Raw genomic sequence first — 57,066 nt, 5'->3', positions numbered from 1 at the left:
TCTACACCGGGCCGATCACCGACCTGCTCGGTGGCGCGGATATCTCGTGGATCGTCGGCATTGTGGTGACCGCAGCCCTCTACTACCCCCTCGCCAAGCGCAGCGCCGATCCGCCCGAGCGGATGATCTATCCGGCCGATGCCGAAATGGCCCGGGACTGAAAGGACATCGATAGTGGCCACGTTCGTCGTCACGAATATCGGAACACTCGTCACCAATGATCCCGGACTCGGGGAAGGGGCGCTGGGTGTCCGCAAGGATGCCGCCATCGCCTTCGCCGACGGAAAAGTGGCGTGGGTGGGTGACAGCGCCCAGGCCCCCGCCGCCGACCGGAACGTCGACCTGGGCGGGCGGGCGCTGCTGCCCGGATTCGTGGAAAGCCATTCGCATCTGGTGTTCGCGGGCGACCGGGCCGAGGAATTCGCGGCCCGCATGACGGGCACGCCGTACACCGCCGGTGGTATCCGCACCACCATCGAGGCCACCCGGGCCGCCGAGGAGGGGCAACTCGATGCCAATGTCCGCCGCCTCCTGAACGAATCGCTCCGCTCGGGCAGCACCACCGTCGAAATCAAGACCGGTTATGGGCAGACGACCCGCGACGAACTGCGCAGCGCACAGGTCGCGGGCCGCTTCACCGATGAGGTGACGCTGCTCGCCGCCCATGTGCCGCCCCCCGAATACGCCGGTCGCGCCGACGATTACGTGGCCATGGTCTGCGCCGAGATGATCGAAGCCTGTGCGCCGCACGCCAAATGGATCGACGTCTTCTGCGAACGCGGCGCCTTCACCGAGGAACAGTCCCGCGAGGTCCTGAAAACCGGTGTCGCACATGGTCTCATCCCGCGCGTGCACGGCAACCAGCTCGGCGAGGGCCCCGGCGTCCAGCTCGCCGTCGAGCTGGGCGCGGCCTCGGTCGACCACGTCACCTATGTGACCACCGCGGACATCGACGCCCTGGCCGGAAGTTCCACGGTCGCGACCCTGCTCCCCGGAGCCGACTTCTGCACCCGCAACGCCTACCCGAACGCCCGCGCCCTCCTCGACGCAGGCGTCACGGTGGCCCTCGGCGCCGACTGCAACCCCGGCACCTCCTACACCACCAGCCTGCCCTTCTGCATCGCCCTCGCCGTCCGAGAACTCCACATGACCCCCGCCGAAGCAGTCTGGTCCGCCACCCTGGGCGGCGCGAAAGCCCTGCGCCGCACCGATATCGGCCACCTCGGCCTCGGCGCCCGCGCCGACGCCATCGCCCTGGACGCCCCCTCCTACCTGCACCTCGGCTACCGCCCGGGCGTCGCCCTGGTGCGCGAGGTCTGGAAGGACGGCCTACCGGTGGCCGCGGCGGCAACCGCATGACCACCGAGATCACCGGCAACTTCCCACTCACCGCCCGGATCGAGGCCGACCTACCACCGGCGGCGTGGACCGGCCGTGTCGACGGGCATGGTGTGGAGCACTTGCGTTGGCACCAGGCGATTCGCGGCTATGAGCCGGGGGCGACGGGCAGCCGTTGCGCGCTCATCGGTTTCGCCAGCGACGAGGGCGTGCGCCGCAACAAGGGTCGTCCGGGCGCGGCTGCTGGCCCCGAGGCGCTGCGCGGCGCCCTGGCGTCCATGGCGTTGGCCGCGCCGCTCGATGTCGAGGATGCCGGAACGATCGCCGTCACCGACGCCGACCTCGAGGCCGGACAGGTGCGGTTGGGGCGCGCGGTGACCGCTGCCCTGGACTCGGGGCGGCTGCCCGTGGTGCTCGGCGGCGGTCACGAGGTCGCCTTCGGCACCTACTCCGGCGTGGCCGCCTCCCGCCTGCGGCGCACCCGCCCGCGCCTCGGAATCCTCAATCTGGACGCGCATTTCGACCTGCGCGACGAGCCGATCCCGAGTTCGGGCACCCCGTTCCGGCAGATCCTCGAGGTCGAGCGGCAGGCCGGAACCCCCTGCCGCTACGACGTCGTCGGCATCAGCCAGCCCAGCAACACAATGGCTCTGTTCGACACCGCCCACCGGCTCGGCGTCCGCTACCTACTCGACGAAGAGTGCGGCGCAATGGATTACGGGCGAGTCGATGATTTCGTCGCGGATCTGCTCGACTCGGTCGATCTCCTCTACCTGACCGTCGACCTGGACGTCCTCCCCGCCGCGGTCGCCCCCGGCGTCAGCGCTCCCGCCGCCTACGGCGTCCCCCTGGAAATCATTCAACGCGTCAGCGACCGTGTCACCATCAGCGGCAAGCTCGCGGCCGTCGATATCGCCGAACTGAACCCGTCCCTCGATATCGATTCCAGGACAGCCCGCACCGCCGCCCGCCTCATCCACCGCATCGTCACTCGCCACACGCCCGTGAGCTCCGGTTACGGGACATAGATGTCATCGTCGGACTCGCCCCGCGTGGTTGCGTGGGATGGTGGACGAGGTCGTGCGGGTAGTTCACCGGCCCGCTGCCCGGCATCCTGCGGGATATCGAGGTGTTCAGCCGCCGTCGGTGAACAAACCGGGGATGGTGAGGGCGTATTCGACGTCCTCGCGGCGGCCGAGGGTGACCAGGACGGTGCGGATCATGGTCAGGCGGGCGGCGGCGATGGTTTCGGGGGTGGGTTCGCCGCCCGCGGAGATGCGGAAGACGACGTATTCGCAGGTTTGCAGGGCCGTGTCGAGGTCGAGGGGGGCGGGGATCGGGCGGTCGAGTTCGGTGAACTTGGCGCGGATGAGGGTGCGGATGTCGTCGAGGGCCGCTTCGCGGTAGGCGGAGACCGGGGAGCCCGGGTCGTGGAGTTCGGCGAACAGGGGGGAGAGCATGGGGCCGTGGCCGCCTGCCCAGTGCAGGTAGGCCTCGATCATGTTGATGCCCAACTGGACCGGGGCCTCGGTGCGGGCCAGGGCCGAGCGGATACCGCCTACCAGGTCGTCGTTGGAAATGGTGAGGAGGGCGTGCAGGGGTTCGGTGGCATTGGCGAAGTAGCGGTAGAAGGTGGGGCGGGCCAGGCCCGCCGATTCGATGATGCGGGCGACGCTGAGGCCGCGGGAGCCGTGCTGGGCGAAGACCTCGGCGGTGGCGAGGACTATGCGGGCGCGCACCTGGTCGGCCTGCTGCTCCGTTTGCGGAGGGCGGCCACGGCGGGCGGCGGGAGCGCTTGACACGGGCGTCACGGGTATTAATCTAACACTAGTGTTCACCTAACACCGGTGTTCAGGAAATAGCGGGCACGACGCCCGGATACTCCCTATCGAGAGGGCGACCAATGACGACTGCCCCGCAGCTGGCTGCCGCCGATGCGCTTCCCTTCGACCTCGTCCAGCGACTCCTCGGGCATGCCGTCGCCGGTGGCGCGCCCGCGGTGGAGGTGTTCGCGCCCGCCACCGGACGCAAGATCGCCGATCTGCCGCAGTCCTCGGTGGCCGATGTGGAGACCGCCTTCGCCACCGCGCGCAAGGCCCAGGAGCGATGGGCGAAAGTGCCCGTGGCCGAGCGCGCGGCCCTGCTGCGGCGCATTCACGATCTGGTGCTCGCCGAACAGGACACCATTCTCGATATCGTGCAGACCGAGACCGGCAAGTCCCGCGTGCACGCCTTCGACGAGGTCTCCGATGTCGCGGTGAACACCCGCTTCTACGCCGCCGAGGGCAAAAGGATTCTGGCGCACCGCAAACCGCGCGGGGTCATGCCGGTGCTCACCCAGGTCGAGGTGCGCAATCGGCCCAAGGGCGTGGTCGCGGTCATCTCGCCGTGGAACTACCCCCTGGCACTGGGCGCCTCCGATGCGCTGCCCGCCCTGCTCGCGGGCAATGCCGTCATCGGCCGCCCGGACAACCAGACCGCGCTGACGCTGCTGTGGGCCATCGACATCGCCGAGCGCGCGGCCTGCCCAAGGGGCTGTGGCAGGCGGTGCTGGGACGCGGGGCCGTGGTCGGCACCGAGGTCATCGCGCGCGCCGACTATGTCGACTACACCGGATCCAGCGCCACCGGGCGCACTATCGCCCAGCAGGCGGGGGAGCGGCTCATCGGCTACTTGCTCGAATTGGGCGGTAAGAACCCGCTGCTCGTGCTCGCCGACGCCGATGTCTCCGCCGCCGCCAAGATCGCGGTACGCGCCTGCTTCGCCTCCGCGGGGCAGCTGTGCGAATCCATCGAGCGAATCTATGTGCACGACAAGGTGTACGAGCAGTTCGTCACCGAATTCGTCGCCAATACGCAGAAACTCACGCTCGGCAAGGCCCTCGGCTTCGACTACGAGATCGGGTCGCTGACCTTCCCGCGCCAGATCGACACCGTCAGCAAGCATGTCGACGACGCCGTGGCCAAGGGCGCGAAGGTGCTCGCGGGCGGCAAGGCCCGCCCCGACCTCGGCCCGTACTTCTACGAGCCCACCATTCTCGCGGGTGTGCGCGAGGGTATGACCGTCTACCGCGAGGAGACCTTCGGCCCGGTCGTCTCGGTATACCGCGTCACGAGCGACGAGGAAGCCATCGCCCAGGCCAACGACACCGCCTACGGCCTCAATGCCAGTGTGTGGAGCAAGGATACGGAGCGTGCCCGCGAGGTCGCCGCCCGCACTCACGCCGGATCGGTGAACGTCAACGAGGGCTTCATCGCCGCCTGGGGTTCGGTGGCCGCGCCGTCGGGCGGGCTCGGCATCTCCGGCACCGGTCGCCGCCACGGGCCCGAGGGCCTGCTCAAGTACGTCGACACGCAGACCATCGCCGTGCAGCGCGTGCTGCCCATCGCGCCGCTGCCGGGCATGTCCGAACAGCTGTGGGCCAAGACCATGACGCTCTACCTGGGCGTCATGAAGACCTTGCGGCAGAAGTGATCAGGCCATCCAGGAGACAGGGGAGCATACCGGTATGAAGACCGTCGAGGGCAAGAAGGTCCTGATCACGGGCGCCGCCATGGGTCTGGGCAAATCATTCGCCCAGCGCGCGGTGCAGGAGAAGGCCGCCGATGTCGTGCTGTGGGATATCAATGAGACGGCCTTGAAGGAGACCGCGGCCGAACTCGCCGCCGCGGGCTCGAGCCGTATCCACCACTACGCGGTCGACGTGTCCGACCGCGAGGCCATCGCCGAGGCCGGTACCGCCGTGCGCGCCGAGGTGGGCGGTATCGACGTGCTGGTCAACAATGCGGGCATCGTGCGCGGTAACGGGTACTTCTGGGAGACCGAGAACCGCGGCGATATCGACAAGACCATGGCGATCAATTCGCTTGCGCCCATGTACATCACGCTCGAATTCCTGCCCGCCATGGTGGCCGGGACGGGTGAGGCGCGGGTCATGACCATCGCCTCCTCGGCGGGCCTGGTGTCCAATCCGCGCATGAGCGTGTACGCGGCCTCCAAGTGGGCGGCGCTGGGCTGGTCGGATTCGGTGCGCCTGGAGTTGGAGCAGGCGGGCAAGGAGCACGTCAAGTTCACCACGGTGTGCCCGACCTACATCAATACCGGAATGTTCGACGGCGCAAAGGGATTCCTGTTCGCCCCCATCCTGGAACAGGAGGAGGTCGTGGAGACCTCCTGGACCGAGATGAAGAAGGGCTCGGCCCTGGTGATCCTGCCCTGGACCTCCCGCTTCAACCGCGCCATCTCCGGTCTGCTGCCGTTGAAGGTCCGCGACTTCTACCTCAATACCGTGGGCGTCTATCACTCCATGGACGAATTCACCAGTCGCAAATAGGAATTCGTCAATTCGGTGAGCGAGTGGATGACGGTGATGCCGTCATCCGCCGCCGCGCCGCCACTGCGATCCAGCCAATACGACCGCAGTCCGGCGTCTCTGGCGGCGAGGGCGTCGATCTCGTAGTCGTTGCCCACATAGGCGACCTGCTCCGGCGGCAGCCCGATCATGTCGCATCCGGCCCGGAAAATACTCGGATCCGGTTTGGCCACAACGAATTCCACGCAGCACAGAATGGCATCGGCCAGATAGGGCAGCAGTCCGGTGGACCGTAGTTTGTGCTCCTGCATGGACTGTACCGAATTCGACACCACCCCGAGCCCGATCTGTCCGTGCAGGGCCCGCAGGGTCGGCAGCGCATCCGGGAACGCCGTCATGACGCGATCGCGCTGCACCAGATACGCCGAGAACCAGGCATCCGGATCGTCGACGGTGACGCCGATGCTCGCCAGGAACCGCTCCGTGCGGGCGATCCGCTGCTCCATGAATGTGATTTCCCCCGTTCGGAACCGCGCGTATTCCTCGTCCTCGATGCCGCGCCACAACTCGGCGGCCGCATCCTCGGAATCGAACTTCTCCAGCAGCCCCTCGGCCCGCAATTGCTCGATCACCCCGACCCGGGCCGAGGCGGAGTAATCGAACAGCGTGTCGTCGACATCGAACAGAATCCCGCGCACAGTCACTCGACCACGCTACCGGCACTCGCCCTCAGCGGCCGATATCCACCCGCTCCTTACTGGTCTCCTTCTTATCGCCGCTCCCGAATTCCCATAGCGGCCCGAAAAGGAACCAGAGCCCGCAGATCGCCCACACCCGACCGATCCACCAGGTGAGCGTGGCATCCTGCTCCGGCGTGCCGACGAACAGCACCAGCGCGCCCAGCGATACCGAACTGATGGCCGCCGCGTTCACCACCCGCAGCCACTCCTGCCACACATGCTTGCGCCGCTCCGGCCCCGATTTCGGAACCTTCACCGGCGCCGGGCCGCCCGCGAACCGATGCGCTACCCGCACATCCGCCCACTTGATCAGCGTGTGCCCGAAGGCCAGGGTGAAGCCGAGATAGATCCCGGCCAGCCCGTGCGTCGCATCGGCGGTCGCGCCATTGTGCAGATCGATGCCCGTGGCGATCACGAGGATCACCGCCAGCAATGGAATGCCCAGCAACACAACGTTACTGAGTGTGCGCAACCGCATCACGTAGCGCAGCAGCAGTCCGAGTCCCAGGAAAACCCAGAACCCGACCTCGGGCGCCACGATCACCGCGGCAATGGGGTGTTCCCCCACCAGATCGAACATCTCACATCCCCTTGTTAGCTCAATTGTGCTAATTACGAGCCTTCAATCTAGCACAGTTGCGCTAATATCGACCCGTGCCCAAAGTGATCGACCACGACCAGCGCAAAGCCGAGATCGCCGCCGCCGTCTGGCGGCTCATTGTCGACAGCGGCGTCAGCGCCGTCTCCCTGCGCACCGTGGCCGCCGAAGCGGGCATAGTCCTCGGCTCCCTGCGGCACATGTTCCCGACCAAGGCCGACCTGCTCGGCCACTCCATGCAGCTGGTCCACGCCAATGTCGAACAACGCGTCGCCGCCCACGCGAGCATGAGCGACCCCCACGACGCCGCCCTGGCGATCCTGCTGGAACTCCTACCCCTCGACGACCGGCGAAATGCCGAAATGCGAGTCAACCTCGCCCTCATCGCCGAAGCCCCCGCCCACCCCCGCCTGGCCGAACTCGCCGAAACCGCCCAACGCGCCGTCGACGACCTCTGCCGCCAACTCTGCGCCCTACTCACCCGAATCGGCGACCTGCACCCAACCCGCGACCCGGACACCGAAGCAGCCCGCCTGCACGCCTGGATCGACGGCACCGCCTTCGGCCTCCTGGTCATCCCCGCCGACTCCGCCGAAGTGGAGCAACGCCTCCGCGCCTACCTCAAGGACCTCGCCGCACCTCTGCTGTGAATCGACGACGGTCTGCAAGCGTGAGTTGGGCTGTCGCGGTGTGGGTTTCGTCGATGCGCACCATGGGCGGTGGCCCAAGGAGCCGTCCGTGTCGGCCGAGGGCGGGAGTCAGGCGGTTGGGGCGGGAGTCTGGCGGTTGGGCGGGTGCCGATCACCACGGTCGCGCCGAGGTCGTCGTCCTCGGCAATGCGGGGCTCGAGGCCGTGGCGGCGCATGACTTCGGCCGCGAGTGGGGCTTGCTGCTCGCTCTCCTCGACCAGTAGGTGGCCGCCGGGGGCGAGCCAGTGGGTGGCTACGGCGGCGATGCGGCGGAGGATATCGAGGCCGTCGGGGCCGCCGTCGAGGGCGGCGCGAGGTTCGTGGTCGCGGGCTTCCGGGGGCATCCAGGCGATTTCGGTGGTGGGGACGTAGGGGGTGTTGGCTAGCAGGATGTCGACGCGTCCGGCGAGATCGGTGGGAATCGGGTCGAACAGGTCGCCTTCGAGAACCTGTGCGCCGACGGGAGCCAGGTTGCGGCGGGCGCATTCGATGGCGGCGGGTTCGATATCGGAGGCCGTGAGGTCGACGTGAATTCCCTCGGCGGCGAGTTCGGTGGCGAAGGCCAGGCCCAATGCGCCACAGCCGCAGCACATGTCGAGGGCTACCAGCGCGCTGCGGGTGGTGGTCTCGCGAATCTTGTTGCGGCCCAGGTCGATTGCCTGGTCGACCAGGAATGCCGTGCGCTGACGGGGGACGAACACATCGGGGGCGACCGCGACGCGGAGGCCGCGGAATTCGGCCCAGCCGAGGAGATGCTCGAGGGGGTATCCGGCAATGCGCTGGACGACAAGGGATTCCAGGTGGCCCGGGTCGGTGGCGGCGCTCAGCAACAGCTCGTCTTCATCCTCCGCGAAGACGCAGCCTGCGGCGCGCAGACGGGTTACCAGGGTGTCGGTGCCGGGAGTACTCACCGGGCAATTGTGCACGCAGGACCCCGCACCGGATCGGCGCGGGGCCCTACGGGGTGGATCGGGTCAGCGCTGGGTGGGGAGCAGCAGGGTGCGGGTGGCATCGAGGTAGATGCCGCGCTGGCCGCTGCGGGCGGGCGGAGGGAGCTGGGAGACCAGCTGTTCCAGGGAGGTGGTGGCGCCCACGACCGGCATGCCCGCCACGATGAAATCGGCGACGGCGCGGCGAATGTGGTTGGGGGAGGTCACGATAATGGCGCTGGTGGCTCCGGCGTCGCGGAGCAGGGCGGTGCTGTTGAGGGCATTGCCGACGGTGGACCCGGCGCGATGCTCGGCCAGGACGCGGGTGGCCGGAATGCCGCGGCCGATGAGCCAGCTCTGCATGGCGGCCGCCTCGGTGATCCCGTTCTGCGGGTTGCCGCCGGTGACCACGATGGGGGACAGCGGCGAGGCGACGGCCTGCAACCAGGCCGCCTGCAGGCGGTTGATCAGCTCGGGGCGCATGCTGCCGTCGGGCAGCAGGCCGTAGCCGAGGACCACGATGCCGGTGCCCGGCCCGGCCAGCGCCGGAATCGGATTGGGCAGCGTGCCGATGGCGGCGCCGATGGCGCGGAACACATTTCGCGTCCCGTCGGCCAGCTCCGGATCCACGATGTTCAAGCGGCTCAGCGCGGCCTCCCGGGTGATCAGATCACCGGAGTAATCCGACCAGATGGCCTGCAGCGAGAGCGCCTCGGCGTCATCGGGTGATTCGGCGAGCAACTGCCGCAGGTCCGCGAGCCCGGCGCCGTCATCGCCATCGCGGAAATTCTCCTGCGCCGAGTTGTAGAGCGGACCGGGATCCGCGAACGCGATGCCCGGCCCGAAGAGGGTGATGGTGGCGGCGGCCGCCGCGAGAAGAGCTGGTAAACGCCTGGCGATCTGCACTGCTGTCCGAGCCTTTCCGTAGAGAGTGTCACACACACGCTTTGCTGGCTATCTCCGAACTTTACTGGCAATTGGCTCTAGGCCGAATGAAGACACGATACGACTGGACACGGCCCTTGTCGGGTATTTGCCGAAGTGATTTCGCAGGTTTGACCACCCGTGTGCCAGGGAACGCGCGCGAGCGGTGCTCCCTGACGGCCGGAGCCCCGGTCGCGCGCGTTAAGGTTGTCTCCCGTGGACACGACTTCGCTGACCGGCAAGGAACTCGCCGCCACCATCAATGCCGACACCAAGCAGCGCGCCGCCGCGCTCACCGAGAACGGCGCCGCTCCCCGCCTGGTGCTGGTGATCGCCAATGACGACCCGGCCAGCGCCTGGTACGTGAAGTCCCTCAACCGCGCCGCCGAGCGCAATGGAATCGCCTGCGAGAACCTCGATCTCGGCGTCGAGGCCACCGCCGAGGAGATCCGCGCCAAGCTCACCGAACTGTCCGAGGACGCGTCGGTCGACGCCATCATGCTGCAGACCCCGCTGCCCAAGGGCATCGGCCTCGACGATGTCAGCCCCGCCATCGCCGCCGCCAAGGATGTCGACGGCGTCAGTCCGCTGTCGCTGGGCCTGCTCTCCTCCGGCCTGCCCGGCTTCCCGCCCGCCACCTCCGAGGCGGTCGTGGAACTGGCTAAGTTCCACCAGGTTCCGCTCGCGGGCCGCCACGTCGCGGTCGTCGGCCGCTCGAACGTGGTCGGCAAGCCCCTGGCTCAGCTGCTGCTGGCCGAGAACGCCACCGTCACCATCTGCCATTCCCGCACCACCGACCTGCCGTCGGTCACCTCGGCCGCCGATGTGGTGGTCGCCGCCGTCGGCCGCCCGGGCCTAATCACCGCCGACCACGTCCGCAAGGGCGCCGTCGTCATCGATGTCGGCACCAACGAGGACGAGAACGGCAATATCACCGGCGATGTGAACGCCGCGTCGGTGACCGGCAAGGCCGCCGCGCTGAGCCCCGTCCCCGGCGGCGTCGGCCCCGTCACCACCGCCCTGCTCATGCGCCACGTGGTGCAGGCCGCCGAGGCGGCCCGGCTGAGCGGGCCCCGCTGACCGTTCACCAGTGCAGGGTGACCGGATCGCCGATGCTGACGGTGTTGTAGAACCACTCGGCATCGCCGGGCGCCAGATTGATGCAGCCGTGGCTGACATTGGCGTACCCCTGCGAGTCCACCGACCATGGCGCGGAGTGGACGTAGACGCCACCCCAGGTAAGCCGCTCGGCCCATTCGCCCTGGATCAGATAGCCCTCTGCCGAATTCAGCGGAATGCCGATGGTGCGCGAATCGAAGGTCACCGAGCGCTCGCGCGACAGGACCGGGAAGGTGCCCACCGGCGTCTCCCAGCCGGGCTTGCCGTACGAGGCGGGCATCGTGTTCACTGGCGCGCCGCCGATGTACACCGTGAACGTGTGCGCGGACATATCGCCGTCGGCCGTGACACCGGCATTGGTCTGGAAGTTGGTGTGCAGGCGACCCACCGACACCGAGACGGATGCCGAGGTGGGAAGGTATCCGGCCGACGTCCAAGTCAACTGTCGATCGTCTACCCAGGAGAATTGCCCGGCGAGCGTGGTTCCGGCCCGAATGCTGACGGCCCGCTCCACCCGGGCTCTATCGGTCACCGGTTCGGCGAACCGCACACTCACCGGTGCGGCAATGCCTACCACCTGGCCCGGCCCCGGCGAAATCGCCTGCACCGCCGGGAAATCGGATGTCACGAACGCTGCCCCCGCGCCTCCGGACCCGAACGCGGCCGCTGCCGCGGCAACGGTTGCGATGACGAAGATCTTTATCGCGTTCCGCATGGTTCCATCCCTTCGAAAGGGTGTGGTCCTGAATCCCCAGACTATGACCTGAGCATCAGTCCCATCCGGAAATGTTCTCGCTTCGTGACCTACCCATCGGCGTGGAAACTATGTGTAGCCACGGGGTTCGGGTATGAGATTGCCTGGTCGAAAGACTGAAACGGGTCGGCTCCGAATTCGGAGCCGACCCGTTGCGCGCGTGCGGTGGATCGAGATCAGCCGGTGATCGCGGCGACCACGTCATTGTGCAGGGCGTCGGCGCGGGCCAGGATCTCCTCGATCTGGGTGAGCACCGGCGCGAACTCCGCGCCCGCCCCGGCATCCAGGGAGGCCACGTTGATGGCGATATTGAGCTGCGAGCTGGTGGCGGCGGCGCGGGCCGCATCGGCCGCGGCGCCGATATCGGTGACCACATTGGGGTTGCCGATCGGCAGCAGTTCGCTTGCCAGCGAGAGCACTTCGTCGGCCGCGGAGACCACCGCGGCCGGGACCCGGGCCGCGCCGAGCAGGGCGGCGGTAATGGCCGCGCCGCGGGCTTCCTTCTCCTCGTCGGTGTCCTTGGGCAGCTTGTAGGCATTGCCGACGGCGGTGAAGGCGGCGGCATCGGCATCGGCGAGGGCCAGCGCGCGATCGCGGGCGATATCCGCGGCCACAATGATGCGATCGATGACCGGACGGTTGTCGGCGTCCTTGGCGCGGGTGGTGTAGCGCGCGACCATGGCGACCAGCGCGGCGCCCTGCGCGGCGTGCAGGGCGGCCACCGCACCGCCGCCCGGCGCCGGGACCTTGGCCGCGAGGTGATCCAGGTACCCCTGCAGTGTCGAGTCACCGAAGGTGGTGATGGCCTGCGTGGTGTCCTGAGTCATGAGGGTGGGCCTCCCGTGATTCGCGATGAAAATCGTTCGCGCAACACCGTACCGGCACAACGGTCATGGCCGCCGCGAAGGGGTCGCCGCGAGGTCGGTAAGGTCCCGGTCATGCGTATCGGACTGTCGATCAATTACACCGACGGCTTCAAAGAGGTGGCCGCCGAGGTCGCTGACCTCGAACGGGCCGGTCTCGACATTGTTTTCGTGCCGGAGGCGTATTCGTTCGACGCCGTGAGCGCGCTGGGCTACCTGGCCGCCAAGACCGAACGGGTGCAGCTGGCCTCGGGCATTCTGCAGCTCTACACCCGCACGCCCACGCTGACGGCCATGACCGCGGCGGGCCTGGACTACGTCTCCGACGGCCGCTACATTCTCGGCCTCGGCGCATCCGGCCCGCAGGTGATCGAGGGCTTCCACGGCGCGCCCTACGATGCCCCCATCGGCCGCACCCGCGAGGTGCTCGAGATCTGCCGCAAGGTGTGGAAGCGCGAACGGCTCGAGTACAGCGGCAAGTACTACAACATCCCGCTGCCCGCCGAACAGGGCACCGGGCTGGGCAAGTCGCTCAAGCTCATCAATCACCCTGTGCGCGAGAACATTCCGGTGCTGCTGGCGGTGCTGGGACCGAAGAACGTGGAACTGGCGGCCGAAATGGCCGAGGGCTGGCAGCCCATCTTCTACCTGCCGGAGAAGGCCGACGCCGTCTGGGGGCAGTCGGTGAAAGCCGGTCTGGCCAAGCGTGATCCGGCGCTCGGCGACCTCGAGGTGTTCGCGGGTCCGGCGCTGGCCATCGGCGACAATGTGGAGCCGCTGCGGGAATTAGTCAAGCCGCACCTGGCGCTCTACATCGGCGGTATGGGCGCCAAGGGCAAGAACTTCTACCACACCCTGGCCACCAAGTACGGCTACGGCGCCGAGGCCGACCGCATCCAGGAGCTGTACCTGGCGGGCAAGAAGGAGGAGGCCGTCAAGGTGGTCCCCGACGATCTGGTCCGCGATATCTCGCTCATCGGTTCCGCCGGATTCGTCAAGGAGCGGGTGGCCGCATTCCGGGAGGCCGGTGCGACGGTGCTGAACGTGGTCCCGCTGGCGGGCACCGCGGCCGAGCGCGTGAAGCTCATCGAGCAGCTGCGCGAACTGGTCTGAGCCGACCGCGCAGAATCGGCCCGCCGCACTCCGCTGCGGCGGGCCGAGTTCGTCCTAGGGCCTGATGCTCGCGTCCGGTCTCAGTTGCCGCGCAGCGCGTCGAGCGCCTCGGCCAGCGTGGGATGCAGTGCGAACACCTGATCCAAACTGGTCATCTTGAGCTGGCGGCTGGTGGCGGGCCCGTCGGCCACCACCGCGATCCGCGTATCGCCCGCCCGCTTATGGGCGGACACCAGGGCCGCCATCCCCGCCGAGGCGAGGAAGCTGACCTCGGACAGATCGATGACGAGTGCTGCGGGTTTACCGCCGAGCGTCGCATCGATGGCGCTGTCGAGCGCGGGCGCCGTCGCCAGATCGACCTCGTCGGCCACGGTGAGCACGGTGACATCATCGTGCACGGTGACCTTGGTGGTCATGGCGTCGCCTGAATAGCCGTCTCCGGAAGTGTTGGTCACACTAGAACAATCTGCCATGGTCCGTCCGTTCCTGCCGCATCGTCTACCAACTCGGTACTGGTTCGGTAGCGCGGTATTGCGAAAACCGCAGCTACCGCACCCATTCGGCATACAGCCGACATTCCTGCCGAGCGCGTGTCGGCAGGGGATGCTTCACATTTGCCCGCCCGCCGAGAATGAAACGGCGGGCAGTCGCACCGACATCCGCACCCGGGTGCCGGGTCCGGAATGGTCGATCTCGAGTTTGTCGGTCAGCGCCCGCATCATGGCGATTCCGCGTCCGCGATGCCCGGGATCCTCGGGTAGCGGGCGCCAGGCGCCGGTATCGGTGACCTCGACCGTGAGATTCTCCAGGCCGCAGTCGGCGGTGATCACCACGCGGGCGGGTGTGCTGTCCAGATACGCGTGTTCGATGCTGTTGCTGCACGCCTCGTTGGCGGCGGCCACCAGATCCACCGCGGTGTCGTGCGGCACGGCGGCCGAGGCCAGCCAGAAGCGCAGCGCGCGCCGGATGCCGGACAGTTCGGCGGCATCGGCGGGCAGGTCCAGGCGCAAGGGTGTGGGCGGCTGCCGGTAGACCACCATGGCGACGTCATCGTCGTAGCCGCCGGTGGGGCGCAGCCGCGAGAGCACCGCATCGGCCACCTCGCGCGGCAATTGCCCGGCCGCGCCGGTCAATTCGTCGGCGAGTTCGACGAAGCGCTCGTCGATATCGACGCCGCGCTGCTCGACCAGGCCGTCGGTGAACAGCACCAGGGTGGAGCCGGGCGCGATGGCCGTGGTCGATTCCGGTCGCCGCGGCGGGTCGAAGGTCGCCAGCGGCACCGAGCGGCCGCCTTCGAGAAGCCTGCCGTGCGTTCCCGGTTCGGCGAGAATGGGCGGCATGTGCCCGGCGCTGGAGTAGCGCACCACCCCGCGCACCGGATCCAGGATGGCCGCGCAGACCGTGGTGCACATGGCGCCGGGGATGCGCGAGGCCACCGTATCGAGTTCGGCCAGCAGTTGCGCCGGACCCGCGCCGCGCAGCAGCAGAGCCCGTGCCGCCGTGCGCAATTGGCCCATGACCACCGCCGCGGACAGCCCGCGGCCGACACAGTCGCCCACCACCACGCCCATGGTGCCGTCCTCCAAGCGCACCACGTCGTACCAGTCGCCGCCGATCTCCAAGGGCGGCAGGGCCGGTTCGTAATGCACCGAGAACAGCGGCGGCAGCTCGATCGGTCCGAGCATGGCGCGCTGCAACGTCAGCGAGGTCGAGCGCGCCTGGTCGAAGTTGCGCGCCCGCTGCACCGCCAGGCTCAAATGCCCGACCAGCAGCGAGAACAGCGCCCAGTCACCGGGAGTGATGACGCGCGGCGCCGCGAACCGCAACCACAACGCCGAATCCCCGGCCTCACCCAGCGGCGCCACAATGCCCTCGGAACTCGTCGAGCCTTCGGGAATCGCGAACATGGTGCGCCCCGGCCGCAGCCGCGCCCGATCCAGCAGCGCCTTCGCGCGCGCGTCGAGGACCTGCCGCGTTTCGCCGCCGCTCTCCGGAATCGCGCTGCGCTCGTCGCTCGGTGCGTGACCCGGGCCTGTCGCGCGGAGTGCGGAATCCGCACTGCCGCGCGGGGATTCGGCCTCGCCATGCCGCTGGCCCGATGCCGGGGCGCCGTTCGCGCCGTGCGGGATCGCGGTACGCGGCGCGGCTCCGCGGGCTTCCGCGTAGCCGGTCGGACTGTCTTCGGAGACATAGAGTTCCGGGCCGGTGTGGCGGTTGGGCCAGACCGAGACGACGGCGGCTTCGGCGCCGACGGCGCGGCGCAGTTCCTCCAGGCCGACGGTGAGGACCTCGACCACGCTGGTGGCCGCGCCGACGGCGGTGGCGAGGCGGGAGGCGGCCTGATCGCGGGCCTGGGCGTCGTGTTCGGCGGTGACGTCGCGGATGGTGCCGACGAAAATGCGTTCGCCGTTCTCGGGTTTCACCAGGGAGTTGGTGCTCACCGCCAGCCAGAGGCGGCGGCCGTCGCGGTGCCGGATGGGCATGATGAAACGGGCGGCGTCGGTGCCGAGATCGGGGTAGCGGGGCGCCTCCTCGGCGGTCCAGGGGTGGGGGAGCGGATAGGGCAGGCCCTCGGCGCCGTATCCGGTGAGCGCGCCGAAGGCGGTGTTCACCTCGACCAGGGTGCCGGTGGAATCCACCACGAAGAAGCCGTCTTGCAGAGATTCGACCAGGGCCGTGCGGAAGGCGTCGCGTCCGGCGAGATCGTCTGCGCGGGAACGTTGTTGCTCATAGCGGCGGGTGCCGTCGAGAAAGCCGCGGGTGGCGACGTCGAGGGCCGCCATGGTCTGCAGCAGGAATTCCAGGGCGTCCTCGCCGCGATCGCCGCCGTGCGGCGCGGGCAGCAGCCCCTCCTGTTCCAGAATGCGGAAATGGTGCTCGGTCAGATCCAGGATGCTGACACCCTCGACCAGCGCGCGGCGGCCCAGTTCGTAGCCCTCGGCGAGGGTGTTCTGATTCGGCGCGCGCAAGTGCAGCCGGAGCGCGTTGGTGTACGCGTCGCGGAAGGCGGCCAGCACGGAACTCATGTGGGGCTCTTGAGATGTCCGCGATGCCGGACCGCGAGGACCAGGGCGTCGTCGGTGTCCTTGGCGTGCTTGGAGAGCAGGTCCGCGGTGATCTCGGAGGTCGGTTTGGACAGATCCACGCCGTCGGCGAAATCGCTGGTGATGCCATCGGTGGACATGAGCAGCAGATCGCCCGGGCGCACCGGAATCGTCTGGGTCTGCAGATGCGCCGGGAGGCGATAACCGACTATCCCGCCGCTCACCAGCATGGCGGCGCGCACGGCCGGTTTACCGGGCGCCGCGGCGACAATGCGGGAGTCGACATTGCCGACGCCCAGCCAGTGCAGCCGGTCACCGGAATCGAAGAGCGCCAAGGAGACCGCCGCGCCGCGCGTGTCGGACATGGCGCGATGGCACAGCAGCATGAGCACGTCCAGGGGTTCCGCGCGGTTCTCGGCCAGCACCTGCGCCGCGCGATCGGAGGCGTCCGCCGCGGCCGCGCCGTGACCCAGACCGTCCAGTACCGCGAAAAGCACGGAGCCGCCGCCCGCGTCCAGCACGACGGAGCGGTCTCCCGAGACGCGCTGCCCGGGTAGCGCGCGCCCGGCGACGGCCCATTCGACCGTGCCGATGAAACCGTCCTCACGCACCGTTGGGCACCCACTTCCACATTTCCACGAGGGTGCCGTGCCCGGGATTGGAGGTGATGACCATCCCGTCCATGAGTCGGCGCGCACCCGGAAGTCCCAGTCCCAGACCGCGTCCGGTGGAGTAGCCGTCCTCCATGGCCCGATCGATATTGGCGATGCCGGGCCCTTGATCCTGCGCCTGCACCACCATGGCGCGGCGTCCCTCCCGATCCTGCACGTGCAACCGGATCTCGCCGGTGCCCGCATAACTCGTGATATTCCGCGCCACTTCCGAAATGGCCGTGGCGATCATGGTGCGATCGGAGAGCGAGAAGCCGAGAGTGCTTGCCATCTCCAGCCCCGCTTGCCGAGCGGTCACGATGTCGTTGGACACCTTCACCGCGATCACCACGTTCTCAGCGGCCACGATCACGACCGTCTCGTTGGCTGCCACGGGAGGTGATCTTGTGGTTGAGCCAGGCCAGCCCCTCCTCGAGGTCGAGCGCGGTGTGCATGTCCTCGAAGGTGAGACCGAGTTGGACCATGGCGAACGCAACTTCGGGTTGGAGGCCGACGATGACCGTCTCCGCGCCGCGCAGCTTGGTCATGTGCGCGATGGTACGCAGCGATCTGGCCGCGAAGGAGTCCATTACGTCGATTGCCGTGACATCGACGATGATCCCCTGCGCGCGATATTTGCTGACGTACTTCATCAGATCGTCTTGCAGGCGTTCGGTATCCGCGTCGGTGAGCGCGGACTGCACCGAGGCGATGAGATAGGTGCCCTGTTTCAGAATGGGTACCGGCATGGGGAGCCTCGACTACCGTCCGCCGTCGCGATCGGTGACGCGGGACACCTCGTAGCCGAGCAGTCGCTCCGCTTCTTCGATGCCGCCCTGGAGGTCGCCGACCGCGTTCATCTTGGACAGGTCCAGGCCGATGGTCACCAGGGTGAGCGCGATCTCCGAGGACAGACCGGTAATGATGACGCTCGCCCCCATGAGGCCGGAGGCGTCGACCGTCTGCACCAGGTGGTTGGCCACCGTGGAGTCGATGGCGGGCACACCGGTGATATCGATGACGACCACCTTCGCGCGATTGGCGCGAATCGCCCGCAGCAACTGCTCGGTCAACTGGCGCGCGCGTTGCGAGTCCAGTACACCGATGATGGGGAGGATGAGTAGCTGTTCACGCACCTGGAGCACAGGGGTGGACAGCTCTCGAATGGCTTCCTGCTGTTGGCGGATGACGCGCTCGCGCTCCTGCACGAACGACACGCCCACGGTATTGGCAATGCGGTTGGCCGCGGGCTCGTAGGCGTCGAGCACCTGGTTCAGCAGTTCGAAATTCGTCTGATACTTCTCGAACAGCGAGCGCGCCAGCACATCTCGCAGCAGCAGCACGATGCCGAGGACCTCGTCGGTCTCGACGCCTCGGGGAATGATGCGCTCGGACAGGTCGCGGGCGTATGCCTGCAGGGCTTCGACGCTACCGGTCTCGAGCACCTCGACATAGTTGTCGAAGATCGAGGTGGCCTCGGAGAAGATCTCTTCCGGGGTCATGGCGGTCAGCAGCTGGGCATCGGTAATGCGACGGGCCCACTCCTCGCGCAGCTCGGTGCGGTTCTGCCGCAGGTGCTCGACGAGCTGCGGCAGCAGGTTGTCGACGGAACCCGCGGGCAGCGAATCGGCCGAAAGACCGATGGACACGTCGGACATGGAAACTCCTGCCCCTTTCGCTAAGGCCAGGTCGGTTGCAACTACTCGGTCGATTTGCCGACCGTGCGCTCGGTGCCGACCGCCGTCGGAAGCCGGTGCCGAGCCTAGTCTTACCCAGTACCCGATGTCTGCCAAACCAAACGCCGGTAGCTGGCGATTTTCAGGACGGATTGCGGGTCGCCGGTCTTCGGTGATGAGCCAGCAACGTGTCGTAGATATCGGCCAGCGCGGTCAATTGGGTGCGGTCGAGGACGTCCACCATGTGGCGGCGGACACTGTTGACATGGGACGGGGCGGCGCCCTCGAGCACCTGCGCGCCCTTGTCGGTGAGGACGGCGGCCGTGCGGCGGGCGTCATCGGGGATGGATTCGCGAGCGACCAGGCCGCGTTTCTCCATGCGCGTGATCTGATGCGAGAGCCGGCTCTGCGACCACTCCAGCACAGCGGCCAGTTCGGCGAAGCTGCGGCGATGATTCGGGGCGTTGGACAGCCTGGCGAGGACCGTGTACTCCACGTAGGTCAGATTGGACTCGCGCAGCGAATCGCGTCCGACGGCCGCGGCGATGAGGTCGCGGGTGAACACGTATCCCAGCCACGCACGCATCTCGACATCATCGAGCCAACGGGTATCGGTCACGATTCCACTCCCGGGTTCTGATGTCATGCTAAATCCTCCCCGCCGCAGACAAGCGCATCCTGACAGGTAACACCCACCGACTTGAAGGTGCAACCTGTGCCGATTCGCACAACATAACCCAGGAAGGCTTGCCTGGGCGTCAGGGGGCGATCGGGCGCTCGGTAGAGTCTGCGTGCTTGAACCGTTGGCTGAACAGCCCCCAGCCCTGCTCGAGGAGTGCGATTCGTGACCGCGCCTGATTTCCTGTACTCGGATCTGCTGCCGATCGGTGCCGACAACACCCCGTACCGGTTGCTCACCACCGAGGGTGTGAGCACGTTCGAGGCGGGTGGGCGGACGTTCCTGCAGGTGGAGCCCGAGGTACTGAGCATGCTCACCGCCGAGGCCATGCACGACATCAGCCATTACCTGCGGCCCGCGCACCTGGCGCAGCTGCGGAAGATCATCGACGATCCGGAGTCGAGCGGTAACGACCGGTTCGTGGCGCTGGATCTGCTCAAGAACGTGAACATCTCGGCGGGCGGGATCCTGCCCATGTGCCAGGACACCGGCACCGCCATCGTGATGGGCAAGAAGTCCGAGGGCGTGCTCACCGGGGCCGATGACGCGGAATGGATTTCGCGCGGCGTGTACGACGCCTACACCAAGCTGAACCTGCGGTACTCGCAGCTGGCGCCCATCAATATGTGGGACGAGAAGAACACCGGGACCAATCTGCCCGCGCAGATCGAGTTGTACTCCAACCCGGGCGATCCCGCGCATCCGGCGTACAAGTTCCTGTTCATGGCCAAGGGCGGCGGGTCAGCCAACAAGTCGTTCCTGTACCAGGAGACCAAGGCCATCCTGAATCCGGATCGGATGCTGGAGTTCCTGGACGAGAAGATCCGCTCGCTGGGCACGGCGGCCTGCCCGCCGTACCACCTGGCGGTCGTGATCGGCGGCACCAGTGCCGAATTCGCTTTGAAGACAGCGAAGTACGCTTCCGCGCACTACCTGGACAATATGCCGACCGAGGGGTCGATGGCGGCGCACGGGTTCCGGGATCTGGAGCTCGAGGAGCAGGTCTTCAAGCTGACCCAGTCCTTCGGCATCGGCGCGCAGTTCGGCGGCAAGTACTTCTGCCACGATGTGCGCGTCATCCGGCTGCCGCGGCACGGCGCGTCCTGCCCGGTCGCCATCGCGGTGTCCTGCTCGGCGGACCGGCAGGCCCTGGCGAAGATCACACCCGAGGGCGTGTTCCTGGAGCAGCTGGAACGCGAACCGGCGCAGTACCTTCCGGAGCAGACCGACGCCATCCTGGGCGGCGACGTGGTCAAGATCGACCTCAATCGGCCCATGTCCGAGATTCGCGCCGAACTGTCCAAATACGCGGTGAAGACCCGGCTTTCGCTCACCGGCCCCCTGGTCGTGGCGCGCGACATCGCGCACGCCAAGATCAAGGAGCGCCTCGACGCGGGCGAGCCCATGCCGCAGTACATGCGCGATATGGCCGTCTACTACGCGGGCCCCGCCAAGACCCCCGACGGCTACGCCTCCGGCTCCTTCGGCCCCACCACCGCCGGTCGCATGGACTCCTACGTCGACCAGTTCCAGGCCGCGGGCGGCTCCCACGTCATGCTCGCCAAGGGCAACCGCTCCGCCCAGGTCACCAAGGCCTGCAACACCCACGGCGGCTTCTACCTCGGCTCCATCGGCGGCCCCGCCGCGCGACTCGCCCTGGACTGCATCAAATCCGTCGAGGTCCTCGAATACCCTGAGCTCGGCATGGAAGCGGTCTGGAAGATCGAAGTCGAAGACTTCCCCGCCTTCATCGTCGTAGACGACAAGGGCAACGACTTCTTCGCCGAAACCTCGAAGCCGATCGCCCTGCGCGTCCGCGAACGGTCCAATGAACGAGTCTGATTCAGGAGGCGTAGTGAAGCGAGCGGCGGCGGTCGCCGTACTGGCAAGTGCCGGGCTGTTGGGCGGCGCGGCCGCCACCCCGGCCCTGCTCCCCGTGGCGCACGCCGCACCGGAGCTCGTCGCACCCGTCGGCGCGCCCGGCGGTTCCGGCGAGCCGGTCGTCGGGGCCGCCGCCCGGTCCGCCACGCCGATCGCCGAGACCGACGGCCCGAATCCCTCGCTGTCCCTGTCCTATTCGCTCGCCGCCCAGGAGGCCCACGCGGCCGGGGTGCCCATGTGGATCGTCTCCGGCTACCGCACGCCCGCCGAGCAGCAGGCCATGTGGGAGGACGGCATAGCCACCTACGGCAGCCCCGACGAGGCCCGCCGCTGGGTCCTCCCACCCGGCGAATCCACCCACGTCTCCGGCGACGCCATCGACGTCGGCCCCCGGGCGGGCGCACAGTGGCTGGAGGACAACGGCAATCGCTGGGGCCTGTGCCGCACCTACGACAACGAATGGTGGCACTTCGAAATCGCCACCATCCCCGGCCTCCCCTGCCCACCCCGAGTCCCCGACGCCAGCGGCCGCTGACCGCACTCCGACACCGACCGGGAACTGGTGGCGGCATTTCGCGAGAAGCCCCCGCCACCAGTTCCCGGTCGGCGGCGTTTCAGTTGGCGCGTTGTGGCTGAACTCGCCTGCCTGTGTGGTGGAACATGTTGTCGCCCAATGGCTGGGCGACAGCCATGGTGGGTGGGGCCGGTGCTGGGCCGAATCTTTTGCCGCTCGGGGCGGTTCGATCTGGGCGGGGGAGTCATCGATGCCGACCGGGCGGGGTTTAGCTGCGGTTGGGTTGAACTTGGTGGCGCTCAAGTGATTAGCGTGGCGTGGCGGGTGGGCGGGTGTGGTGATTCGGGTATCGATCGGTGCTTTTCGGGCTATCGTTTTGCCTCGATTGCAGGTTCAACCGTTGCCTCGGCTACCCTGGGCGCGGCGCAGGGGAGGTGCACAGCGAAGCCGGACGGGAAAGGGAGTCGATGCGGGGCAACAGCCTGGTCGGGATGCGCGCGGACGCCGAGGGTGTGACGCGCGGGGCGCGGCGTTCCGGCGTTGCCGCCCTGCTGGCGAGTGTGGCGCTCGTGGGCGCTTCCGGCATCGCCGGGCCGGTGGCGCAAGCTGTGCCGGGGGATCCGGTGCCCGCTCTCGTTGTGCCGCCCTTGGTTCTGCGGCAGGCCGTCGCGGTGGACGTCGCGGGCGGGAACCTCGAGGTGGCGGCCGCGCTGCTCGGGCTGCCTCCGGCGGAGGCTGTGTCGCAGGGGATTTCGTTCGTTGTTCCGGCGGGGCGCGGGGGCGCGGTGCCGGTGCTGCCCGCAGAGCTGGCCGCGCGCCATGATCTCGCGCGGGCGTTCTGGGGGCTTCCGGCCGAGCCGGTGGTCGCGGAGGCGACAGTGCCGGTGGCGACCGCGATCTCCGAGGGCACCGAGGGGTTGGATCCGGTGCTGGCGCGGGCATTCGATCTGGCGGCGGCGGAGGCCGGTGCCGAGGGCGTGACGGTGTGGATCACCTCGGGGCATCGGACGTACGGCGAGCAGCAGTGGTTGTGGGAGGACGGGCTCGCGCGGTACGGGAGTCCGGAGGCGGCGCGGCAGTGGGTGCTGCCGCCGGAGGATCCACCCATGTGTCCGGCCGGGCCATCGACGTCGGGCCCCGGGAGGGCGCGCAATGGCTGGAGGAGAACGGGTATCGGTGGGGGCTGTGCCGCACCTACGACAACGAGTGGTGGCATTTCGAGCTCGACACCCAGCCGGGGCTGGCCTGCCCGGCTCGACTACCGGACGCCAGCGCGCGCTGAAGATCGGTGCGGACATTCGATTGTCCGCCTGATAGCCGCTGTGCACAGTTCGTTGTTTCGGCATCCTTAGGTTCGGCACATTTCCAGCTACGGAGGCATGCGTGGGTAGGCAGGCTAGGCAACAGCAGCGCATCGTGCACGGCACCATCAGTCGCCAGCGTCCACCGGTTCGCCCCGCTCAGCGCAAGCGCGCGCCCCGCCCGCTCCGCGACACCACCTTCACCCCCGCCTGGCTCATTCTCGACTTCCCCACCGCCGTTCTCCTCGCCGTCTTCGTAGGCACCGGCTGGCTCGGCTACGCCCAAACCTCGGGCACCCCGGCCCAACCCAGACCGGCGGTGGTCGTCCCCGCCGAACACCCCGCCCCCCGCTGCCCGGAGCGCACGCGCGCCTCTCACGATTGTCGGGGCGCCGCGGCGGTACATAGCTGAAGGCTCGCGCCGTCCCCTCCTCCGATGCGGCGCGAGCGAATCGAGAATGCCTGTGGCGGTGCGGGATCGTCATTTCGCTACGGTGGCGGCCGGACGAAAAACGCTAGCTGACCGGGTAATTCGGGCACGTTGCGGGTTTTCCGGTCCGGAAATCTTTGGCCGGGGGCGAGATGGCGAGCGGCGCAAGAGATCATGAGGGGGTGTTGGACGCTTCGGAGGCAGCGGCGGGGGAATCGCCGAGGTCGATCTTTCCCGCCCGCTTGACGGCCCTGTTCGCGGCCGCGGGCAATCCCACTCTGGAGCGCGTGGTCGCCGCGGCCGAGCGGCGCATGCGCGCCGCGCGAGCGCCCGGGCAGCGCGGGGCATTGACGGTGCAGCGGTTGAGCGACTGGCGGGGCGGGAGGAATCTGCCGTCGCGATTCGAGACGTTCCTGCCGGTGCTGCGCTCGCTCATCGAGCTCTCGCGGACGGCGGACACCCCGGCCGACACCGAACTGGTGGATGTGCGAGCCTGGCGTGAATTGTGGAAAGCCGCACAGCGGCAGGGGCGTTCGCGGGAGCCCGTGGTCAATGCGCTGCGGCGGGATATCGGCACGTTCATCGGTCGTGATACGGAATTGCGGCGGATCCTGGACGCCGCGGCGCCCGGCGGGGTGGTGTCCATCCACACCATCGACGGCATGCCCGGCATCGGCAAGACCGCCCTTGTGACCCGCGCCGCGCACCTGCTGTCCGAGCACTACCCGGATGGGCAGTACTTCGTCGAGCTCGACGCACACACGCCCGGGCGACCCGTGGGCGATCCGCTGGACCTGCTGGGCACCCTCCTGGTCGATGTGGGCGTCGACCCGCGCGTCATACCGGAAACCCTTGCCGCCCGGCGTGATCTGTGGCGCGACCGCCTCGCAGGAAAACGAGTGCTGCTGGTCCTCGACGATGCCCGAGATCACGAGCAGATCGAAGCGCTGCTCCCGGCCGCCGCGGGATGTCTCACCTTGGTCACCAGTCGCCGTCGGCTCATCGCGCTGGACGGCGCGGCGCCGGTGACCCTCGACCCCCTCGCTCCGTCCGCCGCGCGCGAGCTGTTCTGTACGCTCGCACAGCGAAACAGCCTGGGGGACAGTGGGGCCGCGGCCGATATCGTCGGATTGTGCGGCCACCTACCGCTGGCGATCGTGCTGCTCGCGGGTCGCCTGGCACATCACCCGAACTGGACAGTGCGCGAACTGGCCGTCGAATTCGCCTCCGCGCGTGACCGACTTGACGAACTCGACGGCGGGCACCGCGCCGTCCGGGCCGCCTTCACCACCTCCTATCGATTGTTGCCGCCCGCGCGACAGCGGCTGTTCCGCCGCCTCGGCATCCACCTCGGATCCGACTTCGACGCGTATGCCGTTGCCGCACTGGACGACACCACCCTCGCCGAGGCACGCCGCACTCTGGAGGCGCTGTATGTCGAGCACCTGATCGACGAAACGGCGTTCGGCCGCTACCGCATGCACGATCTGGTGCGGGAGTACGCGCAGAGCCTGATGCGCGATGAACCCGGCGACCCCGCCGAATCCCTGGACCGGGTGGTGGACTACTTCCGCTGCACCGCGCTGGCGGCCGCCCGCCCGGACCATCCGGCGCGTGCACTCGGATCCACGCCCCGCCCGGCCCTGTCCGGTTATGGCGCGTCGACCGCCTGGCTGCGCATCGAACGCGCGAATCTCCTGGCCTGCCTGACCCATACCGCGACGGCCGGACAACTGACCCGCGTCATCGATCTGGCGCGGGCGCTGGTGGGCGAGGTGCATCTGCACGGGGCCTGGTCCGTCGAAGTGGCCATTCGCCAGCGCGGCGCTGTCGCCGCCGACAGTATCGGCGCTCGCAGCGCCGAGAACTTCGCGTTCAAGGATCTGGGCCTGGCCGGATTCGTGGCGGATGACTTCCCTACGGTCGCCGAACAGCTCCGCCGCGCACTGCACGACCACACCGGCCACGACGCCGCCCTGACCGCGGCGGGCCTGCGCACGCTGTCCCAGGTCCAGCTGCTCACCGGTGATTTCCACGAGGCCGCAGCGGGTTTGAGTCAGGTCCGGGAGGTCTATCGGGAGGTGGGCGACCAGCCACGGGAGGCGAAGACACTGGGCGATCTGGGCTGGGTACGGCATCTCACCGGCGACTATCCGGCGGCGCTGGACGACCTGGCGGAAGCACTCGTCCTGCATCGCGCGCTCGGCAGCCGATCGGGCGAGGCGGGTGTGCTGACCAGCATCGGCTGGGTGCGTTCACTGCTCGGCGAGCACGGCAGCGCCATCGACGTCACCCGCGAGGCCGCGGAGCTGTTCCACACCGCCGGTCGGAGCCCCGAAGAGGCCTACGCTGTCAGCCTGGTGGCGTGGTACCACCATCTGGACGGCGACTACGAGGGCTGTAGCTCCGGGATCAAGGAATCACTGGCCATCTACGAAGCGGTGGACAACCCGTCGCGGGTGGCGTTCCTGCTGAGCAATCTCGCCTACGTGCAATGCGTCATTGGCGACTATCAGGGCGCGCGGCACTCGGCGCAGCGCGCGCTGACGTTCTATCGGGAGATCGGCAACCGATCCGGGGAAGCGTCCACGCTGAGCACACTGGGCCGCATCCATTGCGGCGCCGCGGAATACGAGCGCGCGAGCGATCTGACCCAGGAATCGTTCGATATCTACGAGGCGGTCGGCAGCCCGGCGGGCAGTGCCGACGCGCTCGGCAACCTGGGCTGGATCCGGTACCTGTCCGGCGACGTCCCGCATGCCGAGGAGCTCCTGCACCGCGCGCTGGCGACCTTCCGGGCCATCGGTCATCGCACCGGAGAAACAGAGACGCTCAACAGAATCGGTGCACTGTACGCCGCCTCGCGGGACTACTCGCGCGCCCTCGAGATCCACGAGGAGGCGCTGCGTCTCGCGCGCCTGATCCACAACCATCTGGAAGAGGGCCGCGCACTCGATGGAGCTGCCCGATGCCGATTCCACCTGGGCGAACAGGAAGCATCGATGACGGCACTCCATGCGGCCGTAACCATCTACCAGCGCCTGGGAGCCGCGGAATTGGCCTCGGCTGAGGCATATCTCGCGGCTGCCGCCGTATCCCCGCAGGGGTAGCTCGATGCTGAATCGAGCGGCGGGTCGAGTTGGCCAGATGTGGAGGGAGCGGCCGCCGTCTACCAGGAGGCGTTGGCCGGTGATGAAACCGGCGTGGTCGGAGGCGAAGAAGCTCACCGCATTGGCTATGTCGGCGGGGGTGCCGAGGTGGCCGATGGGGACGGTGGCGCGGTAGGAGTCGATATCGGAGTCGGGGACCGACCGGTGGCGTTCGACCGGGATGAAGCCGGGGGCAACGGTGTTGACGGTGATGCCGTCGGGGGCCAGTTCGCGGGCCCAGCTTCGGGTGAGGCCGATTTGGGCGTTCTTGGCGGTGCCGTAGGCGGATCGGCCGGGCGGGGTGCGGTCGGCGATCTCGGAGTCGATGTGGATGATGCGGCCGAAGCGGCGTCGGCGCATACCGGGGATTATCGCGTGGCCGAGCAGGATCGGGCTCTTGACGAAGAAGTCGAGTTGGGCGATGTGGTCGGCCCAGGAGACCTCGGACAGGGCGGCTTCGGGCTGTGGGCCGGTGGCATTGAGCACCAGCACATTCACGGGGCCGAGGAGCGTGCCGATCGCGGTGACGAGGTCGGCGACCTGGCGCTCATCGGTGATATCGGCCGAGACGGCTTCGGCCACGCCGCCTTCGGCGCGGATGGTCTCGACGACGGCCGCCGCGTCCTCGCTGTCCCGCAGGCCGTTGACGACCACGGCCGCCCCGTCGGCGGCGAGTCGCCGCGCGATCGCGCTACCCAGGCCGCGTGAACTCCCGGTCACCAAGGCCACGCGCCGATTCGGCATCACCATGATTGCGATCATGCCATCGCGGGATGCGCTGCGCCGCAGCGTAATGGCCGACGATTCGGGCACGGCCGAACGCCGTCATCCGGGCCGGTGCCCGGATGATGGCGTTTGTGCCGTTTGGGGTGATCAGTCGTCCAGCGTGGTGGCTGAATTGCCATTGCGGGCGCGGGCGGCCGAGCGGGCGCGGCGGCGGGCCGCTTGCAGTTCGGCCAGTTCCTGCTCCAGGGTTTCGGCAATGCGGAATTGGCCGGTGTCGTAGACGTTCACCGGGTCGGTGAGGTCCGCGAGCGGCGACTTGTCGTCTTCGGGGGCCTTGCCCTTCTTGGTGGCGGAGGTGCGCTGATCCTTTTCGGCGGTTTTCACCGTGGGCGTGGGGGTTTCACGCTTGGGTTCCGGATCGGGCTCGACCACGGTCGCCTTCTGCTCCGGCTCGGGGGCCTGCTCCGCCTCGATATGAGCGGCGGGCAGGGCGGGCGTGGGAGTGGGGACCGGGGCGGATTGGCCACGGCCGGGCCAGGTTACGACGGTCGGCAGGGTGCGGCGTAGTTGTTCGGCCGGATCGGGCATATCCCGGATCTGGTCGGTGGCACGCACGGTGGCGAGGCCGTAGCGGGCGCTGGCGGCATTGTGGATGAGCAGCGCGACGCCGATCATGACCGGCGCGATGGCGTGCACGGCCACTTCGTACCAATTGCCGGACTGCAGATAGGGATACGTGTTCAGCACGACCGTCAGCGACAGCAGCGCCACCTCGGCGGCCACGACCTGCTTGCGGCTGTCGATCACGCCCCATTCGGCGACCTTGTTGGTGCCGATCATAATGATGACCAGACAGACGCTGATCATGCCTTCGAGCAGGTAGCTGAACCAGAACAGCGGATCGCTCGCCCCGCCGGGGCGATATTGTGCTGGACATTGACTGCGGACCAGAGCATTCCGGCCGCCACCACACCGGCGAGCGCGCGCTGCGACCACGCGCGGTGCTTGTACAGCGACGCCAGTTTGGCGTGCGGGCTGGATTCTCGCCGCTGGGCGGCGATCGCCTTGCGGGCGAGCAGCAGATCTCGAATGTCGGCCTTCTCAATCTCTTCGGTTGTCTGCCGGGCACGGTCGGCCGTGGCGGCCGCTGCCTCGGCTTGCTTCCAGCGCTGCGAGCGGTCCTGCTCGCGAATGCGCTCGGCTAGGTCCCGCTCGGCGTGAAGCTCGTTTTCCGACAACGCTTCCGTGAGCGCGGGATCGAATTGGTAGGCCAGCCGCCCGCGGGCCTTCTCGACCCGCCGCGCCAGCTGGGAGACATCGTCCTCATGCGGATGTTCGATCGTCATCTGGACCCCCGTCCAGGGAGTTTCGATGGCTGACAGGTGATCTCGGGGAACGGCACGGAACATATTCTTAGTCGATCCAGCGCCATCGGCGAAACTGTTGATTTGCCGAAGGTCCAATCCTTACGGCGTGCCGTGCCGCGACACGCGCAATCCGTGGACGATTGGGGCCTTTACGGGGCGGAAGTTTGCTCGACATGCAACCCATCCGAAAGCAGCAAACGCGACGGGCCGGACACGCCTGTGCGCCCGGCTCGCGCGCCGCGGCGGTGGTGTCCTCGCGTTGGTCGGCGCGGCCTAATCACAGCGAACTCACAGGTGGGTTCCCAATTCCGGTCGGAGGGGCTCTGACCTGCGGTGGAGCGAAGGCCGGAAGTCATAATCCAGACATTCTGGACTATTTGCCCGGAGTATGCTCCGAACAGTGTCGAAGAGCTTTGGAAAGGCAAACCTGTCAGAATTCACGTGGGGGATCTGACGGTGACGCTCATGGATGGTGTTCGGGGACAACAGTTTCGGATCGATCGGATCATAGGCGATAAACGCCACCGCAGATGTTTGCTGGAGATGGGCCTGCTACCCGGCACCGCCGTCCAAATAGTCGGCATAGGGGCTTTCGGGGGACGAATCCTACGAATCGACGACGCCCGCGTCGCCCTCGACGCCGGAACCGCGCGCCAGATCGAGGTGAGCGCGGCATGAGCGACTGCTGCGAAACCGGATCCGGCGCCGCCGTCCACCACAACACCGGCACCGTCGCCCTGGTCGGCAACCCCAATGTCGGCAAGTCGACGCTCTTCAATGCGGCGACCGGCGCCCGAGTGCGCGTGGGCAACTGGCCCGGCACCACGGTCGGCGTCGCCGAAGGCGGCTGGCGGCTGGGGGAGCGCGAGGTGAAACTCGTCGACCTGCCCGGCACCTACAGCCTGCTCCCGGCCTCACCCGATGAGACCGTCACCCGCGACGCCCTCCTGCGCGGCGAGTCCCAGCCTGATGTGGTCGTCGCCGTCGCCGATGCGGCCAACCTGGCCCGTAGCCTGTACCTGCTGTCTCAACTCCTCGAAACCGAACGCCCGATCGTGGTCGCCCTCACCATGACCGATGTGGCCGCCGGGCGCGGCACGGATATCGATACCGGGCGCCTCTCGGCCGCGCTCGGGGTTCCTGTCGTGCCGGTCGTGCCCCGCGGCGGCGCGGGCATGGACGCCCTGGCCGAAGCCGTTGCCAGCGCGATGATCTCGCGCGCCGCGCCAGACGCGCCGCGCCTCGGCGCGGACATCGATGCCGCCGTGGCCGAATTGCTTCCGCACCTGCCACCGCACTACCCGTCGCGCTGGCTGGCCCTCGCGGTGCTGTCCGGCGAAGCTCCAGACGCCGTGATTGCCACGGGCGGTGCGGAACTGGAGCAGGCGACCCGCGCGGCACGAAATCGCATCGACACCGCACGCGCGACGGCGACGGACCAAGCGGCTGGCGCGGTGGCGACGGACCAGGCAACCGGCGCGGCAGCGATGGGCGAATTGGCTGGCCGGGCAGCGATGGATGTGGCAACTCACACGGCGGCGAACCAGAGAGCCGGTGCGGCGGTGTCGGACCGAGCGGCCGATGCGGGGGCGACGGAGGAGGTGGCTGTTCCGTCGGCGATGGATGTGGCAGCTTGTGCGGCGGTGACGGACCAGCCGCCTGGTGAGGGGGTGATGGGGCGAGCGGCTGGTGCGGGCGTGGACCGGAGTCTTGTGGCCGACCCGGACGACGATGCCGAAATCGTGCTCGCGGAGCGGCGTTACGCGTGGGCGCACGAGGTGCTCGCGGTGGTCGTTACCCGGAGTCGGAGTGCGGTGACGGTTACCGATCGGGTGGATCGGGTGTTGACTTCGCGGTGGTTGGGGGTGCCGGTGTTCCTTGCGATCATGTGGGCTGTTTTCCAGCTCACGACGACGGTGGCGAAACCGGTGCAGGATTGGCTCGGGGATTTCATCACCGTGACGGTTGCCGGGAAGGCCGGGAATGGCCTTGCGGCGCTGGGGGCTCCGGACCCGCTGGTTGGGTTCGTTCGGGATGGGTTGATCAATGGGGTGGGGCAGTTGCTGAGTTTCGTGCCCTTGATGTTGATCATGTTCGTGCTGTTGGCGCTGCTCGAGGACTCCGGCTATATGGCGCGTGCGGCCTTCGTGGCCGATCGGCTCATGCGAACCATGGGGCTGCCCGGACGGGCGTTCCTGCCGCTCATTGTCGGGTTCGGCTGCAATGTGCCCGCCATTTCCGGCACCCGCGTGCTGGGCGACTCGCGGCATCGGCTGTTGACCGCGCTGCTCATCCCGTTCACCAGTTGCAATGCGCGGCTTGTGGTTTACGTGCTGGTGGCGGGCGTGTTCTTCGGGAGCAATGCGGGCACGGTGGTGTTCGCCATGTACGTCGCCTCGATCGTGCTGGTGGTGCTCATCGGACTGCTGCTGCGCGGCACGCTGTTTCGGGATATGGCGGGTGAGCCGCTGGTGCTGGATCTGCCGCCGTACCGCCGCCCCAGCCTGCGGGTGATGGGCATGCACACCTGGCAGAAGATGCGCGGGTTCCTGAAGACGGCCAGCGGCATCATCGTGGCAACGGTGACCGCGGTCTGGCTGCTGTCCTCGATTCCGGCGGGTAGTGGATCCTTCGGTGCGGTCCCGGCCTCGGATTCCCTGTTCGGCGCGGTGTCCTCGGCGGTGGCGCCGGTCTTTGCGCCCGCCGGATTCGACGATTGGCATGCCTCGGCCGCGCTCGTCAGCGGGTTCGTCGCCAAGGAGGCGGTGGTCTCCACCATCGCGCAGTCCTACAGCATGGACGATCCCGGCGACGGCGCCGCACCGCAGCCCCTCGCCGATTCCCTGCGCGCGACCTTCGACCACGCCTCGGGCGGCCATCCGATTCCGGCCGTGCTGGCCTTCCTCATGTTCCTGCTCGCCTACACGCCGTGCATGACGACCCTGGCGGTCATGCGGCTGGAGATCGGAACCCGCTGGACATTGTTCAGCGTCGCACTGCAATTGAGCGTGGCGTGGGTGCTGGCCGTCGCCGTGTTCCAGATCGGGCGGATGTTCTGGTGAGCGCGCTACGGGAGGTCCTCGCCCAGATCACCGCGGCGCGCGGCGGCGTCAGCCTGGACGAGGTGGCGCGGCGAATCGGGGTGTCCCGCACCGAGGTCGACGCCATGGTCGACTACTGGGTGCGCAAGGGCAGGCTGTCGGCCGAGCCGGTCACCTCGGGCTGTCCGTCCGACGGCTGCGGCGGCTGCCCCTCTGACGGGGCCTGCGCCACCCCGGCGAAACCCGGTCCGGTGCTGGTGGCCATTACCTCGCGTCCACCGCGGGCGCGGTGACGGCGGCGCGCGGCCGGGTATCGCCGATCATGGTGCGCACCACGATGAGCGCCAGCACCGCGAACCCGGTCATGACGATCCAGCTCGATGTCGCCGGAGCGCGGAAGGCAGCCGCGGAATCGAGCGCACCGGGCGTCCCGGCCATGATGGAGCCGATCACCGCCACACCCAGCGCCTGACCGAACTGCCGGGATGTGGTGGCCACACTGGACGCCACCCCCGCGCGGGAACGCGGCAGACCCGAGATGGCGGTATCGGTGATCGGGGTGTTCATCATGCCGATACCCGCGCCGAGGCAGGCGTACCCGGCCAGCCGCACGGTCGAATTGTCGCTTTCGAAGGTGAGGGTCAGCGTCAGCGCGGCCAGCGCGGTGACGACCGCGCCCAGGGTGAGGGTGAAGCGGGCGCCGCGCAGGGCCGTCAGCCGTCCCGACAGCGGTCCCGTCACCGCGATGGCCGCCGCCATGGGCAGTAGCTCCAGTCCGGCATGCAGCGGGTCGAGTCCGCGAATGTCCTGGAGATAGTAGGTATTCAGGAACAGGAACCCGCCCATGGCCACATACGCGCTGATCGCCACCAGCACCGCGCCGGTGAACGGCGGCGACCGGAAATCGCGTACCTCGATCAGCGGCTGGTCGCGGCGCGGCTCGTACACCAGCAGACCGGCCAGGCACGCCAGGCAGCCGAGGAAACAGCCGAGCGTCACCGCGGAGAGCCAACCCCGGTGCGGGCCTTCGATGATCGCGAAAATGAGCAGGCCGAGGAATCCGGTGGCCAGGAGCTGACCGACCGGGTCCAGCCGACGCGGGACGCGGGCCCGTGCGGTGGGAATGAAACGCAGTGTGGCCGCGAAGGCGAGCACCGCGATCGGCACATTGATCCAGAAGATGCCCTGCCAGCCGACGGTGTCGACCAGGAACCCGCCCACCACCGGTCCGGCCGCCGTGCTGATTCCCGTTGTGCCGCTCCAGAATCCGAGAGCCCGCGCCCGCTGCCCCGGCCCGGTGAAGACCGCGGAGATAATGGCGATGGCCGACGGATTGAGCATCGATCCGCCGATCGCCTGGAAGACGCGGAACCCGACCAGCCAGCCGAAGGACGGCGCGAGACTGCACAGCAGGGATCCGCAGGCGAAGATCACCAGCCCGATGAGAAAGACCCGGCGCTTGCCGATCCGGTCGCCGAGCGCGCCCATGAACAGCATGAGGCTGGCCAGCACCACGGTGTAGGCGTCGACGGTCCACTGGGTGCCCGAGATGGAGGTGTTCAGCTCGTGGCCGATGGACGGCAGGGCGACATTGAGGGCGGTGCTGTCCAGCTGCGCCATGAGAACGGCGGTGCAGCAGGTAGCCAGCACGATCCGCTTACGGGCGGGGGACAGGTCGGGACCGCCGGAGACCACCGCGGTCCCGTCGCTTCGCGCCGGATCGGCCATGTCCATTCCTCGCGTCCCCGATCGTCTCGAACTCTCGTGGTGCGGTGAAGTGATCAACAGCAGGGGTCATCCTATGCCGGAGCGGAGTCGCGGCCGGGCACCCGCGCGGGCCGCCGGGGTGGCAACACGAACGGCCGGGCAGTCGTATAGTTCGAATTGTCCGGGTATGCGGAGATGGGACAGGTATCCGTCGTCCGAGGAGATACGGACATGGAGTGGTTCACGGCATCCGAATACTGGCTGGCCAGGCAGGTGCTGGAACGCGGTATCGCGGCCGTCTACGTGATCGCGTTCGTGGCGGCCGCCCGGCAGTTCCGGGCGCTCATCGGCGAGCACGGCATGCTGCCCGTACCCCGCTACCTGGCGCGCCGCTCGTTCCGGGACGCGCCGAGCCTGTTCCACTTCCATTACTCGGATCGATTCTTCGCCGTCGTCTGCTGGTGCGGCGCGGCGCTGGCGGCCGCCCTGGTGGGCGGTGCCGCCGATCTGGCGCCGCTGTGGGCGGCCATGCTCCTGTGGCTCGTGCTGTCGGCGCTGTATCTGTCCATCGTCAATGTGGGGCAGGCGTGGTACGCGTTCGGATGGGAGACGCTGCTGCTCGAGGCCGGATTCCTGGCCGTCTTCCTCGGCAACGACCGTACCGCGCCGCCGGTGCTGCTGGTGTGGCTGGTGGCCTGGCTGGTGTTCCGCGTGGAGTTCGGGGCCGGGCTGATCAAGATGCGCGGGGACCCCTGCTGGCGGAATCTGACCTGTCTGTACTACCACCATGAGACCCAACCCATGCCCGGGCCGCTGAGCTGGTTCTTCCATCACCTGCCCAAACCGCTGCACCGGGTGGAGGCGGGGGCCAATCACATTGTGCAGCTGGTTGTTCCGTTCGGATTGTTCGCGCCGCAGCCGGTGGCGAGCGTGACCGCCGGAATCATCGTGGTCACCCAGGCGTGGCTGGTGCTGTCGGGCAATTTCGCCTGGCTGAACTGGATTACGATCGTGCTGGCCTGTGGTGTGATCAGTCAGTCCGTGCTGCCGGTCCCCGCACCGCCCGCGCTGCCCGATCCGCCTTTGTGGTTCGCGAGTCTGGTGGTGGCGTTCGCGGGTCTCGTTGTGGCGCTGAGCTATTGGCCGGTGCGCAATATGCTGTCCAGCCAGCAGCGAATGAACATGTCCTTCAACGCTTATCGGCTGGTCAATACCTACGGCGCGTTCGGCACCGTGGGCCGCGTTCGGCACGAGGTCGTCATCGAGGGCACACTCGACAGCGAGATCACCGGGGACACGGTGTGGCTGGAATACGTTTTCAAGGGCAAACCCGGTGTGCTGGAACGGCTTCCGCGGCAATGGGCGCCCTATCACCTGCGCCTGGACTGGCTGATGTGGTTCGCCGCCATCTCGCCCAGTTACGCCCGGCCCTGGCTGGGGCCGTTCCTGCTCCGGCTGCTCGAGAACGATCCGGATACCTTGCGGTTGTTGCGCGCCAACCCGTTTCCCGAGTCCCCGCCGCGGTATGTGCGGGCCCTGCTCTACCGCTACCGCTTCACCACACCGCACGAATTGCGGCACGAGCACGCCTGGTGGCAGCGCAGTGTGGTCGGTGAATACGTGCGGCCGATGTCGCGGGACAGCGCCGCTTTCGGGTGGGCGGAAGAGATCAACAAGTAGTCCGCGGGGGACAAGGGGTTCCGGGGCGGGCGGATCGTAGCGTCGGCGCATGAGAACTCAGGTGCTGGCGTGTGCCGTCGTAGTGGTCGCGGCATTCGGGGGAGGGCAGGCTGCGGCGTTGCCGACGGGGTCGGCGGGCGGTGCCGGGACGCGGTTCTCCGACCCTGTGTACTTCGACTGCGGCACGGTGCCGTGGCTGGTGCGGGCCGGGGATGTCAATCGTGACGGCAAGGCCGATCTGGTGACCGCCAATGCCGGATCGGCCACGGTGAACGGGACGACCGTGGCCGGGCTGAAGGGGGTGTCGGTGCTGTTGAACACCACCGAGAGCGGTTCCGCCGCAGCCTCGTTCGCGCCCGCGAGCCATCATGCCGCCGGGATCGGCACGCTCGCCGTCGATCTCGCGGATCTGGACGCCGATGGCGCGCCCGAGGTGATCGCCGCCAATTTCGGCGATATCGGGCCCAATGGGGTGTCGATTCTGCGCAACCTCACCCCGGCGGGCGCTCCCGTCGCCGACTTCGCCGCACCCGTGAACCTGCCGACGGGAGCGCTTCCGGCGCTGGTGCGCGCCGTGGACGTCAATACCGATGGCAGACCCGATATCGTCACCGGCGACGGCGGCATCCCCTTCGGACTCGGGATCACGGTGCTGCTCAACACCACCGAGGCGGGTGGGCCGATAACCTTCACGGCCCCAACACAATTCCTGGGCGGCATGGTCGCCGAAGGACTGGCCGTCGGCGATGTGAACGGGGACGGGCGCGACGACGCGCTGGTGTCCAACACCGGATCGAGCAATATCGCGGTGCTGGTCAACACCACCGCGCCCGGATCGCTCGTCCCGACCTTCAGCACCGTGCAGGAGTGGGTGATCACCTCCACCGATGTGCAGCTGGCCGATCTGGACGCCGACGGGCGTCTCGATCTGGTCGCCGCCCGCACCATGGGCGGGTTCACCGTGCGCCTCAATCGCACGGCGCCCGGGGCGTTCACGCCCGAGTTCGGGGAAGACGTCGGCGGGGACCTGCTCGGCGAGATAACGCGCGCCAACGGGACCCTGGGCATGGTCACCGAGGGCGTCGCCGTCGCCGATTTCACCGGTGACGGGCTCCCGGATATCGCCGCCAACAACGACTTTCCGCTCCCCGGGTTCAGTGTCGCGGTGTTCGCCAACCACACCCGCCCCGGCGCATCCACCGTCAGTCTCACCGGGCCCGACGGCTACAACGGGTCCGGCTGGCTGACCGGCACCAATGCCATCGTCTCCGCCGACTTCAATGCCGACGGCAAACCGGATCTGGCGACCGGCAATGTCCCCAGCCTCACCGTCGACGGAAACGCCCTCGTGCACGGCGGCATAGCGGTTCTCATGAACACGCTCTGAGTCGCCTGTCAACGTCAGCGGGCATGTCAGGTCGGCGACAGGGGCGTATCAGCGGCGCCGGTGAAAGTGGTTCACGTCAGCAACACGAACCGAAAAGGTGATTCCAATGACCGCTTTCAACCGCTCCGCCGACACGACCTGGACCGGCATGGTGCAGACCGAGGACACGGCCCTGGCCGTGACCGACACCGGCGGCCCAGGAATCCCCGTCCTGTACCTGAACGGCGCCTACGCCGACCAGAAGCACTGGAAGGGCGTGCTCGCCGAACTGGGCGGCGAGTTCCGCCACATCACCTACGACATGCGGGCCCGGGGCAAGTCCGAGACGTCGGCGGACTATTCGATGGAGGCCGCCCTGCGCGATGTCGATGCCGTCCTGGCGGCGCGGGGCGTCGAGCGGGCCATCCTGGTGGGCTGGTCCTACGGCGGGATCACCGGCTGGTACTGGGCCGACCGGAATCCGGAGCGCGTCATCGGCGTGGTGACCGTCGATGCCCTGCCCTTCGGGCTGACCGGCGAGGAAGGCCGGGCCCGGATCCGGAAACTGTTCCGCCGCATGCGGTTCGTGCTGCCGCTGGCGCGTCTCTTCGGCATGGCCGCGCGGATGTCCGCCGACCAGCACGCCGAGGTCGGCATCGACGCCAACGAGTATCCGGCCGCCGCGGGACCGGTGCTGATCCGGTCGACGCGTCCGGTGCGGTTCGTCGTGGCGACGGGCAACAGCCTGGGCAGTGCGGACGGGGAGATGGAGGAGGGGCGGAAGTCACTGGACCCGGTGCGCGCCGCCAATCCGAAAGTCATGCTGAGCGCGAAAGTTCCGAGCAATCACTCCAAGATCCTGGCCAAGGACTTCCGCGCCGTGGCCCAGGCCGTCCGCGAAACGGTGGCCGACCGGTCTTGAGCGCCCTCGCCGCGGGGCCCCGGCGGGCGCCGGGGCCGGGGGCCTCAGTCGACGGGCAGCGCGGGCGCCGACGCGGTATCGGTGAGGTCCGCGCCCCGGGTTTCGGTGATCAGACAGATCGCCAGCACCGTCACCGCACCGCAGCAGGCCGCCAGCAGCACCAGGGGCAGGCTGCGCGGACCATCGGCCAGCAGGCTGCTGGCGAACAGCGGGGTGAAGCCGCCGCCGATGAGCGCCGCGAGCTGAATAGCCCATCGAGGCGCCGGTGTAGCGGATGCGGGTGCCGAACATCTCCGAAAGCAGCGCTCCCAGTGGGGCGTACATGGCGGCCTGGATCAGCTGGCCGATCACCATGGCGAGGATGAGGACCGTGGTGGAGCCGCGATCGATGAGCGCGTAGAACGGCCATGCGTAGGCGATGATGCCCAGCGCCCCGGCCAGGATGACCGCGCGGCGGCCCACACGATCCGACAGCGCCGAGAACAGCGGGATGGCGACCAGCGCGGTGGCCGAGGTGAACAGCAGGCCGTTCATGACATCGGAAGTACGGTAACCGATTCCGGTGGCATAGGTGATCATGTAGGTGCTGATGAGCGCGGTGAGCGCGAACGGCCCGATCCCCACCGCGCACGCCAGGATCAGATTGCGCGGGGCGCGCAGCACCTGCGCCAGCGGGATCTTCTCGGCGACAGGCTGTTCCGCCAGCGCCTGCCGGAACACCGGACTCTCGGTAATACTCAGCCGCACATACAAACCCGCGGCCAGCAATAGCGCGCTGAGCAGGAACGGCACCCGCCAGCCCCACGACAGCAGCTCGTCCTCGGGCAGCTTGGTGATCAGCGTGACCACCGCCGTCGACAACAGGAACCCGACCGGCGACCCCATCTGCATGACACCGTTCCACAGCCCCCACCGCGACCGATCCGCGTATTCGGTGACCATCAGCGTGGCCCCGCCCCATTCCCCGCCGATGGCAATACCCTGCACCACCCGCATCAGCACGAGCAGCACAGGAGCCGCCACACCGATGCTCCGATAGGTCGGCAACAGCCCGATGAGAAAACTGGCCACCCCCATCAGCGTCATGGTCAGCACCAACATGGACTTCCGCCCGATGCGATCCCCGAAGTGTCCGAACACGATTCCGCCCACCGGCCGAGCCACATACCCCGCCGCCAGCGTCCCGAACGCCGCGATACCGGCCACCGCCGGATCCGACCCGGGAAAGAACAACTTCCCGAACACCAGCGCCGCCATGGTGCCGTACAGCAGGAAGTCGTAATACTCGATCGCGGTACCGAGCAGACTCGACAACGCGACCCGGCGCAACTGCGCGGGATCCGGTGCCGCGGGAATCTCAGCGGAAGGGGTGACTGCCATGAAGAACGACTACCGCCGCGCCTGGGCTCGTGGCCAAGGGAATCCTGCCCACCGGAACGGTTTTCCCTGCCTGCGCTCCCGGCGGGTCGCGGCCGGATAGCGTTCGACCGGGCAGGGTACGACCGCGAATCCCGCGCCCCCACAGCGGCGAACCCCGGTCGAGTCCGGCCGATGAAGGCCGGTTCTCGTGCCGGGGTTCGCGGGTCGTGGTGGGTTCCTCGGCGGGGTGGCTACGCCGTCGCGAGTTCTCGTGCCGGGGTGTCGGCGGTCGGGGTGCGCTCGCCGCGAGTGGCCAAGGCCAGGACGGCGATTCCCGCCACGGCGAAGGCCGCGCCGACCCACAGGGGCGAACCCCAGCCGAGTCGGGCCGCGATGGCCAGGCCCGAGAGCCAGACGCCGAGGAAGTTGCCGACGTTGAAGGCGGCGATATTGGCCGAGGACGCCATGGTGGGGGCCGCGGCGGCGTGGTCCATGATGCGCATCTGCAGGCCCGGGGTCGCGCCGAAGCCGAAGAAGCCCATGGCGGGCAGCAGCACGATGGCGGCGATCTTGTACTCGTCGAGCACGCCGAAGGCCGCCAGCACCACGGCGAGGGCGAAGGTCATGCCGAACAGGGTGCGGGACAGAGTGCGGTCGGCCCAGCGGCCGCCGACCAGATTGCCCGCGAACAGGCCAAGGCCGAACAGGACGAGCAGCCACGGGATGGCGCCTTCGGAGAAGCCGGTGACGCGGGTCAGCAGCGGCTCGATGTACATGAACACGCCGAACATGCCGCCGAAGATCAGGACGGTCAGCGAGAGCGAGTACCAGACCTGGGTGTTGCGGAAGACGGCCAGTTCGGAGCGCAGGCTCGGACGGGCGGCGGTGTCCGCGGGCTGCGCGGGGACCAAGGCGGTAATGCCCGCGAGGGCGATCACGCCGACGACCGCGATGACCGCGAAGGTGGCCCGCCAGCCCCACTGCTGGCCGATGACGGTGCCCATCGGGACGCCCAGCACATTGGCGATCGTCAAGCCGCCGAACATGATCGAGATGGCGCCCGCCTTCTTCTCCGCCGCCACCAGCGAGGCCGCCAGTACCGCGCCGATGCCGAAGAACGCGCCGTGCGCCAGCGCCGCGAGAATGCGCCCGCCCAGCAGTGCGGCGTATCCGGGCGCAATGGCCGAGAGCGCATTGCCCGCGGTGAACAGGACCATCAGCACCTGGAGCGCCCGCTTGGGCTCCCAGCGGTTGACGACCGGGGTCAGCGCCAGCGCGCCCACCACCACGGCGAGCGCGTATCCGGAAATCAGGTATCCGGCCGTGGGCACCGAAACGCCCATGTCGTCGGCGACCGAAGAGAGCAGACCCGCGATCACGAACTCGGTGAGTCCGATACCGAAACCCCCGAGCGCGAGGGCGATGAGGCCGAGCGGCATGAGCCTTTCCTTCCAAGCGATGTTCTTGGCCTTGCGCACGCGCTGACCGAGCTTCCGCCGATATACCGTGTGTGCAACTAACTGCACGCAAAGATAATTGCACGCGCGCACTATTGCAAGTCGGCGCTATGCTGTCCTCATGGGAATTGCCGACGACGCGATCGAAGTGCGGGCCACCGGCTGGCGCACCCTGGCCGCCCTGCACGGCCATATCGAAACCGCCCTGGAGCGCGAACTACGCGAACACGACCTCTCCGTCGTCGAATACACCGTCCTCGACGCCCTCTCCCGCCAGGACGGCTGGCATATGCGCATGTCCCAGCTCTCCCGCGCCGCCGCCCTCTCCGCCAGCGCCACCACCCGCCTGGTCAACCGCCTCGAGGACCGCGGCCTCCTCGTCCGCGTCCTGTGCCCCGACGACCGCCGCGGCATCTACACCGAACTCACCGCCAAGGGCCGCCGAACCTACGACGAAGCCCACCCCACCCACGACCGCGCCCTCGAACAGGCCCTCGCCGACGCCGAAACCATCCCCGAACTGGCCCCCCTCGTGGACTTCCTGCACCGCACCCCGGCCCGCGCCTGATACTCCCGAAGCCGGGAGCGTCAGAGGGCGAGTTTGAAACCGATGTGGGACGGCTCGTAGCCCAGGCGCTCGTAGAAGCGGTGTGCGTCGGTGCGCTGGGCGTTCGATGTCAGTTGCACGATCGAGCAGCCGAGTTCGCGCGCTCTGGTCGCGGCCCATTCCATGAGGGTCGTGCCGAGGCCCGATCCGCGCTCCTCGCGGTGTACGCGCACGCCTTCGATCTGCGCCCGTCTCGCCGCCCGCAGTGACAGGCCCTGAATCACGCTGAGCTGCAAGGTGCCGACGATATGGCCGTCGCGCTCGGCGACGGCGATGTGCTGATTCGGGTCCGCGTCGGCGAGCGCGAATGCCTCGAGATAAGGCGTGAGGTCGGTGCGGTCCTCGCGGGTCGCGCCGAGGAAGTCGTCGGCGAGCAGTGCGACGATCGCGGGAACGTCGTCGGCCGTGGCGGGTCGAATCTCGAGGTCGGTCACGTATTCCGACACTACGTGCCAGTCGGAGTGGGGGTTACGCGTCGGCGAGGACGGCCTCGTCGAAGGTGATGCCGCCCTGGATGGTGTGGGGGGTGCGGCGGCGGTTGGGGGAGCCTAGGGCGGCGGTGAGGTCGGAGCCGTCGTGTTCGGCGAGGAGGTCGTCGCTGTCCCAGACCAGGAGGGTGGCGGAGACGGTGTTCTCGGCGGCGCTGTGGGCCAGGTCGTAGTGGGCGCAGGCGGGGACGTGGGGGTAGGTGATCCAGAGGTCGTAGCCGGTCATGAAGAGGTCCAGGTCGAATTGGACGGAGAGGCCGAGGAGTTCGCTGCGGCCGTTGTCGTCGACACCCGCGAAGGCTTCGTCCAGGGCGAGCAGGCGGGGGGCCTGGGGGTCGGCGGAATCCAGCATGACGTGGGCGGCGGCGAAGAGGGGGAGGTGCAGGGAGACCGACTGTTCGCCGCCGGAGAGGGCGCTGTGGCGGGCGACGGTGAGGTGGTCCTCGGTGCCGTCGGCGGTGACGATGGTGAACGAGAAGATCCGCCAGGTGCGGTAATCGAGGGTGGCCGCGAGGATTTCGGGGAAAGAGCGCTCCGGATGCGCGGCGCGGGCGGCGCGGATCTCGGCGGCGAAATGGGCGCGGATGGTGCCCAGGTCATCGGGAGTCAGCTCTGACGAGTCGCGGTCGAGGAGTTTGCAGACGGCGCGGGCGGGCTCGGACAGGTTGTCGGCCAGCACCCAGTGCACGCCGATGGTATTGCCCGAGGACATGCGGCGCTGCTTCATCTCCATACCCATGCGGGAGATGAGATCGCGTGCGTCGGAGGTGCGTTCGTGAATCTGCTGGGCCAGGCCGGTCCGCAGGGCATCCTCGAGAATACGCCGCTCGGAGTCGGTGAGCAGCAGCTCCTGATCCCGGCGCGCGGCCCCGATCCGCTCGGCGAAATCCGCGAGAGCCGACAGCCCGTGATCGTCGTGCACCTGCACCACGGTCAGCCCGTCCGCCGCATCCCAATGCAGGCGGTAATCCTGCCGGGCGGCGGTGAGCGCCGCGTCGAACTCCTGGAGCGCGGTGGTCACCGCACTGCGGGTGTTCTTGCGCGCGGCCTCTCCGGCGCGCACCGAAGCCGTCGCGGTGGAGAGGTTCTCGAACAGCTCCGCCACTTCCTCGGGCAGCACGCGCGGTTCGGTCTCGGGATCCCCATTCTCGATCCGGTACAGCAGCTGCTCGGCCGTGGACCAGGCGGCATCGCTACTGGGCCACCGTGATTCGGCGGGCGCCCCGAGCAGGCTCAGCAGATCCGGGCGGGCGTAGGGTGCCAGATGCCGCACATCGGCCAGCAATTCGGTGAGCGCGGTGCTCAATGTCTCGCGCGCCGCCCGATGCGCACCCTCGGCCGTGCCGACGCCCTCGATGGCATCGTGCGCGGCCTTACGGGCGGCCTTCTGCTCGGCCCGCGCGGCATCGATCTTCTCGCGCGCCAACTCCAGCTCGCGATCGATATCGGCCGCCCCGGCCCCGAGCGCCTCCCGCAGCGTCTCCAGCTTCCGCAGCTGTTCCTCGTACCCGCCGCGCGCCGCCTCCGCCTCTTCGGCGAAAGCCTCCGCCAGATCCTTGGATTCGTCGAGCCGGTCCCCGGCCTCGCGCGCCCGCTCGTGCTCGCGCTGATGGTCCCCGCGCAGCCGCAACAGGGCGGTACCCGCATTCTCGAAATGCCGCACGGCCGCCGCCAGGGCATCGAGCTCGGCCGGGTCACGCGGCGCCTTGTGATCGGCCGCAATGGCCCGAACCTTCTTGTCGGCGACCGTATATTCGGCGACCGCCTGATCGAGGTCCCGCTCCGCCTGCGCCGCCGCTTCCGAGCGCGACCGCAGCACACCAGCCGCCTCCGAGACCGTCCGCAGGGCCGCGGTCACCGCCGTCGTACGCGGAAGCGCCTTGGCCGCAGCCGAAATCCGGGCCAGCTCATCGGTCGCGCCCTGCTCGGCGGCCTGCGCCTCGCGCGCCTCGGCCTCGGACGACTCGATCGCCGCGGCAAGCTCGCCGAGCCGCAGCTCCCGTCGACGCGCGCGGGCAGTGGTCCCGATGAACTCCGCATCGGCCTTGACATGCCGCCCGACCTGCACCCCCTGCCGGAAACGGCCATCCGTCCCGACGATGAACAACCCCGCCACATCGAGGGCGTCTGCGCCACCCCACGCCTCATCATTCGCACCTACGGCGGATGCGCTGGTGGACGGGGCGTTTCGACCCGTGGACGTGCGCTTCGCGGGCGTGGGGCCGACCTCGTACAGTGCGATGGAGGCGAGTACGTCGGCGACGGTCTCGCGCGGCACCGTCAGCGTGTCGGAGTCGTCCTCGACCACGAGTACATCGGCCAGGGTTCGGCCTGCCGGTCGGTCGGTCTGCGGCAAGGGCTTCAGGAACTGATCCGAGTCGTGCTCGGGCAGCGTGGCTTCGGCGCACACCCAGCCGTCGAGCAGGTTCGCGGCTTGCAGGGCTGCTTCGATACCGGCGGCCGCTTCCTGGGTGACGTGATCGGCGAAGCGCACCAGCCGCCACAGGGGTGCACCGGGCCGACCGTCGCGCGTATCGGTGCGTGCGGCGAAAGTCGGTGGGGCGTCATCGCGTTCGGCGGCCACCTGTTCGCGCTCGGCGCGAAGCTCGGCCGCGCGGGCGGTGGCCTGTCCGGCGCGCGCCCGAGCCTCTTGACGGCGACCGCGAATCTCCTCGGTCAGCGGTTCGGTGCGTTCGGCAAGCACCTCGGCGGGGGTTGCGGGCACCGCCCCCGGATCGGCGGCAGATCCGGTCCTCGCGGTGACCCCGGCGGCGTCTCCGGCCTCGGCAACCGCGCTGCCGGTGGAGGCGGCGCCGCCTGCGGACCCGGGGGCGTCGCCGGTCCCTGGCGCGCCGGTGTCTCCGGAGCGCGCCGCGGTGCTTGCGGATTCCATGGCGTCGGTTGTCGCCGGTACCGCGGCACCGGAAGCATCACCATCGATAGTGCCGGGCAACAGCTTCGAGACGGACGTGGCCGCCACCGACGCGGCTGCCTCTCCGGCCGCGGCGCGACCGGCGCCCTTGCGCTTCGGTCGGTTCGAATCGGCGGGCGGAGCGGCAGCCGCGGGTTCGGTTCCGGCGTGGGCGAGGGCGTCGTCGAGGGCCTCGAACAATCCGGTGCGGATGGGGGGTGAGACCTGGCGGTGGGTGTCCCACCAATCGCGCAGGCTCGCAGCGGTATTGGAGCGGGCCAGGGCTACCGCGGCTTCGGCTTGGGCAATGTCGGCGGCGGCGGATTCGCGGAGTTCGGTGGCGCGCTGGGTGGCTCGTTCGGCGCGGGTGCGTTCGGTGACGGCGGCATCGACGAGGGTGAGGGCGCGGCGGACGGCACGGACGTCGGCGTCGCGTTCCTCGGCGTGGGAGCGGACGGTGGTGGTGAGGTGGTCGGCGCGGGCCTGCTCGGGGAGGGAGGTCCAGGGGATTCCGGCTTCTTCCGCGGCGGAACGGAGTTCGTCCTCGCCGCGGGCGAGGGCGGAGGCGGCGTTCTGGACGGCGGCCTGGGCGCGTTCGGATTCCTCGGCGCGCTGGTCGACGGTTTGACGGGCCTTGAGGGATTTGTCGTCGTGGACGGCGGAGGAGGACTCGAGGCGTTTGACGGCGTCGGCGAGGTCGTCGAGCTGCTGTTTGCCCTCGTAGGCGCTGGAGCGCTGAAGGGTTTCACGGTCGGCGAGGGCCTGTTCGTAGGCGCGATCGGCGTCCTCGGCGCGGGTTTCGGCGGCGGCGCGGTCGGCGTCGCGGCGCTGGCGCAGGGCCGCGACCGCGTGCAGGGCGGTGCTGGAGTGGGTGACGGCGTCGAGGCGGGTGCGGACCTGGTCGACATCCGTCTTCGCTTGGACGGCAAGATATTTGCGGTAGACGCCGACGAAGGCGCGGGTGGCGCTGTCGGCCTGGACGAGACCCTCGAGGGTGCGGCCGACCTCTTCCATATCGCTGAAGGAGCGGGCGGCGTCGAGGATGAGCTGCTCGTCGAGCGGGCGCAGGCCGTCGGTGGGGGCCTGGGACAGGCCGCGCGGGTCGAGGTTCTTGGCCAGCTGCGGGCGGCGCAGCGTGAGAATGAGATTGATGAGCTGGTCGTAGCGTTGCTGGCCGAGGCCGAACATGCGGGCGTCGATGGCGGCGCGATATTCGACGGGCCGGTCCACGATGGCGTCGCCGCCGATCTGCTCGGCCAGCTGCTTGCGGGTCAGCGGGCGATCGTCGGGGCCCAACAGTGAGAAGTCCACGCCCACACGGCCGTCCGCGACGAAATACCAGCGGGTCACCTTGTCCACCGACCGGGTGGCGCGCATGCCGATGCCGATGGTCACCGTCTCGGGCTCGCCCCAGTTGCCGCGTGCGAACTACATCCACACATAGGAGTAGGCCGATTCCTGCTTGCGGTACAACAGGTTCGACTTCATGGTGCGCTCTTCACCCGCGAACGGGTTGAGCCGCCGCGGCTCGATGCGCCCGTCGAGCACGAAGGGGAACAGCACCTCGAGCGCCTTGGTCTTGCTGGAGCCGTTGGGCCCGCGCAACACGAGACGCCCGTCGGCGAAGCAGAACTCCTGATCCCGGTAGTCCTACAGGTTGACGATGCCCGCGCGGGTGGGAACGAATCGGACTCCACCGTGAATGAGGTCGGTCATCGATGCCCCTTCTCTGCAGCGTGCTCGCCGACTTCGGTGGGCGAGATGAACAATTCGGTCTCCGCGCGGGTGCGGATGGTGACGATGGCCCCGCGGTAACGAGCGAGGGCGGGCAGGATGAGCAGGCCGCCGTCCACGAGTTCGACCAGCCGCAGCCGCTCCAGCAGCCCCACCACCTCGGCGGTGAGCCCGGGGACATCGGCCTGCCATTGGGCGGCGAAGGTCGCGCCGTAGCGGTCGGCGAGCATCTGCACGGTGTCGCGGATCCAGGACGATTCGAGGAACGGGAAGTCCGGAATCTCCGGCTCCTGCTCGTCCTCGGCGTCCGAATCCTCCTGCGGGGCAAAAATATCCACCGGATCGGCCAGCGGCGCGAAGACGGTGGTCATCGGGATGGCGGTATCGAGCTGCTCCACCAGATCGGTGAGCGGTCGCTCCGGCCGTTCGCGCCGCTCCACCGGATTGTCGATATCGAGCACCAGATCGGCGATCTCACCCGCGAGCAGCAGCGCCACCTGCGCGAGCGTGCCCGTGCCCGGGAACCGCACATCCGACAACCGCCCGGAACTGTCGATCAACGCGACTCCCTCGGCGCGCCGCTCCGCCTTGAGCCCGGTGACCAGCTCCACCTCGGCCACCAGCTTCTCCTGCGCCAGCAACGTCCGATGCGGTTCCTCCCACGCATCGGCATACACCACCGGCTGCTCCACCAGCGCCCGCCGCACCTTCCGCGCCGCCAAAGACGCTGCGGGCGAACGGGTATCGCTACCCCCGGCCTCCTCGCCCAGCAGTCCCGCCACGCTCTGCAGATGCTGCAGCGCCCGCGGCGGCCGGAACAGCGCGAACACCACCGCCCGATCGATATCGTAAAGCGCCTCTCCCGCTTCGGGATCCGACGCCCACCCGCCCGCGTCACCGCCCCGCGCGCCGCCAGCCACCCGACCGCATCCACGAAAGCGTCCCGATCCGCCGCCCGATCGGGCGCGAGCTCCAGCCCGTCCACCCGCTCGGTATAGGCCGCGACCTGATCCGCCAACTCCGACAACGTGATCTGATCCCCGGCCCGCCCCAGCGCCGCCAGCGCCAACGCCAGATAGGCATACCGCCGCCGATCGAACACCCGATCCCCGGTCGTCCGCGCGGGCCGCCCCGAATCGAGCTCGTCGAGCACCGGAAACAATCGAGCCGTCGTCTCGGTCACCTCGAGCCGATACCCGAACAGCTCCGCCAGATCCTCCCGCAACTCGGTAGCCCACCGCCGCAACAACGGCAAGGCGATCCGATCCGGATACTTCCGCGTCACAAGATGATTCGCCAGAATCACCCGAGCCGCCCGCTGATAGTTGTCCAACGCCAGCGAATCAATGGACCGCGCGTGCATCACCCACGCTCCTTCCGGTCGGCCCCGCGCGTGGCGGCGGCGCGCTCGAGGGCGGCGGAGTTCTTGCGGGAGGTGGCGGTTTCGCGGATGTCGAGGCGGCGGCCGTTGAGGTGGAGGAGGCCGCGGGCGGTGCGGACGACGGTGGAGCCTTCGCATTCGGAGACTGTCAGGGTGACGCTGCTGTCGGAACCTGTTGTGCCGGAGACGCGTCCGGAGACCGGGACCCAGGCGGTGGAGGCGGCGTCGATGAGGCGGAGCAGGACCTCGGTTTCGCTGTCGTCGAGTTCGCGTTCGTGGACGTCGGCGGAGGCCAGGGAGCGGGCGGCCTCGGCGCGGGCGCGCTGGGCGTCGAGTTGGGCCTCGCGCAGGCGGCGGATGCCCGCGTCATTGCGTTGCAGGCGGGCGGGAGCGCCGGGGGTCGGCGGGCGGCCGGTTTCGGCGAGGGTGCGGGCGATCTCCAAAGGCGGTGCGTCCCAACAGGATCGGATGGCGGGGATGATATCGGCGTCCGGATGCTGCATGGCGAGGTGGCGGGGGCGGCCCAGGCCGAAGACGGCGTCGTAGAGGGCGTGGGCGGCGTCGGCGGTGGGGGCGGCGGTGAACCAGCCCGCCAGGTGGCGCAGGGCCGATTCGCGGCTCACGCCGCCCTTGCGGGTCTCGGTGACCCGGCGCAGCAGGGACAGGACCGCGGCGATGGCGCTCATGGTCGCTTCGCGCAGGCGCTCGCATTCGGTGAGGGTGGCTTCGCCGTCGGCGAGGAACCAGGACCGCAGGCCCTGCCAGCGGGCTCGCCAATCGGCTTGCCGCTCGGCGGTATTCAGCAGCACGCGCTCATCGCAGCGTGCCGCCCGCTCGATGAGGTCGTCGACGCCGGTCTCCTCGACCTCGCGAATCGCGGTCGCCAGGCGCGGCGCGAACCGGGCGAGATCCATGGAGAACTCGCGCATATGCGCCAGCAGGGCGTCCTTGTGCGCGAGGAAGGCCTCCGGCGTCGCCTCGGTGGTCCGCACTAGATCGCCGAGCGTCAGGTAGAAATGCGCCGCCCGCTCCGCCAGATCCGACAGCGCCCGGTCCAGACGGTTCAGCACCCGGTAGACCCGCGGCGCGTCCCCGCTCTTGTTCGCCTCGGCAAGGGTATTCAGATCCGCCAGCAGCTCCGGCAACACCATGCGCGACAGCGCCGCCTCGTCCAGCCGCGCCGCCAGCACATCCGAAACCGCCCGAAATGCCTGATATCCGGCCTGCGAGAACTGATACACGTAATGCCGATTCCGGTATTCGGCCAGCGTCGCCGCCCGCGTCCCGTCATAGCTGCGCTCCAGCACCCCCCACTGATGCAACTGCTCCAGCAGCGGCCCCACCTCGGTGGCGGTCAACCCCGGCGCCCCCGGGCAACGATTGAGCGTCTCCGCGACATCCGAGGCGTGCAACAACACCACATATGCCGCCCGCGCCGTATCGAACGCCCGCAAAACCCACAGGTAATCCCCGCGCTTCTCGGCGGTCGCGAACGAGAACAGCCGCAGCCGCTCGGCATGCGGGAACTCCTCGGCGCCGACCCCCGCCGGGTCGGGCAGCAATCCGTCAGCGGACTCGTTCACCGGGAGAAGGTTAGTACGCCCCGCCGACCGGTTGGGCATCGCGCCAAGTCTCGGCGCGCCCATTCCGGCGAATCCGGCATCCCCGATCCGGGCTGCGATTGAGCCCGGTCACATTCGCCGTCCGCTCCGAATAGGTCGGCGGTCCGGCAGCGACGAATACTGAAACACCATCGACCGGGAACTGGTGGCGGCGTCCACTCGGCCGATGCCGCCACAGCTTCCCGGTGATCGATCGTCCAGGTGGAGTCGGCTTCCGGGGCGGCGGGTGAGGTCAGGCGCTGATCGGGCCGCGATCGCCCGCCACGGCCAGGGCCTGTGAAAACGCGCGCAGGCGGGCGGTTTCGGCGGTGCGGTGCCAGATCAGGCCGAGGCGGGAATCGGGGAGGCCGAGGACCGGGACGAAGGTGACCGAGCGGCGGGTGTGGGATTCGCCTGTGGCGTGGCAGAGCAGCATGGCGCCGCGGCCGACTGACACCAGGGCGAGTCCCTCCTCCAAGGTTGCGACGGCTGGGTCGGAGGGGATCGGGTGGCCGCTCGGCGTGAGGTGCGGTGCTTGGACGCGACGCCAGTAGTCCAGGGCCGGGCCGCGGACGGTGATGAGGGAGCAGTCGGCCAGCTCTTCGACCGTTACCGCGGTGCGGGTTGCGAACGGGTGTCCGGCCGCTACCGCGATGGAGAACGGGTGTTGCGAGAAGACCTGTCCGAGGACGAGATCGGGCTCCTCGATGGGTAGCAGGACGATGGCGGCGTCGACCTCGTCGCGGTAGACGGGGCCGAAGGGGTCGGCGAGGGGGATTTCGGTGAGGGTGATGGCGCAGTCCGGGTGGCGCGCGCCGAACAGTTCGATGGCGGCCATGACCTGGTCGTTGGGCGCACCCTGAAAACCGATGCGCAGCAATCCCGTCACGCCCCGGGCCGCCGCGCGGGCATCGTCGACACTGGCGCGCAGTGCGGCATAGGCGGGCTCCAGTTGCACCCGGAAGTCCGCGCCGAGCGGCGTCAGCCGCACCCGGCGGCTGGTGCGTTCGATCAGGCGGGCGCCGATGCGTTGTTCGAGGGCGCGCAGCAACTGGCTGATCCGGCTCTGGGAGAGGTAGAGCCGCTCGGCGGCGCGCCCGAAGTGCAGTTCGTCGGCGACCGCCAGAAACGCTTCCAGCTCACGCACTTCCAGGCTCATGCTTGTCCTCTCGCACCGGCGGACCTCGATCGATGAGTCCGGCTCATAGAACGATGAGACCTTCGCCGTTGTTTCCGATCGGCGAGATCGATTGACTCGAGAGCATGACCCAAGTCGACGACATCGCGAATTTGCCACCGGCACAGGGGAGCCGGACCGAGCCCGATCCCGGCCGGACGGCGAGCCCGCGCGATTGGCTGCGGGTGGCGATCGTGGCATTGGGCACCTTCACGGTGGTCACCTCCGAGATGCTGCCGGTCGGTCTGCTGACTCCGATGAGTACCGACCTGCGCATCACCGAGGGCGTGGGCGGGCTGACCATGACCGTCACGGGCCTGGTCGCGGCGGTCTCCGCACCGCTGCTGACCGCCTGGTTCGCCCGCTTCGACCGTCGTTGGGTGCTGTGCGCGCTACTCACCGTGCTGGCCCTGGGCAATCTCGCCGCCGCCCTCGCACCCAATTTCGGCGTCATGATCATGGCGCGCGTGCTGGTGGGCCTCGGCATGGGCGGCGTCTGGGCGCTGGCCGCCGGGCTGGCGGTGCGCCTGGTCCCGGCGCGCTCAGTGGGTGCGGCCACCACCATGGTGTTCAGCGGCGTCGCGGTGGCCTCCGTACTCGGCATCCCGGCGGGCACCTTTCTCGGCGCGCTCGCGGGCTGGCGCGCCGCCTTCGCGACGGCGGCCGGGGTCGCGGTCCTGGTCCTGATCGCCGTGGCCGTCCTGCTGCCCGCGCTGCCCGCCGAACAGGTGGTGGGATTGCGCGGCGGGCTGCGCCGGGCCGCCGATCCGCGCGTGCGCACCGGACTGCTGGTGGTCGCATTCCTGGTGACCGACCATTTCGCCGCCTACACCTACATCCGCCCGGTGCTCGAAGAGGTCAGCGGCGCGAGCGCGGGCGCGGTCGGCACGCTGCTGCTTGGCTATGGAATCGCCGGTGTGCTCGGCAATTTCGTCGCGGGCTCGCGGGCCATCAAGGCCCCGCGCGCGACGCTCATCGTGATCAGCGCGGTGCTGGCGCTCGCCGCTCTCGGACTGCCCGCATTCGGTGGCACCGCGGTGAGCACCGCCGCCCTCATACTCGTGTGGGGCCTCGCCTACGGCGGCGTATCGGTCAGCACACAGAGTTGGATGCTGCTCGCCGCGCCCGACGCTCGCGACAGCGTCTCCGCACTGTTCGTCGGAGTGTTCAATGCCGCCATCGCCCTCGGCGCACTGGTCGGCGGGCAGGCGGCCGACCACCTCGGCATCACCTCCCCGATGTGGCTCGGCGGAGCGCTCGCCTTCGCGGCCGCGCTGACCGTCATCCTCGGCGCGGCCCCGCGCGCCGAACGGGCCGCATGATCAGCTGACAATGCGTTCCAGCGCCGCCAGATCCTTCTCCAGCATGCGGAACAGCCAATAGACGCCGACGAATGCGAGTGCGCTGCCGACGCAGAGCACTCGCAGCGGCACGATCACCGACGGAATATCCGCAGCCGGAATGAATGTCGCGCCCGCCACGCCGAGCAGCGGCACCGCCGCCGCGATGGCGAGGAAATACGTACTGCGCCGGTCCAATTCGCGTAGTTGCCGCGCATCGTCGGCGCCGAGCCCGCCGTGCGGCAGGAACATCGGATACAGCGAGCGCACCGCGTAAAAGCTCACCAGGAAATACGGGTAGGCCATGGCGATGGCGCCGCAGACGATCTGAGTGATGAAGAAGTGCACATACGATTCGGTCGGCAGGTGATTGCCGGTCGCCTGCACCGACACCGGCACCACGATCCCGGCCAGCACCCACAGCGCGAAACACGTCAGCACATTGCGCTTACCGAGTTGCAAGGTGTCGGTGCGGGCGCGGGCCAGCGTCTTCGCATCGTAGGTCTTGCCTTTGCGCAGTCCCCGCGCGATCGACCACAGCTTGGCCAGCAGCACATTGGTGACCACGAACCCGATGAGGAAACACGCGCCGTAGGTGGTGATGGCGATCTGATCGAAGCGCTGCTGGGCGTAGGCGTCCATCTTGTCGATGATCAGCGTGCGATTGTGGTTGTAGCTGTACAGGATTGCCAGCGCGTTCGGTATGGCGATGGCCGCCGCCATGATCGGATGCATGATCATGCGCGCCCGCAACCGCCCGCTGCCCGGCGCCGGATCGACCAGATCGCGCGCCCGGGAATCCATGCAGACTTCCAGTTGCTGCGCCATATCCGCCCCGCAGGCCCAGCGGTGCTCCGGCTCCGGATCCAGCGCCCGCACCAGCGCGCGCCGCAGCGCGGCCGGGCAGTCGGCCGGAAGATCCTGGTACGGAAGCGATTCCGGACTGCTCGACCGGCGATCCAGCATGCCGTCCAGCGCCGTGCGGTCCCCGCCGTCCACGGTCTCCTCGCCGAACGGCATACGGCCGGTGAGCAATTCCCACAGCACCACGGCCAGTGCGAACAGATCGCAGCGCACATCCAGATCCGCGGCGGTGGTCTCCTTACCCGGATGCACCACGGCCAGCTGTTCCGGCGACATGTACGCCAGCGAGCCGCCGAAGTAGGCGACCGGGCTGTCACCGGAGACATTCCCGCTGAAGCTGATATTGAAATCGGCGAGTTTCGGAATGCCCTCGGCGGTCAGCAGCACATTGGCCGGTTTCACATCGCGGTGCAGCACTCCGCTGCGCCCGGCATAGTCCAGGGCCTCGGCCAGCCGCTTGCCGAGCCAGGCAATGGTCTCCGGCCAGGACAGCCCGGCCAGCTCCGCCCGCGTCGCCGATTCGCTGGGCCGGATCTCGCCCTTGTCGGCCAGCACGCCGTCGATCACATCCAGCAGCAGCTGCCCGCCGCGCTGCTCCGGCGGTGTCCGCCGCACCCGTTCGAGCACGGTGAACAGCGTCCCGCCGGGCACGTACTGCATGTACAGCAGCCGTAGCCGCCGGTCGGGCAGCACGCGTTGATCGAAGACCCGGACGATGTAGTCGTGGTCGAGCTGCGCCAGGGTCTGCGGCTCCGCGCCCTTGTCCTGGGAGATCTTCACCGCCACCAGGCGCTGCATGGACCGCTGCCGGGCCAGGAAGACCCGGGCGAAGGCGCCGCGCCCGAGACCGGTCATGAGGTCGAAGTCGTCGATCTTCTGCCCGGCGTCCAGATCGTCGAGCCGCACCGGATCGGCGGGTCCCATGAGCGTGCTGTGGTAGTCGTCGGTGGCCAGCATTTCCGAAAGCTGTTCGGCCTGTTCCGGATACGCGGCCGTGTACTCCTCGACCTCCACCTCGCCGCCCGCCCGGCGGCGCACATGGAACTCCTCGTAGATGAGATCCGGCGGCAGCGGCCAGGTGCTCAGCTCGGGCAGATCGGCCACATAGTCGGCCAGTCGTTTGGGCTCCGCGCCGCGCGACCACCGATTGGCGAGATCGACCTTGATCAGTTCGATGAGCGACACCCGGCGGATGGCGGGGGAGTCGGGCAGGTAATCGGGCAGCGGCGGCGGTGTGCGCGCCTGCGCCCACGCCTCCGCGAAACGCTCCACCACCTCGGCGACCCCGCCGCGGGCAGCGCCCGGCGCGGGGGCGGATGCGACCGTCGCCCCGTATCCCGCGGTGCCGGGGTGGGCCATTTTCGCATCGTATCCCCGCAGCCGCGTGGTTGCTGCGGGTTGTGAAACGCGGTCTCCGTTTTCCTGGGCGGTGAGCTACCCGCCGGACGCGGCGGCCGCGGCGGCGCGTTCGACGGTGAGCAGGCTTTCGGAGTGATGTTCGGCGTAGTAGGCGGCGGATCCGCCATTTATCCCGAACAGCCGCTTGCTCCACAGCAACCAGACCACGGCCGCCACATTGATCAGCAGCGCCCCCACCCGGAAGACGGTGACCTTCTCGGTGAGCTCGTAGATCTCCAAGGGCAGGAAGACGCCGGTGGCGATGACCGCGAAGTACTCGCCCCAGCGCTTGACCAGCCACAGTCCGACCGCTTCGACGAGTTCGACTGTGGCATAGGCGAACAGCCCGATCGCGATCCAGGTCAGGGTGGTCGGAGAGAGTGTGAACGCCTTGTCGATCCAGCGAATGATCCTGGAATGATCCGGGTTCCAGCCGATCTGATCCTCCAGCTGGCGCAGCAGCGGGAGTTCGGAATCCCAGGTGGCCCGCCAGGACCGCTGCGAGCCGCGCAGCTTCAGTACGCCGCCGCCGAGCGCGATGAAGATCAGCGCCCGCAGCCCGCGTTCGACGGCCAGGGCCCGCATGAGGTAGCGGTCGCGCAGCAGCCGCCCGCGCGGGACCTCGGGTGCGTCGTCGGCGGGACCGTGGCGGCGCGGCGCACCGACGGTGAAGTCACCGCAGCGCAGGCACCGCCACGCCTGACCCGCGGGCGTGGCGATATGCAGCCGGGCGGCCAGATCGGATTCGTCGGGGGCGTAGGTCTCGTGCCCCCGCACCGCGCAGGTCCACAGACTGAAGTCCATGCGCTGGAGAGTAACCGGGACGAATCACCCGGCGGCCAAGGCGCGCAGCTGATCGAGATAGGTGCGCGTGCGCGGATCGCCCGGGAAGCGTTCGATCATCTCACGCGCCGTTTCCCCGGCGATCCACATGAGCGAGGGCAGCGAACGGCGCTTGCCCGTGAAAGCGCGCAGGCCCTCGTCCAGTGCGAGCTCCAGATTGCGATCGCGCGCCGCCACGACCGCGAGGGTGAGCCGCGCCTCCGAGGCGCGCATGGGTTTGCGGATGCTGCCGTCCGGCCTGGTCGAGTTCAGGATGACTTGGCGGGCATAGGCTTCGGCGAGGCGATCGTCACCGGCTACCCGGCAGCAGTCCATGGCGTAGAAATCGAACTTCTGCGGATCCACCACGAAATGATTGTCCAGATTGGCTGGATGGTCCATTTTGTCCAAGATCGAACGGCCTTGCCCGAGAGCGGCTTCCACCTCGCCGCGGTCCCCCAGCCGCGCCCACGCCTTGGCGCGCTGTGCCGCCAGCTGGACGCCCACGCCGAGATTCACCGTGGAGTCGTGCGCCGCCTCGGCGGCCTCGATGGCCCCGCGATAGTTCGCCTGGGTCAAGGCGAACCAAGCGGCCATTTCGGCTCCCCAGCCAATGATTTCGGCATGGTCGGCCTCCTGGCCCAGGGACAGCGCGGCCCGGCGGGTGGCCTCGGCGGCCGTGCGCCAGCCCAGGTCGTAATCAACGCAACCGACCAGTAGGGCCACCCAACCGGCGAGAACCAGCACTTCGCGGTGCTGCGCAAGAGTCAGTCGGCCGTCCAATAAGGAGGTAATGCGGCGCAACCACGCCGTACCCTCGGCATGCAGCTCATGTGGGTCCGCACAGGGATATTCGGAACACAGACGATCGGCGGTAATACGAATGGCATCCAAGGTCGCCGACGAGACATCGGACATGCGCAGCCGCCCGATGAACTCGAGGGTGTCCATACCGGTGGCCGACAGCAGTTCGTCATCGCGATTGGGCCGGGCCTTGGGGAAGAATGCCGCGGTGACCGTATCGAACGCGGCCGCGATGATCGGAGCGTAGAAGTCGTCGGGGCGTGATTCGCCCGATTCCCAACGCCGCCAATTGCGTAGCAAGGTCGAGTCGGTGGGCAGATTGTGGGTGGATTTCCCCCGCATGGCGCGCACGACGTCGGCTTGTGACCACCCCCGAGCATCACGTTCGGCGCGCATTCGGACAGCCCAGACAGGTCGATCGTCACCAGCGGACACGCTCTGTAGTATCTCACCAGTTAACGCCGGATGGACCCGGATAGGGCACGTGGATGTCAGTGGGTTGACATCTGCAATTGCATCTTCGAGAACGCCATGCTCGAAGTGGGCACACACAAGAACAGCGATCCCCAATCCAACGGAGGTTCGGGTGGAAGCGTTGATCTATGGGTACGTGCGTGACGATCTGGCCGACGGCCGCAGTGACGAGCTGGAAGACGCGATGACCAGCCTGGCCCAATCAGCCGGATTCTGCTTCGCCGCCACGTTCCATGAATCGACCCCCGGCGATGGCACGGCATTTGCCGAGCTGACCGCCGAACTCAAGCGTGCCGATGCCCACCATGTGGTGGTTCCGTCGCTCGATCATCCTGCCGGCCAGACCATTCCACGCGATATCTTGATCGCCAAGCTGGCCCAGGAAGCGGAGGCGCAAGTCTGGGCCGTGGAGCACTGAGCGGTCCCGGCCGGGAATTACCGAGCTGCGCGGCCGCCACCCCGGCCGCCAGGCAGACCAGCAGGGCCGGTCAGCGGTGCTCGCCGAAGAGCGGATACAGCTGCCAGTGGAACAGGTAGGCGAACAGCGAGCCCTCCGCGAGGAGGTCCGCCGTCGCGGCCGAAGCCGCCGGGACCCGCATCGTGGGCAGCCAGAAAAGCAGCAGTAGACCCGCCAGCACCAGGGTTTCGCGTTCGGTGTCGCCGAAATAGCCGGGGACCGTGAGCAAGGCCGCGGCGGTGAGCAGTGCTCGCTGCCCGAGGGTGGCGGCCTTGGCGGCGGCCCAGCCGAGCATGAAGAACCAGAAGGTCAAGGGCGAGAAGCGAATATCGTCCGCCGGGTAGAGACCGAATGGCTGGTATCGGAATACGAGCGCCAGCGCGAGTAGACCGGCCGCGAACCAGAAGGGAGCCGTGCGTTCCAACCGGTCGGCATAGGGGAGTCGGAGGAGCAACGCCCCAGCGATCGTAAAGTACAAGATCACTTCAAGGAACCACAGATGCCCCGCCGTGGGGCTGTCGTGCGGTCCCAGAATCTTGTTGAGCAGCAAGACATTCTGCCACCCGTAATAATCGCTGACCAGGAGCGTGCCCGCGACCCAGAGACTGGCCGGTAGGGCGACCGCGGCGGCCGAATGCAGTGTCGTGCGCAGCCGCTGGGCGCGCGGGGCGGCGGTCACT

45 protein-coding genes and 7 pseudogenes are annotated in these 57,066 nt (G+C 68.5%); 22 read left to right on the top strand and 30 right to left on the bottom strand.

Annotation, left to right across the window (positions count from 1 at the left end):
* The 3 genes and pseudogenes from NC4_RS43080 to hutG all read left to right on the top strand — a co-directional run.
* Positions 1-161, top strand: a pseudogene (locus NC4_RS43080) (cytosine permease); the annotation flags it as partial.
* Positions 162-174: 13 nt separating this feature from the next.
* Positions 175-1,359 (top strand): imidazolonepropionase, encoded by a 1,185-nt coding sequence (gene hutI, locus NC4_RS23185; protein WP_245721872.1) that lies wholly within the window; start codon positions 175-177, stop codon positions 1,357-1,359.
* Positions 1,356-2,366, top strand: a complete 1,011-nt coding sequence (hutG, locus tag NC4_RS23180) for a formimidoylglutamase (protein ID WP_067541841.1) — start codon at positions 1,356-1,358, stop codon at positions 2,364-2,366. Before hutI ends, hutG begins: the two co-directional genes overlap by 4 nt.
* Positions 2,367-2,471: 105 nt before the next feature.
* Here hutG and NC4_RS23175 read toward each other — a convergent pair whose 3' ends face one another.
* Positions 2,472-3,149: a TetR/AcrR family transcriptional regulator gene (locus tag NC4_RS23175; RefSeq protein WP_369690782.1), complete on the bottom strand. Its 678-nt coding sequence runs from the start codon at positions 3,147-3,149 to the stop codon at positions 2,472-2,474.
* A gap of 245 nt (positions 3,150-3,394) precedes the next feature.
* Between NC4_RS23175 and NC4_RS44805 the strand changes: the two are divergent.
* A pseudogene (locus tag NC4_RS44805) lies at positions 3,395-4,812 on the top strand (succinic semialdehyde dehydrogenase).
* A gap of 34 nt (positions 4,813-4,846) precedes the next feature.
* A complete protein-coding gene (locus NC4_RS23165) occupies positions 4,847-5,671 on the top strand; it encodes an SDR family oxidoreductase (RefSeq protein ID WP_067541839.1) in 825 nt (274 codons plus the stop codon).
* On the opposite strand, the gene NC4_RS23160 is transcribed toward NC4_RS23165, so the two are convergent.
* The gene (locus tag NC4_RS23160; protein WP_067541838.1) at positions 5,638-6,354 is read right to left on the bottom strand and encodes an HAD family hydrolase; all 717 of its coding nucleotides are present in this window, start codon (positions 6,352-6,354) and stop codon (positions 5,638-5,640) included. The genes NC4_RS23165 and NC4_RS23160 overlap by 34 nt on opposite strands.
* A 25-nt stretch (positions 6,355-6,379) precedes the next feature.
* Positions 6,380-6,970, bottom strand: a complete 591-nt coding sequence (locus tag NC4_RS23155; RefSeq protein ID WP_067541836.1) for a hypothetical protein — start codon at positions 6,968-6,970, stop codon at positions 6,380-6,382.
* A gap of 74 nt (positions 6,971-7,044) precedes the next feature.
* Here NC4_RS23155 and NC4_RS23150 point away from each other — a divergent pair, with 74 nt between their 5' ends.
* Entirely contained in the window at positions 7,045-7,638 is a 594-nt protein-coding gene (locus NC4_RS23150; RefSeq protein ID WP_067541834.1) for a TetR/AcrR family transcriptional regulator, read from the top strand.
* On the opposite strand, the gene NC4_RS23145 is transcribed toward NC4_RS23150, so the two are convergent.
* Both NC4_RS23145 and NC4_RS23140 read right to left on the bottom strand, forming a co-directional pair.
* Positions 7,605-8,588, bottom strand: a complete 984-nt coding sequence (locus tag NC4_RS23145; protein WP_067541832.1) for a putative protein N(5)-glutamine methyltransferase — start codon at positions 8,586-8,588, stop codon at positions 7,605-7,607. The genes NC4_RS23150 and NC4_RS23145 overlap by 34 nt on opposite strands.
* Before the next feature lie 63 nt (positions 8,589-8,651).
* Entirely contained in the window at positions 8,652-9,512 is an 861-nt protein-coding gene (locus NC4_RS23140; RefSeq protein ID WP_067541830.1) for a YdcF family protein, read from the bottom strand.
* Between the two features lie 234 nt (positions 9,513-9,746).
* Here NC4_RS23140 and NC4_RS23135 point away from each other — a divergent pair, with 234 nt between their 5' ends.
* Positions 9,747-10,610, top strand: coding sequence for a bifunctional 5,10-methylenetetrahydrofolate dehydrogenase/5,10-methenyltetrahydrofolate cyclohydrolase (locus NC4_RS23135; protein ID WP_067541828.1), 864 nt, complete (start codon positions 9,747-9,749; stop codon positions 10,608-10,610).
* Positions 10,611-10,614: 4 nt separating this feature from the next.
* On the opposite strand, the gene NC4_RS23130 is transcribed toward NC4_RS23135, so the two are convergent.
* The gene (locus NC4_RS23130; RefSeq protein ID WP_067541826.1) at positions 10,615-11,364 is read right to left on the bottom strand and encodes a L,D-transpeptidase; all 750 of its coding nucleotides are present in this window, start codon (positions 11,362-11,364) and stop codon (positions 10,615-10,617) included.
* Between the two features lie 215 nt (positions 11,365-11,579).
* A complete protein-coding gene (locus NC4_RS23125) occupies positions 11,580-12,230 on the bottom strand; it encodes a cyclodeaminase/cyclohydrolase family protein (protein WP_067541824.1) in 651 nt (216 codons plus the stop codon).
* 111 nt (positions 12,231-12,341) lie between these two features.
* Here NC4_RS23125 and NC4_RS23120 point away from each other — a divergent pair, with 111 nt between their 5' ends.
* On the top strand, positions 12,342-13,379 hold the full coding sequence (locus NC4_RS23120) for an LLM class F420-dependent oxidoreductase (RefSeq protein WP_067541822.1): 1,038 nt from the start codon (positions 12,342-12,344) through the stop codon (positions 13,377-13,379).
* Positions 13,380-13,459: 80 nt separating this feature from the next.
* Here the strand turns inward: NC4_RS23120 and NC4_RS23115 are convergent, their stop codons facing one another.
* The 7 genes from NC4_RS23115 to NC4_RS23080 form a co-directional block, all read right to left on the bottom strand.
* Positions 13,460-13,795: an STAS domain-containing protein gene (locus NC4_RS23115; protein WP_067541820.1), complete on the bottom strand. Its 336-nt coding sequence runs from the start codon at positions 13,793-13,795 to the stop codon at positions 13,460-13,462.
* 192 nt (positions 13,796-13,987) lie between these two features.
* The gene (locus tag NC4_RS39280) at positions 13,988-16,405 is read right to left on the bottom strand and encodes a SpoIIE family protein phosphatase (RefSeq protein WP_084529682.1); all 2,418 of its coding nucleotides are present in this window, start codon (positions 16,403-16,405) and stop codon (positions 13,988-13,990) included.
* Positions 16,402-17,034, bottom strand: coding sequence for a SpoIIE family protein phosphatase (locus NC4_RS23100; RefSeq protein ID WP_067541818.1), 633 nt, complete (start codon positions 17,032-17,034; stop codon positions 16,402-16,404). Before NC4_RS23100 ends, NC4_RS39280 begins: the two co-directional genes overlap by 4 nt.
* Positions 17,027-17,440, bottom strand: a complete 414-nt coding sequence (locus tag NC4_RS23095; RefSeq protein WP_157555127.1) for an ATP-binding protein — start codon at positions 17,438-17,440, stop codon at positions 17,027-17,029. The genes NC4_RS23100 and NC4_RS23095 overlap by 8 nt, the downstream gene beginning before the upstream one ends.
* Positions 17,430-17,822 (bottom strand): STAS domain-containing protein, encoded by a 393-nt coding sequence (locus NC4_RS23090; RefSeq protein ID WP_067541816.1) that lies wholly within the window; start codon positions 17,820-17,822, stop codon positions 17,430-17,432. Before NC4_RS23090 ends, NC4_RS23095 begins: the two co-directional genes overlap by 11 nt.
* Before the next feature lie 12 nt (positions 17,823-17,834).
* Positions 17,835-18,731, bottom strand: a complete 897-nt coding sequence (locus NC4_RS23085; protein WP_067541814.1) for an STAS domain-containing protein — start codon at positions 18,729-18,731, stop codon at positions 17,835-17,837.
* Positions 18,732-18,891: 160 nt separating this feature from the next.
* Positions 18,892-19,368, bottom strand: a complete 477-nt coding sequence (locus NC4_RS23080) for a MarR family winged helix-turn-helix transcriptional regulator (RefSeq protein WP_084529679.1) — start codon at positions 19,366-19,368, stop codon at positions 18,892-18,894.
* Between the two features lie 225 nt (positions 19,369-19,593).
* Here NC4_RS23080 and NC4_RS23075 point away from each other — a divergent pair, with 225 nt between their 5' ends.
* The 5 genes and pseudogenes from NC4_RS23075 to NC4_RS23055 all read left to right on the top strand — a co-directional run bounded on the left by NC4_RS23075 (position 19,594) and on the right by NC4_RS23055 (position 26,664).
* Positions 19,594-21,270 (top strand): fumarate hydratase, encoded by a 1,677-nt coding sequence (locus tag NC4_RS23075; RefSeq protein ID WP_067541859.1) that lies wholly within the window; start codon positions 19,594-19,596, stop codon positions 21,268-21,270.
* A gap of 13 nt (positions 21,271-21,283) precedes the next feature.
* Positions 21,284-21,844, top strand: coding sequence for a M15 family metallopeptidase (locus NC4_RS23070; protein ID WP_439957550.1), 561 nt, complete (start codon positions 21,284-21,286; stop codon positions 21,842-21,844).
* A gap of 839 nt (positions 21,845-22,683) precedes the next feature.
* Positions 22,684-23,105: pseudogene (locus NC4_RS39275) on the top strand (M15 family metallopeptidase).
* Positions 23,106-23,206: 101 nt separating this feature from the next.
* On the top strand, positions 23,207-23,536 hold the full coding sequence (locus NC4_RS23060; RefSeq protein ID WP_067541808.1) for a hypothetical protein: 330 nt from the start codon (positions 23,207-23,209) through the stop codon (positions 23,534-23,536).
* 200 nt (positions 23,537-23,736) lie between these two features.
* On the top strand, positions 23,737-26,664 hold the full coding sequence (locus NC4_RS23055; RefSeq protein ID WP_169814857.1) for a tetratricopeptide repeat protein: 2,928 nt from the start codon (positions 23,737-23,739) through the stop codon (positions 26,662-26,664).
* Positions 26,665-26,775: 111 nt separating this feature from the next.
* Here NC4_RS23055 and NC4_RS44800 read toward each other — a convergent pair.
* From NC4_RS44800 to NC4_RS43055, 3 genes and pseudogenes are all read right to left on the bottom strand, one after another.
* Positions 26,776-27,447, bottom strand: a pseudogene (locus NC4_RS44800) (SDR family NAD(P)-dependent oxidoreductase); the annotation flags it as partial.
* 129 nt (positions 27,448-27,576) lie between these two features.
* Positions 27,577-28,296, bottom strand: coding sequence for a hypothetical protein (locus tag NC4_RS43060; protein WP_245721870.1), 720 nt, complete (start codon positions 28,294-28,296; stop codon positions 27,577-27,579).
* On the bottom strand, positions 28,293-28,775 hold the full coding sequence (locus tag NC4_RS43055; RefSeq protein WP_245721869.1) for a hypothetical protein: 483 nt from the start codon (positions 28,773-28,775) through the stop codon (positions 28,293-28,295). Before NC4_RS43055 ends, NC4_RS43060 begins: the two co-directional genes overlap by 4 nt.
* A gap of 486 nt (positions 28,776-29,261) precedes the next feature.
* Here NC4_RS43055 and NC4_RS23040 point away from each other — a divergent pair, with 486 nt between their 5' ends.
* From NC4_RS23040 to NC4_RS23030, 3 genes are read left to right on the top strand one after another with little or no spacing between them, the layout of a single operon-like run.
* Positions 29,262-29,474 carry a FeoA family protein gene (locus NC4_RS23040; RefSeq protein ID WP_157555125.1) on the top strand — a complete coding sequence of 71 codons (213 nt, stop codon included), beginning with the start codon at positions 29,262-29,264 and terminating at the stop codon, positions 29,472-29,474.
* The gene (gene feoB / locus NC4_RS23035; protein WP_067541800.1) at positions 29,471-31,858 is read left to right on the top strand and encodes a ferrous iron transport protein B; all 2,388 of its coding nucleotides are present in this window, start codon (positions 29,471-29,473) and stop codon (positions 31,856-31,858) included. Before NC4_RS23040 ends, feoB begins: the two co-directional genes overlap by 4 nt.
* Positions 31,855-32,130 (top strand): FeoC-like transcriptional regulator, encoded by a 276-nt coding sequence (locus NC4_RS23030; protein WP_067541797.1) that lies wholly within the window; start codon positions 31,855-31,857, stop codon positions 32,128-32,130. The genes feoB and NC4_RS23030 overlap by 4 nt, the downstream gene beginning before the upstream one ends.
* Here NC4_RS23030 and NC4_RS23025 read toward each other — a convergent pair.
* The gene (locus tag NC4_RS23025) at positions 32,102-33,565 is read right to left on the bottom strand and encodes an MFS transporter (protein ID WP_084529686.1); all 1,464 of its coding nucleotides are present in this window, start codon (positions 33,563-33,565) and stop codon (positions 32,102-32,104) included. The genes NC4_RS23030 and NC4_RS23025 overlap by 29 nt on opposite strands.
* Before the next feature lie 210 nt (positions 33,566-33,775).
* Between NC4_RS23025 and NC4_RS23020 the strand changes: the two genes are divergently transcribed.
* From NC4_RS23020 to NC4_RS23010, 3 genes are all read left to right on the top strand, one after another.
* Positions 33,776-35,224 (top strand): lipase maturation factor family protein, encoded by a 1,449-nt coding sequence (locus tag NC4_RS23020; RefSeq protein ID WP_067541793.1) that lies wholly within the window; start codon positions 33,776-33,778, stop codon positions 35,222-35,224.
* A 49-nt stretch (positions 35,225-35,273) separates the two neighbouring features.
* Positions 35,274-36,611 (top strand): FG-GAP repeat domain-containing protein, encoded by a 1,338-nt coding sequence (locus tag NC4_RS23015; protein ID WP_084529671.1) that lies wholly within the window; start codon positions 35,274-35,276, stop codon positions 36,609-36,611.
* Positions 36,612-36,717: 106 nt separating this feature from the next.
* Positions 36,718-37,512 carry an alpha/beta fold hydrolase gene (locus NC4_RS23010; RefSeq protein WP_067541789.1) on the top strand — a complete coding sequence of 265 codons (795 nt, stop codon included), beginning with the start codon at positions 36,718-36,720 and terminating at the stop codon, positions 37,510-37,512.
* A 44-nt stretch (positions 37,513-37,556) separates the two neighbouring features.
* On the opposite strand, the pseudogene NC4_RS39265 reads toward NC4_RS23010, so the two are convergent.
* Positions 37,557-38,892 (bottom strand): annotated as a pseudogene (locus NC4_RS39265) (MFS transporter).
* A 230-nt stretch (positions 38,893-39,122) separates the two neighbouring features.
* On the bottom strand, positions 39,123-40,310 hold the full coding sequence (locus tag NC4_RS23005; RefSeq protein WP_067541853.1) for an MFS transporter: 1,188 nt from the start codon (positions 40,308-40,310) through the stop codon (positions 39,123-39,125).
* Between the two features lie 139 nt (positions 40,311-40,449).
* On the opposite strand from NC4_RS23005, the gene NC4_RS23000 reads away from it, so the two are divergent.
* Positions 40,450-40,896 carry a MarR family winged helix-turn-helix transcriptional regulator gene (locus tag NC4_RS23000; RefSeq protein WP_067541787.1) on the top strand — a complete coding sequence of 149 codons (447 nt, stop codon included), beginning with the start codon at positions 40,450-40,452 and terminating at the stop codon, positions 40,894-40,896.
* A 20-nt stretch (positions 40,897-40,916) separates the two neighbouring features.
* Here the strand turns inward: NC4_RS23000 and NC4_RS22995 are convergent, their stop codons facing one another.
* The 6 genes and pseudogenes from NC4_RS22995 to NC4_RS22970 form a co-directional block, all read right to left on the bottom strand.
* Complete coding sequence (locus tag NC4_RS22995; protein WP_067541851.1) at positions 40,917-41,369, bottom strand: GNAT family N-acetyltransferase; 453 nt, start codon at positions 41,367-41,369, stop codon at positions 40,917-40,919.
* A 34-nt stretch (positions 41,370-41,403) separates the two neighbouring features.
* Complete coding sequence (locus NC4_RS22990; RefSeq protein ID WP_067541785.1) at positions 41,404-45,729, bottom strand: SbcC/MukB-like Walker B domain-containing protein; 4,326 nt, start codon at positions 45,727-45,729, stop codon at positions 41,404-41,406.
* A gap of 33 nt (positions 45,730-45,762) precedes the next feature.
* The gene (locus NC4_RS22985) at positions 45,763-45,942 is read right to left on the bottom strand and encodes a hypothetical protein (RefSeq protein WP_067541783.1); all 180 of its coding nucleotides are present in this window, start codon (positions 45,940-45,942) and stop codon (positions 45,763-45,765) included.
* A 104-nt stretch (positions 45,943-46,046) separates the two neighbouring features.
* Positions 46,047-47,431 (bottom strand): annotated as a pseudogene (locus NC4_RS22980) (DUF2398 family protein).
* Positions 47,431-48,957 carry a TIGR02677 family protein gene (locus NC4_RS22975; protein ID WP_369690783.1) on the bottom strand — a complete coding sequence of 509 codons (1,527 nt, stop codon included), beginning with the start codon at positions 48,955-48,957 and terminating at the stop codon, positions 47,431-47,433. Before NC4_RS22975 ends, NC4_RS22980 begins: the two are co-directional and overlap by 1 nt.
* A 346-nt stretch (positions 48,958-49,303) precedes the next feature.
* Positions 49,304-50,209: a LysR family transcriptional regulator gene (locus NC4_RS22970; RefSeq protein WP_067541781.1), complete on the bottom strand. Its 906-nt coding sequence runs from the start codon at positions 50,207-50,209 to the stop codon at positions 49,304-49,306.
* Positions 50,210-50,313: 104 nt separating this feature from the next.
* Between NC4_RS22970 and NC4_RS22965 the strand changes: the two genes are divergently transcribed.
* Positions 50,314-51,549: an MFS transporter gene (locus tag NC4_RS22965; RefSeq protein ID WP_067541779.1), complete on the top strand. Its 1,236-nt coding sequence runs from the start codon at positions 50,314-50,316 to the stop codon at positions 51,547-51,549.
* Here the strand turns inward: NC4_RS22965 and NC4_RS22960 are convergent, their stop codons facing one another.
* The 3 genes from NC4_RS22960 to NC4_RS22950 all read right to left on the bottom strand — a co-directional run bounded on the left by NC4_RS22960 (position 51,550) and on the right by NC4_RS22950 (position 55,851).
* Positions 51,550-53,790: a serine/threonine-protein kinase gene (locus NC4_RS22960; protein ID WP_084529669.1), complete on the bottom strand. Its 2,241-nt coding sequence runs from the start codon at positions 53,788-53,790 to the stop codon at positions 51,550-51,552.
* Between the two features lie 75 nt (positions 53,791-53,865).
* Positions 53,866-54,633, bottom strand: a complete 768-nt coding sequence (locus tag NC4_RS22955; protein ID WP_067541778.1) for a DUF2127 domain-containing protein — start codon at positions 54,631-54,633, stop codon at positions 53,866-53,868.
* Positions 54,634-54,657: 24 nt separating this feature from the next.
* Positions 54,658-55,851 carry an XRE family transcriptional regulator gene (locus NC4_RS22950; protein ID WP_218021274.1) on the bottom strand — a complete coding sequence of 398 codons (1,194 nt, stop codon included), beginning with the start codon at positions 55,849-55,851 and terminating at the stop codon, positions 54,658-54,660.
* Positions 55,852-56,041: 190 nt separating this feature from the next.
* On the opposite strand from NC4_RS22950, the gene NC4_RS22945 reads away from it, so the two are divergent.
* Positions 56,042-56,347, top strand: coding sequence for a hypothetical protein (locus tag NC4_RS22945; protein ID WP_067541776.1), 306 nt, complete (start codon positions 56,042-56,044; stop codon positions 56,345-56,347).
* A 70-nt stretch (positions 56,348-56,417) separates the two neighbouring features.
* On the opposite strand, the pseudogene NC4_RS41120 reads toward NC4_RS22945, so the two are convergent.
* A pseudogene (locus NC4_RS41120) lies at positions 56,418-57,066 on the bottom strand (AMP-dependent synthetase); the annotation flags it as partial.

The organism is Nocardia crassostreae, assembly GCF_001613405.1.
GTDB classification, from domain to species: Bacteria; Actinomycetota; Actinomycetes; order Mycobacteriales; family Mycobacteriaceae; genus Nocardia; species Nocardia crassostreae.
The sequence above is the reverse complement of the archived record's forward strand: the minus strand, read 5'-3'. Positions and strand labels throughout refer to the sequence as shown.

Bases quoted from the DNA above. Each gene is read 5' to 3' on its own strand.
- NC4_RS23130 (WP_067541826.1), bottom strand. From the start codon at position 11,364: ATGCGGAACGCGATAAAGATCTTCGTCATCGCAACCGTTGCCGCGGCA.
- NC4_RS23165 (WP_067541839.1), top strand. From the start codon at position 4,847: ATGAAGACCGTCGAGGGCAAGAAGGTCCTGATCACGGGCGCCGCCATG.
- NC4_RS23040 (WP_157555125.1), top strand. From the start codon at position 29,262: ATGGATGGTGTTCGGGGACAACAGTTTCGGATCGATCGGATCATAGGC.
- NC4_RS23085 (WP_067541814.1), bottom strand. From the start codon at position 18,731: ATGTCCGACGTGTCCATCGGTCTTTCGGCCGATTCGCTGCCCGCGGGT.
- NC4_RS23025 (WP_084529686.1), bottom strand. From the start codon at position 33,565: ATGGCCGATCCGGCGCGAAGCGACGGGACCGCGGTGGTCTCCGGCGGT.
- NC4_RS22970 (WP_067541781.1), bottom strand. From the start codon at position 50,209: ATGAGCCTGGAAGTGCGTGAGCTGGAAGCGTTTCTGGCGGTCGCCGAC.
- NC4_RS22965 (WP_067541779.1), top strand. From the start codon at position 50,314: ATGACCCAAGTCGACGACATCGCGAATTTGCCACCGGCACAGGGGAGC.
- NC4_RS23120 (WP_067541822.1), top strand. From the start codon at position 12,342: ATGCGTATCGGACTGTCGATCAATTACACCGACGGCTTCAAAGAGGTG.
- NC4_RS23000 (WP_067541787.1), top strand. From the start codon at position 40,450: ATGGGAATTGCCGACGACGCGATCGAAGTGCGGGCCACCGGCTGGCGC.
- NC4_RS23090 (WP_067541816.1), bottom strand. From the start codon at position 17,822: ATGCCGGTACCCATTCTGAAACAGGGCACCTATCTCATCGCCTCGGTG.
- NC4_RS23010 (WP_067541789.1), top strand. From the start codon at position 36,718: ATGACCGCTTTCAACCGCTCCGCCGACACGACCTGGACCGGCATGGTG.
- NC4_RS23005 (WP_067541853.1), bottom strand. From the start codon at position 40,310: ATGCCGCTCGGCCTCATCGCCCTCGCGCTCGGGGGTTTCGGTATCGGA.
- NC4_RS43060 (WP_245721870.1), bottom strand. From the start codon at position 28,296: ATGATCAGCGTCTGTCTGGTCATCATTATGATCGGCACCAACAAGGTC.
- NC4_RS39280 (WP_084529682.1), bottom strand. From the start codon at position 16,405: ATGAGTTCCGTGCTGGCCGCCTTCCGCGACGCGTACACCAACGCGCTC.
- NC4_RS23155 (WP_067541836.1), bottom strand. From the start codon at position 6,970: ATGTTCGATCTGGTGGGGGAACACCCCATTGCCGCGGTGATCGTGGCG.
- NC4_RS23115 (WP_067541820.1), bottom strand. From the start codon at position 13,795: ATGACCACCAAGGTCACCGTGCACGATGATGTCACCGTGCTCACCGTG.
- NC4_RS22950 (WP_218021274.1), bottom strand. From the start codon at position 55,851: ATGCGCGCCGAACGTGATGCTCGGGGGTGGTCACAAGCCGACGTCGTG.
- NC4_RS23125 (WP_067541824.1), bottom strand. From the start codon at position 12,230: ATGACTCAGGACACCACGCAGGCCATCACCACCTTCGGTGACTCGACA.
- NC4_RS43055 (WP_245721869.1), bottom strand. From the start codon at position 28,775: ATGACGATCGAACATCCGCATGAGGACGATGTCTCCCAGCTGGCGCGG.
- NC4_RS23015 (WP_084529671.1), top strand. From the start codon at position 35,274: ATGAGAACTCAGGTGCTGGCGTGTGCCGTCGTAGTGGTCGCGGCATTC.
- hutG (WP_067541841.1), top strand. From the start codon at position 1,356: ATGACCACCGAGATCACCGGCAACTTCCCACTCACCGCCCGGATCGAG.
- NC4_RS22960 (WP_084529669.1), bottom strand. From the start codon at position 53,790: ATGGCCCACCCCGGCACCGCGGGATACGGGGCGACGGTCGCATCCGCC.
- feoB (WP_067541800.1), top strand. From the start codon at position 29,471: ATGAGCGACTGCTGCGAAACCGGATCCGGCGCCGCCGTCCACCACAAC.
- NC4_RS23020 (WP_067541793.1), top strand. From the start codon at position 33,776: ATGGAGTGGTTCACGGCATCCGAATACTGGCTGGCCAGGCAGGTGCTG.
- NC4_RS22955 (WP_067541778.1), bottom strand. From the start codon at position 54,633: ATGGACTTCAGTCTGTGGACCTGCGCGGTGCGGGGGCACGAGACCTAC.